Source organism: Natrinema salinisoli (genome assembly GCF_020405205.1).
Taxonomy (GTDB): domain Archaea; phylum Halobacteriota; class Halobacteria; order Halobacteriales; family Natrialbaceae; genus Natrinema; species Natrinema salinisoli.
In genome coordinates, this window is record NZ_CP084470.1 from 343,689 (window position 1) to 400,082 (window position 56,394).

General features: G+C 59.0%; 56 protein-coding genes and 2 pseudogenes (1 of these 58 cut by a window edge). 30 read left to right on the top strand and 28 right to left on the bottom strand.

The genetic code is table 11. The annotated features are described in order from the left end of the window. Positions 1–66 carry the 3' end of a LamB/YcsF family protein gene (locus LDB05_RS22485; protein ID WP_226008081.1) on the top strand. The gene continues 696 nt to the left of window position 1, outside the view, so the window shows 66 of its 762 coding nt (coding positions 697–762); its start codon lies off the left edge, out of view; it ends in the stop codon at positions 64–66. Positions 67–124: 58 nt separating this feature from the next. Here LDB05_RS22485 and LDB05_RS22490 read toward each other — a convergent pair whose 3' ends face one another. From LDB05_RS22490 to LDB05_RS22500, 3 genes are read right to left on the bottom strand one after another with little or no spacing between them, the layout of a single operon-like run. Next, positions 125–1,480: an acetyl-CoA carboxylase biotin carboxylase subunit gene (locus LDB05_RS22490; RefSeq protein WP_226008082.1), complete on the bottom strand. Its 1,356-nt coding sequence runs from the start codon at positions 1,478–1,480 to the stop codon at positions 125–127. Positions 1,481–1,497: 17 nt separating this feature from the next. Further along, positions 1,498–2,463 (bottom strand): 5-oxoprolinase subunit C family protein, encoded by a 966-nt coding sequence (locus LDB05_RS22495; RefSeq protein ID WP_226008083.1) that lies wholly within the window; start codon positions 2,461–2,463, stop codon positions 1,498–1,500. Continuing rightward, entirely contained in the window at positions 2,463–3,365 is a 903-nt protein-coding gene (locus LDB05_RS22500; RefSeq protein WP_226008084.1) for a 5-oxoprolinase subunit B family protein, read from the bottom strand. Before LDB05_RS22500 ends, LDB05_RS22495 begins: the two co-directional genes overlap by 1 nt. 185 nt (positions 3,366–3,550) lie before the next feature. Between LDB05_RS22500 and LDB05_RS22505 the strand changes: the two genes are divergently transcribed. Continuing rightward, on the top strand, positions 3,551–3,796 hold the full coding sequence (locus LDB05_RS22505; protein WP_226008085.1) for an acetyl-CoA carboxylase: 246 nt from the start codon (positions 3,551–3,553) through the stop codon (positions 3,794–3,796). Positions 3,797–4,003: 207 nt separating this feature from the next. On the opposite strand, the gene LDB05_RS22510 is transcribed toward LDB05_RS22505, so the two are convergent. Further along, positions 4,004–4,402, bottom strand: a complete 399-nt coding sequence (locus tag LDB05_RS22510) for an amidase family protein (RefSeq protein ID WP_226008086.1) — start codon at positions 4,400–4,402, stop codon at positions 4,004–4,006. 12 nt (positions 4,403–4,414) lie between these two features. On the opposite strand from LDB05_RS22510, the gene LDB05_RS22515 reads away from it, so the two are divergent. After that, positions 4,415–4,633 carry a helix-turn-helix domain-containing protein gene (locus tag LDB05_RS22515; RefSeq protein WP_226008087.1) on the top strand — a complete coding sequence of 73 codons (219 nt, stop codon included), beginning with the start codon at positions 4,415–4,417 and terminating at the stop codon, positions 4,631–4,633. On the opposite strand, the gene LDB05_RS22520 is transcribed toward LDB05_RS22515, so the two are convergent. After that, a complete protein-coding gene (locus tag LDB05_RS22520) occupies positions 4,634–5,290 on the bottom strand; it encodes a class I SAM-dependent methyltransferase (protein ID WP_226008088.1) in 657 nt (218 codons plus the stop codon). 289 nt (positions 5,291–5,579) lie between these two features. On the opposite strand from LDB05_RS22520, the gene LDB05_RS22525 reads away from it, so the two are divergent. The 4 genes from LDB05_RS22525 (at position 5,580) to LDB05_RS22540 (ending at position 10,129) form a co-directional block, all read left to right on the top strand. After that, positions 5,580–6,716 carry an ABC transporter ATP-binding protein gene (locus LDB05_RS22525; protein ID WP_425498614.1) on the top strand — a complete coding sequence of 379 codons (1,137 nt, stop codon included), beginning with the start codon at positions 5,580–5,582 and terminating at the stop codon, positions 6,714–6,716. Continuing rightward, positions 6,713–7,525, top strand: a complete 813-nt coding sequence (locus LDB05_RS22530; protein WP_226008090.1) for an ABC transporter permease — start codon at positions 6,713–6,715, stop codon at positions 7,523–7,525. Before LDB05_RS22525 ends, LDB05_RS22530 begins: the two co-directional genes overlap by 4 nt. A 718-nt stretch (positions 7,526–8,243) precedes the next feature. Beyond that, the gene (locus LDB05_RS22535; protein WP_226008091.1) at positions 8,244–9,281 is read left to right on the top strand and encodes an ABC transporter substrate-binding protein; all 1,038 of its coding nucleotides are present in this window, start codon (positions 8,244–8,246) and stop codon (positions 9,279–9,281) included. 143 nt (positions 9,282–9,424) lie between these two features. Beyond that, positions 9,425–10,129 (top strand): ABC transporter permease, encoded by a 705-nt coding sequence (locus LDB05_RS22540; protein ID WP_343232930.1) that lies wholly within the window; start codon positions 9,425–9,427, stop codon positions 10,127–10,129. Position 10,130: 1 nt separating this feature from the next. Here the strand turns inward: LDB05_RS22540 and LDB05_RS22545 are convergent, their stop codons facing one another. From LDB05_RS22545 to LDB05_RS22565, 5 genes are all read right to left on the bottom strand, one after another. Continuing rightward, a complete protein-coding gene (locus tag LDB05_RS22545) occupies positions 10,131–10,901 on the bottom strand; it encodes an ABC transporter permease (protein WP_226008093.1) in 771 nt (256 codons plus the stop codon). Next, complete coding sequence (locus LDB05_RS22550; protein ID WP_226008094.1) at positions 10,898–11,650, bottom strand: ABC transporter ATP-binding protein; 753 nt, start codon at positions 11,648–11,650, stop codon at positions 10,898–10,900. Before LDB05_RS22550 ends, LDB05_RS22545 begins: the two co-directional genes overlap by 4 nt. Further along, positions 11,647–12,894 carry an ABC transporter substrate-binding protein gene (locus tag LDB05_RS22555; protein ID WP_226008095.1) on the bottom strand — a complete coding sequence of 416 codons (1,248 nt, stop codon included), beginning with the start codon at positions 12,892–12,894 and terminating at the stop codon, positions 11,647–11,649. The genes LDB05_RS22550 and LDB05_RS22555 overlap by 4 nt, the downstream gene beginning before the upstream one ends. Positions 12,895–13,019: 125 nt before the next feature. Next, on the bottom strand, positions 13,020–13,292 hold the full coding sequence (locus tag LDB05_RS22560; protein ID WP_226008096.1) for a hypothetical protein: 273 nt from the start codon (positions 13,290–13,292) through the stop codon (positions 13,020–13,022). Positions 13,293–13,461: 169 nt separating this feature from the next. Continuing rightward, a complete protein-coding gene (locus tag LDB05_RS22565) occupies positions 13,462–15,630 on the bottom strand; it encodes an AAA family ATPase (RefSeq protein ID WP_226008097.1) in 2,169 nt (722 codons plus the stop codon). A gap of 190 nt (positions 15,631–15,820) precedes the next feature. Between LDB05_RS22565 and LDB05_RS22570 the strand changes: the two genes are divergently transcribed. The 4 genes from LDB05_RS22570 to LDB05_RS22585 all read left to right on the top strand — a co-directional run bounded on the left by LDB05_RS22570 (position 15,821) and on the right by LDB05_RS22585 (position 19,754). Beyond that, positions 15,821–16,762: a hypothetical protein gene (locus LDB05_RS22570; RefSeq protein WP_226008098.1), complete on the top strand. Its 942-nt coding sequence runs from the start codon at positions 15,821–15,823 to the stop codon at positions 16,760–16,762. Positions 16,763–16,768: 6 nt separating this feature from the next. Beyond that, positions 16,769–18,481 carry a pyrroloquinoline quinone-dependent dehydrogenase gene (locus LDB05_RS22575; RefSeq protein WP_226008099.1) on the top strand — a complete coding sequence of 571 codons (1,713 nt, stop codon included), beginning with the start codon at positions 16,769–16,771 and terminating at the stop codon, positions 18,479–18,481. Positions 18,482–19,013: 532 nt separating this feature from the next. Continuing rightward, positions 19,014–19,169 (top strand): hypothetical protein, encoded by a 156-nt coding sequence (locus LDB05_RS22580; RefSeq protein ID WP_226008100.1) that lies wholly within the window; start codon positions 19,014–19,016, stop codon positions 19,167–19,169. Positions 19,170–19,256: 87 nt separating this feature from the next. After that, the gene (locus LDB05_RS22585; RefSeq protein ID WP_226008101.1) at positions 19,257–19,754 is read left to right on the top strand and encodes a hypothetical protein; all 498 of its coding nucleotides are present in this window, start codon (positions 19,257–19,259) and stop codon (positions 19,752–19,754) included. Between the two features lie 105 nt (positions 19,755–19,859). Here LDB05_RS22585 and fer read toward each other — a convergent pair whose 3' ends face one another. Together fer and LDB05_RS22595 are read right to left on the bottom strand one after the other, a co-directional pair. Further along, on the bottom strand, positions 19,860–20,342 hold the full coding sequence (fer, locus tag LDB05_RS22590) for a ferredoxin Fer (protein WP_226008102.1): 483 nt from the start codon (positions 20,340–20,342) through the stop codon (positions 19,860–19,862). Positions 20,343–20,433: 91 nt separating this feature from the next. Next, a complete protein-coding gene (locus LDB05_RS22595) occupies positions 20,434–22,623 on the bottom strand; it encodes an AAA family ATPase (RefSeq protein WP_425498615.1) in 2,190 nt (729 codons plus the stop codon). A 188-nt stretch (positions 22,624–22,811) separates the two neighbouring features. On the opposite strand from LDB05_RS22595, the gene LDB05_RS22600 reads away from it, so the two are divergent. The 3 genes from LDB05_RS22600 to LDB05_RS22610 all read left to right on the top strand — a co-directional run bounded on the left by LDB05_RS22600 (position 22,812) and on the right by LDB05_RS22610 (position 26,304). After that, a complete protein-coding gene (locus tag LDB05_RS22600; protein WP_226008104.1) occupies positions 22,812–23,738 on the top strand; it encodes a hypothetical protein in 927 nt (308 codons plus the stop codon). 21 nt (positions 23,739–23,759) lie between these two features. Next, on the top strand, positions 23,760–25,484 hold the full coding sequence (locus LDB05_RS22605; protein WP_226008105.1) for a pyrroloquinoline quinone-dependent dehydrogenase: 1,725 nt from the start codon (positions 23,760–23,762) through the stop codon (positions 25,482–25,484). Positions 25,485–25,548: 64 nt separating this feature from the next. Continuing rightward, a complete protein-coding gene (locus tag LDB05_RS22610; protein ID WP_226008106.1) occupies positions 25,549–26,304 on the top strand; it encodes a hypothetical protein in 756 nt (251 codons plus the stop codon). Positions 26,305–26,390: 86 nt separating this feature from the next. Here LDB05_RS22610 and LDB05_RS22615 read toward each other — a convergent pair whose 3' ends face one another. The 6 genes from LDB05_RS22615 to LDB05_RS22640 form a co-directional block, all read right to left on the bottom strand. Next, positions 26,391–26,849, bottom strand: a complete 459-nt coding sequence (locus LDB05_RS22615) for a 2Fe-2S iron-sulfur cluster binding domain-containing protein (protein WP_226008107.1) — start codon at positions 26,847–26,849, stop codon at positions 26,391–26,393. Positions 26,850–26,964: 115 nt separating this feature from the next. Then, positions 26,965–27,582, bottom strand: coding sequence for a class I SAM-dependent methyltransferase (locus LDB05_RS22620; RefSeq protein WP_226008108.1), 618 nt, complete (start codon positions 27,580–27,582; stop codon positions 26,965–26,967). A gap of 146 nt (positions 27,583–27,728) precedes the next feature. Then, on the bottom strand, positions 27,729–28,025 hold the full coding sequence (locus tag LDB05_RS22625) for a DUF4242 domain-containing protein (RefSeq protein WP_226008109.1): 297 nt from the start codon (positions 28,023–28,025) through the stop codon (positions 27,729–27,731). Between the two features lie 262 nt (positions 28,026–28,287). Beyond that, the gene (locus LDB05_RS22630) at positions 28,288–29,274 is read right to left on the bottom strand and encodes an ABC transporter substrate-binding protein (RefSeq protein WP_226008110.1); all 987 of its coding nucleotides are present in this window, start codon (positions 29,272–29,274) and stop codon (positions 28,288–28,290) included. After that, positions 29,271–30,263, bottom strand: a complete 993-nt coding sequence (locus LDB05_RS22635; RefSeq protein WP_226008111.1) for an ABC transporter substrate-binding protein — start codon at positions 30,261–30,263, stop codon at positions 29,271–29,273. The genes LDB05_RS22630 and LDB05_RS22635 overlap by 4 nt, the downstream gene beginning before the upstream one ends. Continuing rightward, positions 30,260–31,153: an ABC transporter substrate-binding protein gene (locus tag LDB05_RS22640; RefSeq protein ID WP_226008112.1), complete on the bottom strand. Its 894-nt coding sequence runs from the start codon at positions 31,151–31,153 to the stop codon at positions 30,260–30,262. Before LDB05_RS22640 ends, LDB05_RS22635 begins: the two co-directional genes overlap by 4 nt. Positions 31,154–31,240: 87 nt before the next feature. Here LDB05_RS22640 and LDB05_RS22645 point away from each other — a divergent pair, with 87 nt between their 5' ends. Both LDB05_RS22645 and LDB05_RS22650 read left to right on the top strand, forming a co-directional pair. Next, positions 31,241–31,630 carry a cupin domain-containing protein gene (locus LDB05_RS22645; protein ID WP_226008113.1) on the top strand — a complete coding sequence of 130 codons (390 nt, stop codon included), beginning with the start codon at positions 31,241–31,243 and terminating at the stop codon, positions 31,628–31,630. 8 nt (positions 31,631–31,638) lie between these two features. Beyond that, complete coding sequence (locus LDB05_RS22650) at positions 31,639–32,064, top strand: VOC family protein (protein WP_226008114.1); 426 nt, start codon at positions 31,639–31,641, stop codon at positions 32,062–32,064. A 77-nt stretch (positions 32,065–32,141) separates the two neighbouring features. Here LDB05_RS22650 and LDB05_RS22655 read toward each other — a convergent pair whose 3' ends face one another. Next, entirely contained in the window at positions 32,142–32,684 is a 543-nt protein-coding gene (locus LDB05_RS22655; protein ID WP_226008115.1) for a helix-turn-helix domain-containing protein, read from the bottom strand. A gap of 472 nt (positions 32,685–33,156) precedes the next feature. Between LDB05_RS22655 and LDB05_RS22660 the strand changes: the two genes are divergently transcribed. Continuing rightward, a complete protein-coding gene (locus tag LDB05_RS22660; protein WP_226008116.1) occupies positions 33,157–35,085 on the top strand; it encodes an aldehyde ferredoxin oxidoreductase family protein in 1,929 nt (642 codons plus the stop codon). A 36-nt stretch (positions 35,086–35,121) separates the two neighbouring features. Here LDB05_RS22660 and LDB05_RS22665 read toward each other — a convergent pair whose 3' ends face one another. Next, complete coding sequence (locus LDB05_RS22665; protein WP_226008117.1) at positions 35,122–35,427, bottom strand: amphi-Trp domain-containing protein; 306 nt, start codon at positions 35,425–35,427, stop codon at positions 35,122–35,124. A gap of 95 nt (positions 35,428–35,522) precedes the next feature. Here LDB05_RS22665 and LDB05_RS22670 point away from each other — a divergent pair, with 95 nt between their 5' ends. Further along, positions 35,523–35,813, top strand: a complete 291-nt coding sequence (locus LDB05_RS22670) for a winged helix-turn-helix domain-containing protein (RefSeq protein WP_226008118.1) — start codon at positions 35,523–35,525, stop codon at positions 35,811–35,813. A gap of 78 nt (positions 35,814–35,891) precedes the next feature. On the opposite strand, the gene LDB05_RS22675 is transcribed toward LDB05_RS22670, so the two are convergent. From LDB05_RS22675 to LDB05_RS22685, 3 genes and pseudogenes are all read right to left on the bottom strand, one after another. Next, on the bottom strand, positions 35,892–36,713 hold the full coding sequence (locus LDB05_RS22675) for a DUF8054 domain-containing protein (protein WP_226008119.1): 822 nt from the start codon (positions 36,711–36,713) through the stop codon (positions 35,892–35,894). Positions 36,714–36,848: 135 nt separating this feature from the next. Beyond that, complete coding sequence (locus tag LDB05_RS22680) at positions 36,849–38,042, bottom strand: sodium:calcium antiporter (RefSeq protein WP_226008120.1); 1,194 nt, start codon at positions 38,040–38,042, stop codon at positions 36,849–36,851. 325 nt (positions 38,043–38,367) lie between these two features. Beyond that, positions 38,368–38,580, bottom strand: a pseudogene (locus LDB05_RS22685) (hypothetical protein); the annotation flags it as partial. Positions 38,581–38,791: 211 nt separating this feature from the next. On the opposite strand from LDB05_RS22685, the gene LDB05_RS22690 reads away from it, so the two are divergent. From LDB05_RS22690 to LDB05_RS22705, 4 genes are all read left to right on the top strand, one after another. Further along, on the top strand, positions 38,792–40,144 hold the full coding sequence (locus tag LDB05_RS22690; RefSeq protein WP_226008121.1) for an MmgE/PrpD family protein: 1,353 nt from the start codon (positions 38,792–38,794) through the stop codon (positions 40,142–40,144). A 141-nt stretch (positions 40,145–40,285) separates the two neighbouring features. After that, positions 40,286–41,119: a phosphosulfolactate synthase gene (locus LDB05_RS22695; protein WP_226008122.1), complete on the top strand. Its 834-nt coding sequence runs from the start codon at positions 40,286–40,288 to the stop codon at positions 41,117–41,119. A 269-nt stretch (positions 41,120–41,388) separates the two neighbouring features. Further along, complete coding sequence (locus LDB05_RS22700) at positions 41,389–41,712, top strand: DUF6788 family protein (RefSeq protein WP_226008123.1); 324 nt, start codon at positions 41,389–41,391, stop codon at positions 41,710–41,712. Between the two features lie 896 nt (positions 41,713–42,608). Then, positions 42,609–44,036 carry an orc1/cdc6 family replication initiation protein gene (locus tag LDB05_RS22705; RefSeq protein WP_226008124.1) on the top strand — a complete coding sequence of 476 codons (1,428 nt, stop codon included), beginning with the start codon at positions 42,609–42,611 and terminating at the stop codon, positions 44,034–44,036. A gap of 359 nt (positions 44,037–44,395) precedes the next feature. Here the strand turns inward: LDB05_RS22705 and LDB05_RS22710 are convergent, their stop codons facing one another. Then, a complete protein-coding gene (locus tag LDB05_RS22710) occupies positions 44,396–45,358 on the bottom strand; it encodes a sugar phosphate isomerase/epimerase family protein (protein ID WP_226008125.1) in 963 nt (320 codons plus the stop codon). A gap of 383 nt (positions 45,359–45,741) precedes the next feature. On the opposite strand from LDB05_RS22710, the pseudogene LDB05_RS22715 reads away from it, so the two are divergent. Together LDB05_RS22715 and LDB05_RS22720 are read left to right on the top strand one after the other, a co-directional pair. Next, a pseudogene (locus LDB05_RS22715) lies at positions 45,742–45,912 on the top strand (HAD-IC family P-type ATPase); the annotation flags it as partial. Positions 45,913–46,036: 124 nt separating this feature from the next. Next, positions 46,037–46,396 (top strand): SHOCT domain-containing protein, encoded by a 360-nt coding sequence (locus LDB05_RS22720; protein WP_226008127.1) that lies wholly within the window; start codon positions 46,037–46,039, stop codon positions 46,394–46,396. Positions 46,397–46,932: 536 nt separating this feature from the next. On the opposite strand, the gene LDB05_RS22725 is transcribed toward LDB05_RS22720, so the two are convergent. From LDB05_RS22725 to LDB05_RS22735, 3 genes are all read right to left on the bottom strand, one after another. Next, a complete protein-coding gene (locus LDB05_RS22725) occupies positions 46,933–47,199 on the bottom strand; it encodes a hypothetical protein (RefSeq protein ID WP_226008128.1) in 267 nt (88 codons plus the stop codon). A 418-nt stretch (positions 47,200–47,617) separates the two neighbouring features. Further along, complete coding sequence (locus tag LDB05_RS22730) at positions 47,618–48,208, bottom strand: ArsR family transcriptional regulator (RefSeq protein WP_226008129.1); 591 nt, start codon at positions 48,206–48,208, stop codon at positions 47,618–47,620. Next, on the bottom strand, positions 48,205–48,498 hold the full coding sequence (locus tag LDB05_RS22735; RefSeq protein ID WP_226008130.1) for a hypothetical protein: 294 nt from the start codon (positions 48,496–48,498) through the stop codon (positions 48,205–48,207). Before LDB05_RS22735 ends, LDB05_RS22730 begins: the two co-directional genes overlap by 4 nt. 283 nt (positions 48,499–48,781) lie before the next feature. Between LDB05_RS22735 and LDB05_RS22740 the strand changes: the two genes are divergently transcribed. The 5 genes from LDB05_RS22740 (at position 48,782) to LDB05_RS22760 (ending at position 54,983) form a co-directional block, all read left to right on the top strand. Then, positions 48,782–49,135: a four-helix bundle copper-binding protein gene (locus LDB05_RS22740; protein WP_226008131.1), complete on the top strand. Its 354-nt coding sequence runs from the start codon at positions 48,782–48,784 to the stop codon at positions 49,133–49,135. 203 nt (positions 49,136–49,338) lie between these two features. Further along, entirely contained in the window at positions 49,339–51,237 is a 1,899-nt protein-coding gene (locus LDB05_RS22745; RefSeq protein ID WP_226008132.1) for a glycoside hydrolase family 15 protein, read from the top strand. Beyond that, positions 51,234–52,736 (top strand): vitamin K epoxide reductase family protein, encoded by a 1,503-nt coding sequence (locus LDB05_RS22750; protein ID WP_226008133.1) that lies wholly within the window; start codon positions 51,234–51,236, stop codon positions 52,734–52,736. Before LDB05_RS22745 ends, LDB05_RS22750 begins: the two co-directional genes overlap by 4 nt. Positions 52,737–52,738: 2 nt before the next feature. Beyond that, entirely contained in the window at positions 52,739–53,749 is a 1,011-nt protein-coding gene (locus LDB05_RS22755) for an SDR family oxidoreductase (protein ID WP_226008134.1), read from the top strand. A gap of 808 nt (positions 53,750–54,557) precedes the next feature. After that, positions 54,558–54,983, top strand: a complete 426-nt coding sequence (locus LDB05_RS22760; protein ID WP_226008135.1) for a hypothetical protein — start codon at positions 54,558–54,560, stop codon at positions 54,981–54,983. A gap of 187 nt (positions 54,984–55,170) precedes the next feature. On the opposite strand, the gene LDB05_RS22765 is transcribed toward LDB05_RS22760, so the two are convergent. Then, on the bottom strand, positions 55,171–55,560 hold the full coding sequence (locus LDB05_RS22765) for a putative quinol monooxygenase (RefSeq protein ID WP_226008136.1): 390 nt from the start codon (positions 55,558–55,560) through the stop codon (positions 55,171–55,173). A 275-nt stretch (positions 55,561–55,835) separates the two neighbouring features. On the opposite strand from LDB05_RS22765, the gene LDB05_RS23540 reads away from it, so the two are divergent. Next, positions 55,836–56,174, top strand: coding sequence for a hypothetical protein (locus tag LDB05_RS23540; protein ID WP_343232931.1), 339 nt, complete (start codon positions 55,836–55,838; stop codon positions 56,172–56,174). Positions 56,175–56,394 lie beyond the last annotated feature (220 nt).

Below are 56,394 nucleotides of genomic sequence, written 5' to 3' on the forward strand. Positions count from 1 at the left end.
GAGACGATCCACGAACGACTCGAGGCCGAAGGGATCGAACTAGCTCGCCTCGACGAATTGGTGTGAACGACCCCCCTACTGCGTCGTTCGATCGGAGATCGTCCCATTGGGCGGTGCCATCCGCCTACTCAGACTGATTTAGCCCTTCGAACTGTTGATCAAGATATTTCGTCGTGTGGTCGCTCTCGATGAACACGTCGTCCTCGATAACTGCGAGGTGAAACGGAATCGTTGTTGAGATCCCCTCTATCTGTGTCTCCCCGAGAACTCGCTTGCTGCGTTCGAGTACCTCCTGACGGTCCTGTGCGGTAACAATAAATTTCCCAACGAGTGAATCGTAGAACGGACTGATCCTGTCGCCCTCGTTGACACCGTCGTCGACGCGGACTCCCATTCCTGTAGGTGGTCGATACGTTTCGAGCGTTCCCGGTGTCGGATTGAACTCCTCGTAGGGATCTTCGGCGTTGATACGGAACTCCATCGCAACACCTCGTGGGTTGACTTCGGACTGGTCGAAAGATAGTTCCTCACCTGCAGCGACGCGGAACTGTTCTTTGACGATATCGATGCCCGTCACCGCTTCGGTGACCGTGTGTTCGACTTGGATCCGAGCGTTTACCTCGAGGAAGTAGAAGTCACCGTCCTCGTAGAGAAACTCGACGGTGCCGGCACTGCTGTAACCGGCTTCGGCAACCCCCGATCTGGCGGCTTCACAAAGCTCCTCTCGCGTCTCTTCGTCGAGGACAGGCGAGGGCGTTTCCTCGATGAGTTTCTGCTGACGACGCTGCACCGAGCAGTCGCGTTCGTAGAGATGGCGGACGGTCCCGTGGCTGTCACCGATGACCTGAACCTCAATATGGCGTGGATTCTCGAGGAATCGCTCGACGTAGACAGCGTCGTTGTCGAAGTACGCTTCGCCCTCACGTTTGGCGTTCGTGAACGCCTCCTCGGCTTCTTCGGGGCCTGTGACGATTTTCAGCCCGCGACCGCCGCCACCGCCGTCCGCCTTGATCGCGACCGGGTAGCCGTGTTCGTCGGCGAATGCCTTCACCTGGTCCGGATCATCGATCGGTTCGTCCGTTCCTGGAACAATCGGGACGCCCGCTGCGTCCATAATGGCTCGTGCCTTCGTCTTTTCACCGAAGTCGGCCATCACGTCCGATGGGGGGCCGATCCAGATGAACTCGGACTCCTCAACCCGACGGGCGAACGACTCGTTCTCCGCAAGGAACCCGTAGCCCGGATGGATCGCCTCGGCCCCAGTTTCGGCTGCTGCGTCCAGCAGCGACTCCTGATCGAGATAGCTCTTGCCGGCGACCGAGGATCCCACATGAGCTGCCTCGTCGGCGCGGCGAACGTGTTTCGCTGTTTCGTCGGCGTCGCTGTACACGGCGACCGTCTCTATTCCGAGTTCGTTGGCTGCCTGTACCACACGGACTGCTATTTCGCCTCGATTCGCGACGAGTACTTTGTCAATCATTTATTGGAGGGTCCGCACTACAACGACTGCTGAATGGTCTCGAGAAGATCGTCTCGTTCTTGCCGAATCTCGAGCGCTTCTTCGACGTCGACGGCGTTGAAATCGACGGTACTGTGGGTTCGACACTGGGCGAGCGCATCGCGCTCGGGACTCACGACGGTTCCGACGGTCACGTAGCCGCCGCCCGTAACGGCGTCTCGCATCAGAATAATCGGTTGGCCGGCCATCTGGATAGAGCCGACGGGATAGCCGAGGTCGACGACGTTGGTGACGTCCGTTCCGGCACCGAAGGGCTGCTCGCGTTCTTCGAACATGTCGGTGATATCTGGGCCCTCGAACCGGTAGCCGACCCGGTCGGCCTCGTCGGAAACTTTCCAGTCGGCGTCGAGGAACCGCTGTCGTCCCTCGTCGGTGAGCCGATAGTCACAGAGTCCCATCACGACGTTGATCTCGCTCTGGGAGTAATCCGGCCGATCCGTCTCATCGATCGAAGTGCCGAGTAGTTCGTTGGTGTCCGCTGACGACTCACCGATCGAGAGTTCATCGCCCTCTTCGAGCGACCGACCCTCGTGGCCGCCGATTCCGATCAGGGTGTACGTCGCACGGCTTCCCATCACCGGCTCGATATCGATACCACCGGCGACTGCGAGATACGCACGTGCGCCTTCCGTCGCGAACTCGAAGTCGAGTGTGTCGCCGGCCTCGGCCTGGACGGCAGTCCACGTCGGGATCGGTTCGTCCTCGAGGGATGGATCCATATCTGCACCGGTAACGGCGAAGACGGTGTCCTCCTCGAACTCGATCTCCGCACCCATATAGGTCATCTCGAGGGTTGCATCTGATTCGTCGTTCCCGACGAGCCAGTTGCCGACTTTGTGGGCGAACTGGTCCATCGCGCCGGAGGGGGGCATTCCGATGTGATAGTGTCCGTAACGGCCGGTATCCTGAACGGTCGTGACGAGTCCACCGTCGAGAATACGCATCAGTCGAGCACCTCCAGAAGCTGCTCGTTGTATCCATGTGGATCGTCGAAGAACGCCTGTATTTCGAACTCGACCCGATCGTAGTTGTACTGGTAGGTCCCGTCTTCGATCTCCGAACGAATTTCATCGTACTCGTCGCGATCGATCTGCCGGAAGTTGAGGATGTCTCCCGGGTTCGGAAGTACCATCGAGTCTTCGAACGCCGACAACTCCTGGTCGATGTCTAACACCTCGACGGGAGTTCGACCGTAGAGCTGATAGCCGCCGGCCCCGGGGACGGGATAGATCGCGGTGAACGCGCCACCGAATCCGATCGCACGGCTCGGTGTCGCCGTCCGCGGCTGCTCGTACTTCGGCACCTCGATCTGCTCGTCGTGTGGAACCATCTGGAAACAAAAGGGAAGCCCGGGGACGAAACCGATCATCGTCACCATGTGCGGCGCGCCGGAGTGGTGGTCGATGAACGCCTGGACGGAATCGAAGCCGTTGAGTTCTGCGGAGTACTCGAGATCCGTCGCGTCCGGGTCTTGATGGCGTTCCCGGAAGTCCATCAGCGTCTCGTGCGTCCACGGATCGTCGTAAAAGACGGGAATATCGAATACCCGTGCCTCCCACTGGTACTCCGAGACGTCGATCTCCTCCTCGAGCGATTTCAGCTCATCGATCAGTTCGTCCGGGTGAAGCACGTTCGGATCGAACTGGATCAGGTAGGAGGCGTTCGACGGTGCAACCTCAATGAGTCCCTCGAGACTGTTCTGACGAATCTCCTGTGTGATCGCCTGTGCTTTGAAGTTCGCGTCGAAACTCATCTCTTCGGCGAGTTCGACGAACACCCAGTCGTCCCCCCCGTACTCATATCGTGGAGACGGGAGGTCCTGTCTGGTTATCGTTTTCTCACTCATCCTACTGAATGAGAGAACGGTTATCGCTGTATAGATACCGACTAGATAGAACGGTGAATATGTGCGATAAAACACACTACTTCGTAAACGTACCTGTCCGTACGGGTTTACACTCGTGTAGCCAAGGTGTGGCTTTGTCAAGTACTAAATATCTGGGGAGCCTCTTTAAGCGTAAGATTCCATAAATGACGACAGAACATATCGAATCGCCGATGCCCGGCGTCTTCTACGCGCGACCGGATCCGGACGAAGCAACGTTCGTTGACGAAGGTGACGAGGTCGCTGAGGGAGACGTCGTCGGATTGGTCGGTGTCATGAAGAACTTCCACGATATCACGGCCCCTGCGGACGGAACGATCACCGAGATCATCGCGGAAAACGAAGAAGAAGTCGACGCTGGTGACGAACTCCTGGTTCTCGAGACCAACTGACGCCGTTTCGATCATCGACCGAGTTCGAGCACTGTTGACGTCTTGTGTCGTCCATTGGATGTCGATGCGTGCCCTGTCGGCTCCGCAAAGCCCCTCCTTGAGCGTGTCCACGCGGATTACTGCAGAGAACCGGTTCGATCTCTCGTTCCTGTACGGTGTTTGTCGTCGTTCGACCCGACCGGTGCCGACGCTACGCTCGGCGATCCCTCATCCGGCGGTCTCGAGCTTCTGGCCGAGCGCAACGGCCATCGCTTCGTCGTACCAGTCGGTCACGATCTGGCAGCCTACCGGGTCACCGTTCCCATCTTCGCCCGCCATGACCGGGACCGAGAGTGCGGGGTTGCCAGTAAGGTTGAACGGGCCAGTGTTGGCGATGGTCCGCAGTAGATCGGCGTCTTCAGTCACCTCTCCGTAGTCGGGTGCAGTCATCGGGGTGGTCGGAAGCAAGAGTGCGTCGTAGGTCCCGAGGCGATCGTTGACGACCGCCTCGAACTCCTGGCGAACGTTCTGTGCAGCGACGTAGCCCGCACCGTCGTCTACCGCCGTCAACGCCCGCCCGATGACGAGACGAGCACGGACGTTCTCGCCGAGTTCGTCGACGTCCACGAGGTGAGCGGAATGGCAGCCACGCCCGAGGTCACCGAAGCGACGCTCACTGCACGTCAGCGCGAGGCCGTCGACGCAGCGCTGTCGCTCGGCTATTACAGTATCCCTCGCGACGCGAGCTACGAGGACGTCGCCGAAGCGATAGACTATGCATCGAGTACCGTTGCCGAACACCTGCGGAAGGCAGAGGGAAAACTCGTCCGGTCCGCGTTTGGCGGCTACAGCCGGTAACTACCGAGTACTGGGTAGATGAGCGCGGACAGCATCAACCAGCGACTCCTGTGACGGCCGGGCCTCGATGAGCGTGATGATCCCCAAGAAGTGGGTACTGGCTGCACGAACTGGCAATCCGACGCTCAACACGAGCTCCAACGGCTCCTGATTCCATCGACAGCCAGCCGAGGCGTACTGTGCATCCGCAGACCAATCCTGAAACCGCGCCACCGGCCCGACGTCACTCCGTCCGTGCTCGAACAGTAAGATCTGCCCACCAGGTTTACACACTCGATCCATCTCCTCGAGTGCTGCCACCGGATCCGGAAACGTGCAGGTGGACAGCGACGAAATCACGGTATCAAAACTGTCGTCGGGGAATTCGAGCGCTTGTGCGTTCATCTCCTCGACCGTTCCATCGACCTCGAGGTCCTCGATCCGGTCTCGCGCCTTCGCCAACATCTCCGGACTGATATCGATCCCGACGAGGTCGACGGTGGAGGATAGATACGGGAAATTCGTCCCGGTCCCGCAGGCAACATCGAGCACTCGTCCCTCGACATCACCGAACAGCCGCTGTCGATAGCGGCCAGTTAGACGGCGTTCGAGCCAGTCAAATCGGTCGATCCAGGAAGCACACTCCGCGTACGACTCTCGGATCTCTTCAACTGACATCGGTCGCCGTCCAGCCGGATCACGGACGGCATCGATATTGTGTGAACCCATAGCATGGACGTCAACGTCGAGGCTAATAGCCTTCCTTCTCGTATGTGAATTGATTTTTCGAATCCGAAATCGTTCGCATGCGATTGGCCCCATTACTTGCGTCCCGACGATACGCGGATCTCGGAATCACAATCTGTTCCGTTTTACTCTCGTATACAGGGATCGTGGCTGCTATAGTAGCCACTGAAAATTAACCATAGTGGCAGGGTCGCATTTTTGTAGCTAGCACACTCAAATCATGACTGTGACCGTGCGAGAGAACAGTAGGTCAACAGGTGATGAAGTTGCTGGTGGCCCGTTGAATAATCAACCAAGAGAAGAATATACCAGCCGCTTCCCCGTAGCAGAGCTGGCCACCTCTAACGGAACGGAAACCGTTGATAATGACACGACCAGTGTCAATACTTCGACTGTGGATAGTCTCGGTACAGCCGTTTCAGTTACCGGTCTGAGTAAGCGATTCGGTGAAGGACAAGAGGCGATCACCGCTGTAAACGATGTCTCCTTCGACATCGAAACCGGGTCCATAGTGGGATTGTTAGGGCCAAACGGGGCTGGGAAGACGACGCTCATCAAGTCGATCCTCGGGATGGTTCTGCCGGAATCGGGGACCGTTCGGATCCAGGGAATCGACCTCTACGATCGGCCACGTGAAGCGTACGCGTCCGTCGATGCGATGCTAGAGGGAGCACGGAACGATTACTGGCGATTGACCGTCCGAGAGAACCTCCGGTATTTCGCCACAATCAGTGGTGTCGATCCGGATTCAGTTAGTGACCGCCACGAACGACTCCTCACGCAATTGGGACTCGCAGAGAAAGCAGACGTTCCCGTCCGCGAATTATCTCGCGGGATGAAACAGAAAGTATCGCTGGCGAGCGTCCTCGCTGGGGGAGCAGAGGTCGTCTTTCTCGACGAGCCGACTCTGGGATTGGATATCGAGAGCTCACGAACGCTCCAACGAGAGTTACGGCGTCTCGTCGAGGAAGAAGACCTGACCGTCATCCTCAGCAGTCACGATATGGACGTCGTCGAAACGGTGTGTGACCGCGTTCTCATCATGTCCGATGGAGAGATTATCGCAGACGATACTGTAGACGCGCTTCTCCACCGGTCTGATCGACACTGTATTCGTATCACGAGTCGCGATTTCGACGACACCATCGTTTCGACTCTCCAAAGTCGGTTCGACACGGTTCGCGTCGAGTCAGGCAACTACGGCACCCAAATCGAGGTAACGACGGACAGTGACGGACTCTACGATTTGCTCGAGCGGCTTCGTAGCGAGGAGGTAACGCTCGAGCGCGTACAAACGGTCGAGCCGGACCTCGAGGACGTGTTCGTCGATCTGACGTCCGAACGGAGGGATCGATGAGTTCGCACCAGCAGGAGACAGACGCCACACCGCGGAAAGCCGGATATTATCACCTCGCACGAGCCGTTCTCTACCGCGAGTATCTGATCTTCGTTCGGTATCCCGCCAACGCCATCGGTGGTATCATCATCTCACTGTTCTTTTTCGGCGTGCTCTTCTACGGCGGGCGGATGATCGCCGGGCAAGCGCTCACCGATTCGATCGAGGGGATCATCGTCGGCTACTTCCTGTGGACGCTGTCGGTGGGTGCGTACTCCTCCATCTCGAACGATATCGGGAGCGAAGTGCAGTGGGGGACCCTCGAGCGCCACGTGATGTCGCCGTTCGGGTTCGCTCCTGTCGCGCTGTTGAAAGGCGTTGCAAAGATCGTCCGAACGTTCATCACGTCGACGATAATTCTGGCAGTGATGATCGTGCTCACCGGCACGACGCTCGAGTTGCATCTCTTCACGATCGTCGTCATCGCGACGCTCAGCATCGTTTCGGTCCTCGGACTCGGGCTCGCAGCTGGTGGCGTTACCGTGCTCTACAAGCAGATCGGTAACTGGCTAAACCTCCTTCAGTTCGGGTTCATCGTGCTTATTTCTGCACCTGCGTTCGACCTCGGGTGGATGAAATTACTGCCACTCGCACACGGGAGTGCACTCCTCCAACGTGCAATGATCGACGGGCTCCGACTGTGGGAATTCGAACCCGCTGAGATAGCGCTTCTGTTCGGAACTGCCGCTGGCTACTTCGTGTTGGGGTATACCGTCTTTCAGTATGCGACCCGCCGGGCGAGACGGCTCGGCGTTCTCGGTGACTACTAACAGATATGTCAGATTCGCGCTAGTTTCACCCTCAGGATTTGGACCGAGCGCAGATCCCTGGCGGACTCGTCGTATCGGTCGCCGTCTCGCTTTCAGCCACTCCCGCCTTCGCAAAAGAGGAGGGGGAGAGGCAGAAGGGAAAGGAGGAATTGAGGGATTCGTCGAAGGACAGGGGTTAATCGGTGCGGCACTCGTCCTTATTGGTGGCGGCATTCTATTGACATTCTGCGCTAAGAAATCGGTCAGTTGTTTCCCAAGAACGGCGTTCGGCTTGAAAATATCGCTGTTCGCACTCGCGATTATTTTGTCCGGGGTCGAATTCGACGACACGATCCCTGCACTCGGGAGACATTGGGGACTGGGAGTCGCGTTCTTTTCTTCGGAGTTGTGACCTCCGTGCCCGCTATGACCGGCAGAATTCTCTCACTGCTATTGTTGTGTACCGCACTTTTCTCGGCAAACACGTCGAAACGAGTACCGCGCGAAAACTGTTGGTCAGAGGTGCATTATGTTACAATATACGGTTACATTTCTTTGATATAGGTATTCTAATCACAGAATCCGATTTTGGGCCACAGTTTACGACCGGTTATAAAGGTTTGTGGGGAACTATAATGTATTACAACATACAAGCCATATGGGAAGCACATGAGTTGCCAAAATGGAGACGATCAGGTGCAGCGGTCTCGACCATCGGGATTCCCGGGGGAAGCTACCGATGAGGCACAGTAGACGACAGCTGCTCGCCACGCTTGGGGCCGGAACGCTCGCAGGGTGCATAGGAGGAAGCGATAGCGAAGCGGAAGCGACGGAGGCATCGCTACTTCTCAATTGGAAACCCAATGGTCTCCACGTTCCGTACTATACCGCTATCGAACGGGGATTTTTCGAAGAGGAAGGAGTGGAACTGACCGAGATCGAACCTGGAGAGGGATCCGATTTTTCGGCGACTCAGGCCGGGTTGGGAAATACCGAATTCGCGATTACGAGCGCCGATCAGATCCTGAACGCGAACGCGAAAGACCTCGACGTTGTCGCGGTCGGTGTTATCATGCAGCGTGGGCCAGTTCAAGTGTTCACCGCCCGTGACAATTTCGGAACGGAACTCACGGAAAGCGAGCAGTTGGCTGGTGTCACACTCGGGAGCGGTCCCGGGATGGTTCGGCAGATGACGGAAGCGTATCTCGAACACGAGGGGATCCTCGATGACGTTGAATACGTCGACAGTGGGTTCGATACGGTTCAGCAGTTGCTCTCCGGAGAAATCGACGCAGCCAGCGGCGTGTTCAGCGACGTCGTCGACGCTCGCCACCAGGGGTACGAGATCGATACGCTCTCGGTCAACGACGCGATCCCGGCCTACGGTCACGTTATCGCGACGTCGCGATCGTTCGCCGACTCGAATCCCGACACAGTTCGATCGTTCCTTCGGGCGGCTGCTCACGGGGCAGTCTGGGCGAACAATAACCCCGACGACGCGACCGGACTGCTCCTCGATGCCGTCCCGGAACTCGAGGACACACGCACGAATCAACGCGACAAGTGGAACGAACTCCGGACGGAGTTTATGCTGTCGGAAGCGATTCGAGAACACGGCTGGGGATGGAACGAGTCGGCCGTCTGGGAGTCGCTTCGAACCACGCTAGCGAACGGCGATTACCCCGGTGGAGAGGTGGACTCAGAGGAGGTCTGGACGAACGACTATCTCGATACGGACGACGAATACATCGGGGAATACGGTGAGCTGATCGAATAGACGGAATGAGCGACGACAACTCGAAAACGGTGTCAGATCGACCGACGAGGAGGAACCCGAAGTCGTCACGGGCGGTCCGACAGCGCCTTCGCAGCCAGTTCGACGGCGATTTTCGCGGACCTGCACTCGGGACGATACTATGCGTGCTCACCGTTGGATGCTGGCATATAGCCGTCGTCCTCGCTAACCTCCCGACCGTCGTACTTCCCTCTCCGGTGGAAGTGGGTGTCGCACTCGTCGACCTTCGCTGGATACTCGCCGGCGATGCTGCAGTAACAGCGCTGACAGCCGGACTCGGATTGGCTGCGGGGCTCGTCATCGGCACGATGCTGGCGTTTTTCATGGCCGTCTCTCGGTCCGCTGCAGCGGTTGTCCTCCCGTACGTAGTCGCGCTCCGTATCGCGCCGGTCATCGCTATCGCTCCGCTCCTGTTCCTCTGGTTCGGCCGCGGAATACCGGGAAAAGTCCTCCTCGTCACGACCTTGACCGTCTTTCCGATAACCATCGCGTCGCTCGACGGACTGCGATCGACCCCCGAATCGTATCTCACGCTACTCCGGTCCGTCGGCGCGTCGACGTCGACGATCTTCGTCCACGTTCGACTGCCGGCGGCTGCCCCGAGCGTATTTGCCGGAGTGAAAAACGCAGCGACTCTCGCAGTCATCGGCGCGGTCGTTGCCGAGTTCGTGACGCTCGACGCCGGCATCGGGTATCGCGTGTTCGAAACATCCAGCGCACTCCAGACAGCCGAGTCGTACGCTGCACTCGCCGTCCTCTCCGGGCTCGGGCTCCTCTTTTACGGTATCCCATCACTCCTCGAACGGGTGGCCAGAACGAGATTCGAATGAGTCAGGAAAGCGGCACTCGGCGTTGAACCATCCGCTGGCAGATGCCGACCAGACCGTACAACGCGACGCCGATGAACACGAGGACGACGAGTGCGGCAATGATAATATCCGTTCGAAGGTTTTCGGAACCCAGAAGGATGAGGTAGCCGAGACCGCTGCTCGCGACGACCCACTCGGCCACGATCGTACCGACGACAGCGAGCGTGACCGATTGTTTCAACCCGGCGAACACGTCCGGAATCGCATACGGCAACCTGAGATGAACGAACGTGTCCACCTTGCTCGCGTCGACCGAGCGGAGTAATTCGACGTGCCGTTCCGGCGTCCGTGAGAGTCCGGCGACAGTATTCAATACCAGCGGAAAGAACGTGATGAGCGCGATGAACAGGATCGCGGTCATCAACCCCGTCCCGAGGTAAATCAACAAGAGGGGAGCGACCGCTATCTTCGGGAGCACCCGGACGGTAACCAGATACGGATAGAGTGCCGTTCGGAGTACCGGGACCGTACCCAGGAGAATACCGAGTCCGAATCCGATGGCGATACCGATAGCACCGCCGTATACGACTTTTTCGAGCGTCGCGACGACGTTCCGAAAATACAACATCGGGCTGCCGAACAGTTGCGCGAGTACTGCCCCCGGAGACGGCAACAGAAACGATGGGATAGCCAGTAGTGTGGTTCCGAGCCACCACAGTGAAACGCCGACGAGCAACGCCACGAACGGGAGCACGATTTCGCTCCGCCGTACATCGATCGAGTTCCCTCTCATCGTCTGTTTTCGACGCCGTCGTACAGCTCCCGTCTGATATCCGCGACCTGTTTCTGGTATTCGACGCTTCCGAGCAGCTCCGTATCCCGCCGGTCCGAAAAGTCGATCTCGAGCGTCGCTTTGATCCGTCCCGGCGTGTCCGTGACGACGACGCATCGGTCACCCAGAAACGCCGCTTCTGGAACGCTATGGGTGACGAACAATGTCGTCTTCTGTTCTCGTTCGTGAAGCCGACGGAGTTCGACGCCGAGTTGGTCTCGCGTGATCTCGTCGAGCGCGCCGAACGGTTCGTCCAGAAGCAAGACGTCAGCATCGAGATGTAGGGCCCTGACGATAGCGACCCGCTGTTTCATCCCGCCGGAGAGCTCTCGCGGATACGCATCGATGAACCCGTCGAGTCCGACCGATTCCAACAGTGAGCGTGCCTGCGTCTCGTTCGGGGGTTTTCCCGCCATTCGGCGAAGGAACTGAACGTTCTCGAGTGCCGTCTTCCACGGGAGAAGTGTGTGATCCTGAAAGACGAACCCGATATCACCGGCATCGCGACGGACCGCTGGTGCGTTGCCGTCTATCGTGACGGTTCCGTCGGTCGGGGACTCCAGTCCGCCGATCACGCGCAGGAGCGTCGTTTTCCCACAACCAGACGGTCCGACGATAGTGACGAACTCGCTCGGCTGGATCTTCAGATCGATATCGGCGATCGCAGTGACAGTCTCGAAGGCGACGGTTGCGTCGTCGATAGCTATCATGATTTCGAAAACTGTTGCGTATGGGCCACTGCTGTCCGTACGCGCTCCCACTCGTCGTCACGGTGGACCCCCCAGCCCTCGTTTCGTCGGGCTCTACTATCGGCAAACGACTCGAGCGCTCGTCGGAACGTCCGCTCGATTTCCTCGTCTCCAGCGTCGACGGCGGCTGCAATTCGTCTCGCCGCCGGTGTCGGATCCGATCGCCCGGCACGCCATCCCAACATCGTCCCCGTCAGAAACCGCTCGAGCGGCTCTGTTCCCGTCTCGCTGGCCGATGGATCAACGACGAGTGACGGCCCGTAAATCGGGAACTGGTCCGCGATCGTGAGCACGTCCACTGTCTCGTCGTGGGGGAGCGCCCACGGGTCCGAGAACGATCCCGCGACGACGTCGGCATCGCCGGTGCGGAGGGCCGCCGACTCTTCGCCCGTCGTTTCGAATATCTCGACGTCGTCGGCGACGCCTGCCTGCGAGAGGAACAGTTCGGCCAGCAGTCGCGTTTCCGTGTTCGGCGACATACCGATACAGCGATCACGGAGCTGTTCGCTCTCGGTGAGTCGCTCCCCGAAAACCGTTCGCGTCGTATACAGTACGGTCATCGCCCGCTGGTAGAGTACTGCGATCGGGGTGATCGAGTCGCCATCCCGTCGAGCATCGGTGAGGACGGCAGCACCGACGATTCCGACGTCGACGTCGCCGCCGGCGACGGCTCGAAGCGCCTGTTCCGAGCCATTATAGTGGACGAACTCGACGTCCACACCGACGTTGTCGTACGTCCCTTCGATCTGTGCCGCATAGAACGGGACGTGAAGACCGTTCGGTCGCCAGTTGAATCCGAGGCGGATCGTGCCACGGTCGGCGGGAGTCGAACTCGACAGATCGGCGTTCGCGGTACCGATGAGTTCCGCGGCGCGCGTCGCGTACGCGTCGTGCATCGCCGTCTCGACCGTATGGTCGGTCGACCACGCTTTCGGCGGCCGCCCTTCCTCGCTTTCTAGCGTCGTTTCCGTCACCAGCCCCCGATCGGAGAGGCGTGACAGCGCGTCAGCGACGGCCTGGTTGCCGAGGCCAGTTCCGAGGCGAATATCTATCTGTCGTGCTCGCGGGTCCTCGATACGATCGTCTTCGACGCGGCGAACGAGGTACGCGAGGACGCGACCGGACTGCGCTCCGAGTCCGAGTCCGAGATCAGCGGCGAGCTGCTCGTCGTCACCGTCCAGCACCCAGTGCTCCGCTGCTTTCATCGTGCTGGCACCATTGTGGTCGTATACTTAGCGTGTCTGTATAAGCGTACTCCCGATCGAGGCTCACCTTCCGTTCTCGCCGGTTGCGGCGTGTATGATCGGCGTTCACTCGAGCGACCAGCCGGTCACGCCTCTTTGACGAATCGATACGTTTCCGCGTCGTCGTCCAACTCGTTCAGGGCGATATCGACGTATCCGTGCTCCGTGATCTCGTCCGGAAGCGACCGCGTCGAACTGTATGCAGACGGGATTTCGAGGACCTCGCGGACGTCGATTTCGAGTTCGTCGGTCGCCTGCTCGAGATCGGCCTTCTCGAACACGATTTCGTCGTCGGTGTCCGCTCCGGCCTCGAGTTTGTTTTCGAAGACGCGGACGAGCGTGGCAGGGTACTTTCGCATACAAGTCTAATACGCATAAGGTGCAATAAAACTAGTCAGGGAATACTATACAGGGGTTCTGCGGCGGTGACGGCTCCGATCCGTTCAGCCTCGATACTGTCGATTCTCCTCGAGGATATTCCGTTCCGTTCGGAGGAAAAGTATGCTCGGCCAGCGGGGTCTCGTCGTTTCACTGACCTGGATCGACGAACCGATCGGTATCATCGTCCCGCCGGTCGATTTCCTCGATCGCCGCGTCGAAATGGGAGGCGGTCAGAGTGATCTGGTCGGGATCCGTCGTCGGACTGGCGACGTGCTGCCTGACCGCGACGGTCGCAGCCTCGCGACAGACGGCTTCGATGTCGGCACCGACGTAGCCGTCGGTTCGTTCGGCGAGAGTTCCGAGATCGACGTCGTCGGCGAGGGGCCGGTCCCGCGTGTGGACCGCAAAGATCTGGTGGCGCGCGTCCTCGTCCGGAGCGTCAACGTGAATGTGGCGATCGAACCGTCCGGGACGCATCAACGCGTCGTCGAGGAGATCGGGGCGGTTCGTCGTCGCGATGACGACGACGTCTTCCAGTTCTTCCAGCCCGTCGAGTTCGGTCAGCAGCTGTGAAACGACGCGTTCACCGACGCCGGCATCGGTACTGCTGCCGCCGCGTTCGGCCGCGATCGCATCAATTTCATCGAAAAACAGGACGGTCGGCGCGTTCGTTCGCGCTTTTTCGAATACTTCGCGAACGCCTCGTTCGGACTCGCCGACATACTTGTTCAAGAGTTCCGGTCCCTTGATCGAGATGAAGTTCGACTGGGCCTCGTTGGCCACGACCTTCGCCAACAGCGTCTTGCCCGTCCCCGGTGGCCCGTACAGCAACACGCCCTTGGCCGGTCGAAGCGCGACCCGGTCGAATGCGTCGGGGTGTTCCAGCGGCCACTGGACGGTCTCGCGGAGCCGTTGGGTCGTTTCAGCCAGTCCGCCGACGTCGTCCCAGGTCGCATCCGGCACTTCCACGAACACCTCCCGGAGCGCCGAGGGGGTCGCACTCCGGTGGGCTGCGTCGAAATCAGCTGCCGTGAGCGCCAGAGATGCTACCGTCGCGTCGTCGGGATGGTTCTCGTCCGGATGAATCCCGTTCCGGCGGAGGGTGTGTAACGCCGCCTCGCGAATGAGAATCTCCAGATCCGCGCCGACGAATCCGTGAGTGCGTTCGGCGAGCGACGCGATGTCGACGTCGGCCGCGAGCGGCATCCCGCGGGTCAGAATCCGAAGGATTTCCTCGCGGCCGTCGCGGTCGGGAACGCCGATTTCGATCTCGCGATCGAACCGGCCGGATCGGCGCAGCGCTGGGTCCAACGTCTCGGGCTGAGTGGTCGTCCCGATGACGACGAGGCTGTTGTCGGCCTCGAAATCGTCCATGAGCGAAACGAGCGGCCCGACGCCGTCGGCCGAATTCCCGGTATCGTCCCGCGTTCCGGCGATCGCATCGAGTTCGTCGATGAAGACGACCGCGGGTTCGTTCGCGGCGGCGTTCTCGAACCGATTTCGGAGCCGTTCCGCCGTTTCGCTGCGGCGTGCTGCGACGATTGCAGGTCCGCTAATGGTTTCGACGTGGATGTCCGCCTCGTCCGCGAGCGCCTGAACGATGAGCCGCTTTCCGGTCCCGGGCGGACCGTGCAGTAATACGCCGTTCGTCGGTTCGACGCCGAGTCGGCCGAAGACGTCGGGTGAGCACAGCGGTAGTTCGACGGTCTCTCGAATCTGAGCGATTTCCGCGTCTAGACCGCCGATATCGGCGAAGGTGATCCTCGCCGAGCCGCCGGTGCTGTCGATAGCAGTCGAAAGCTCTTCCGCGGGCTGGGGTGCTACCGAAATCCGCGTCCAGTCGCGTACGAGAACGATGTCACCCGGTGCCGCCGCAGTGATGCGGACCGGAACCGTCCGCCGAGCGGGGTCGTCTGCCCCTCGTGATCGCAGGGTGACCGGAACGACCTGGCCGACGACGACGGCTCGACTGATGAGTTCGTCTCGCAGGGAAAGATCGAAATCGGCCCCGTCGTCGAACCCTTCCGGGAGCGCAACCGTGACGCTATCAGCTGGAGAAACGTCGACCGGTTCGACAGTAACCGTTTCTCCGGCCGCGACACCTGCAGTCCGTCGAACCAATTCGTTCGTGCGGATAGTTCCGTCGTCGATATCGTCGGTCGGCATCACCTGTGTGACTGCACGGTTCCCGTCCGATCCGCGAACGAGGAGAAAATCGCCGCTGTCGAGGCCAAGCTCGGCGAGCGTTCGACGACCGACGACTGTGAGGCCACGACCGGGATCGCTATCGGCAAGCGGCTTCATGCTGAGTTCCATACGCTTCGCTCGAGCAATAGTGTCGCAATACATATAAAAATACAGTAATATTGAGTTGGCACTTGTATGGTTTCGTTATTTCTCATACTCTGCAGATCTAGAATCTTAATTTGTACTCTCCACTCAAATGACCCGTATGTATATATCTGTAATATGACTGTAAAGATAGTAAAGTTATTTGTAGTATCACATGGCAGAAGTCAGTGGTGTTGAGATGATCAATGCTAACAGGCCACAACCAACGGCGGAAGAAGAAGCACAGTTGACCGAACACCTCGGCGCCGATAGTTCGGTTGTTGGTGAAGAACTGACGCTATCAGCGCTGAAATCGGCACTCGAGGGAGAGATCAACGACGAGTTCGCCTCGATGGGCGAGGCGATTCGAAACGATCTCGAAGGGGAACTCGACGCGGAGTTAGTCAGTTCGGCGTTGTCGGACCTCGAGACACAGATCGACCGGCTCTCGGAGGTGCGGGAAGCGGGCATCCCGGACGGGAAGCGCGAACCCGAACGACTCTACCGGGAGCTCGTCGAACCGGGGTGGCGGCTGTACGATCACCTCCTCGACGTCGGCTTCTTCGAAAGCGTCGACGCGAACGCCGTACGGTTCTCCGCCGAACACATCAGGAACACCGGTCGCGGCCTGATCGAGGCGAACCCGCTCACCTCGGAGTTAGAGGCGATCGGCTTCGACGAAGGGGAACAGCTCAGTCTGCTCGCGGACCTAGTGAACAACGATAGGGAACTCGCGCGGTGGGTTCCGACGAAGGAGATCCCGGCCGACGTCGAGTTCAACGTCGACTTCGTCCCACCGCTTCACCAGCGAGCCGCCGGCGGCACGCTGCTGTGGATACAGACCCTCGACGTCCACCTGTGGCAGAAACGAGTGCTCGTTACCGACGAGATACTCGACGACGGCTATTGGGACGTCAAGGGAATGCTGGGCGGACTGTACCTGCTCGGTCGGGTCGCGCGCGAGATCGCGTCCGAGGACGAACGAACGCTCACAGACGGACAGCTGATGGCGGCACTGACGGCCAGTGCTGCCATCATGATCATCAACCAGCAGAAGATCTGCCAGGACGTATTTTACATCACCGAAGCGATGCGGGCGGAACCAGAAGCGAGGTAATCACAGATGTCAATAGAAGAAGACAGAGCGGTTCAGGCTGCACAGGATACGGTCGTTCGAGAGACCGATAACGGTTATCGGGTACTCGGTTCGCCCGAGGAATCGGTCACCCACCAACACGACATCGATCGCATACCGCAATTCGACGTCACCCAGGAGATGATAAGCGAATCCGGTGAGAATCCGGAGGCGTGGCTGACGTACGGCGGTAACTACGAAATGCACCGCTACACGACGGCCGACGTCATCGGCCCGGACAACGTAAGCGACCTCGAGGTCGAGTACGACATCAGGGTCGGTTCCGGGTCGAGCATGGAGGGATCGCCGGTCATCGTTCCCGGGGATCCGACGGTGATGTACCAGTCGAACGGGCCGAATCACATCAAGGCGATCGACGCCCGTAACGGTGACGTGCTGTGGAGTTACACCTACGCGGTGCCCTCCGACGTGGTACTGTGCTGTGACGACAATAATCGCGGACCCGCCGTCTGGCAGGACAAGGTGTACATGACCACCCTGGACTCGGGGGTCGTCGCACTCAACCGGTACACCGGCGAAGAAGAGTGGTACACGTCGACGGCGGACCACGAACGGGGCTACTCCGCGACGTGGGCACCGATCGTCCAGGACGGAACCCTCTACACGGGATCCGCCGGCGGCGAGTACGGCGTCCGGGGCTTCCATACGGCTATCGACGCCGAGACCGGTGAGGAGGAGTGGTTCACGCGGACCTGCCCCGAAGAGGAGTGGGTCGGCGACTCGATCAACCAGGCTGCCGGCACCAACTGGATGTCGGCGACGTACGACGAGGAACGGGACGTCCTGTACATGCCGGTCGGCAACCCCGGACCGGACTTCGACGGCTCTGTCCGTCCGGGACCGAACCGCAACACGTGCGGGACGCTGTGTCTCGACGCCGAGACCGGCGAGCGCCTCTGGTTCCATCAGGAGTCGGCCCACGACGTCTGGGACTACGACTCGGCGTCGCCGCGGATGCTCATCCGCGACCTCGAGTTCGACCACCGCGACGAGATCAGAGACACGGTCGTCAACGCCGGCAAGACCGGCTGGGCGTACTCGATGGACGCAGAGACGGGCCAACTCATCACCCGATCGGATCCGGGCGTCCAGCAGCTGAACATGTTCAGCATGACCCCGCACATCGACGACGGTCGCCGGGGGACGTTCATGCCCGGCGGGATGGGCGGCTGTGACTGGCACCCGGCGACGTACAACCACGAGACCGGGCTGGTCTACTTCAAGATGCACAACAACGCCCAGGAGGCGTGGTGGCGGTTCGAGGAGTTCGAGGAGGGCCGCAAGTACTGGGGCGGTATCCTCGAGGACGAGACCGAAGCGATGCCCGACGAGTACAACGGCCACATCAGTTCCATCACCGCGTTCGATCCGACGACGGGGAAACTCGTCTGGCGCGACTGGATCGATAGCGACACCTACATCTGGGGCGGAACGATGTCGACCACGACCGGCCTGATGTTCGCCGGGACCCAGAACGGCCAGTTCATCGCCTACGACGCCGCGGACGGCGAGCGCCTCTGGGAGTTCGACACCGGCGACGCTCCGCTCTCGTCCAGCCCCGTCAGCTGGTACGATCCCGACGAGGGCAAACAGTACATCGCCATCCAGGTCGGCGGTAGCGGCTGGCTCCGCCGCGGCAAGCGGGACGACCGCGTCGTCGTCTTCTCGCTGGCCGAGTGAATCACGCGCTACCCCTCGTTTTTTTGCGTCGAATCGTCGTCAGCGTCTATTCGCGTCACGTCGCCGGTCGATTCACAGGTGGGACAAGCGAGCACGCCCTTAATCGCCGTCCTCGATTCCACGTGCGGGAACGTCGCCTCGCAGTCGGTACACTGGGCGTTCCGGCGAGTACCGAGCAATGTTTGTTTTTTCGGGATGCCTTGAACGACACCGTGGCCACAGGTCGGACAGGCGAGCCCGTGGTCACCGGCTTTTTCACTCAGTCTCCGGGGGAATCGCTCACCGCAGTCGACGCAGCGGGCGTCTATCGACTGATCCATTATCGGATGGTGCTCTCGAGTGCGGTTCCCCTCGTTGCTTGCAAAGTGGGGATGTGGAAACAGAGGCAACTCACAGTTTTTTACGACTGTCGCGCCGGTCGTTCGAGCGGCGACTACCCGCCGTTCGACGGGATAGTCACCACTTCAGGGGCCGAAATCCACCGTAGTATATGAAGGTTAGCGGAACGTATCTCCTCCCGTCCTCACTATCCATGGCACCGAACACGCTCACTGTCGAACTCACCGGCCGGGAAAAACGCGACGTCGTTCGTGCACTCCGTGCGTTCGCAGACGAGAAGGAGGCGGACGGAGCGTCAGCAGAAGCGGATCAGCTCCGAAGTCTGGCGAGCCGCATCGATCGCGAGTAAGTTTGCTCCGTTCTCCTGGCATCGCTGCTTCCGAATATTCTGTGAACAGTGATAACTTATATCGTGCTGTGTGTTAATCTGCATCATATGTCGCCAGCTGACCACTACCGGCAGACGCCTCGAAACGGGACCGACCAGACGACGGTCACCGAAACGACCGACGATAGAGGCGAGGATATCCCATCCGAAACGGGGACCGTTGAAGCATTAATTGAGGAAATCGTCGAATCACAGACCGACGACTTGCGGGACGAACTCGACTCCCTCGAGCGACAGATCGAGACGGTCGACGACTTCGCTCGCATCAGTCTGAACGAGCGAAAAGTCAAACAGAACGAAGAAAAGCTCTCCGAGTTCTCGGAATCGCTCACGGCGTTCGCCGAGAAAGCGTTCAACAACATCAACGCGCTCGAGGACCGCCTCGACAGGCAGGCGCTCTTGCTCGTGACGATCCTCGACTCCCTCGAGGACGACGTCGACCTCTCGACGGTCCGTCGCTACGAGGACGATCGGCTCATCGCGGATTCCGCTCCCGACGAGCGGCTGGCGGCGGCGATCCGGGGAGAGGACGCGACTAAAGAATAGTGCATGGGCGTACCGACAGGGAGACGAGGGCCTTCGGTTGTCGACCGACACAGGACCTGAACCAGCGCTGTCGGGCCCGTCCAGCAGAGTCGGACAGAAGCACCGCTACACTTCCCGTTCGCCGACGACGTTCTGGAGGTAGTCGGCGCGCCTGGCCTCGTAGATGACTTTTAGCTCGTCGCTCGCAGGTTTCGCCACGCACGTCAGTCGAAGGTTCCGGTCGTCGACTTCCTCGTCGGTCAGGAACAGGTTCATATCCATCTCGAGGTCGCCCTCGACGAGGAACGCACAGCAGTTCGCACAGGAGGCGGCGCGACACTCGAACGGCCAGTCGCAGCCCTCGTTCTCGGCCCCGTCGAGGAGGTACTCGTTCTTGTTGATCTCTATCGTCCCGTGCTCCCGGTCAGTAAGGTCGGCTGCGGCCGCCTTCTCGAAGAGACTCTCGTCGTCGCGACTCCACCCGTGGCGCTGTAACGCTCCGTAGCTGAGATACTCCACGGTAGCAGTCTCGCCGTCGTCCGCCCGCTCCAAGCGTCGGTCGCCTCCTCGTCCGGCTTTGATGTTCGGCAGCTCCCGATCGTCAGACATACGTTCACAATGACCATCAATGTAGGTCCATTTATTTCTACGGTCGAGACCCGTTTCAGCGCACGCATGATCGATCGGGAGAGGAGCGACGCTACTGTCTCGTGTCGTCGAGATCGGGCAACGGATCGGAAAGCGCGCTCGTTTGTCCGTCGCGTTCGCGGTCGACCGTCTCGAGTGCCTCCTCGAAGTGCGTAGCGGTAATATCGATTTTCCCGGGATCCGCATCCGGAGTACCGACGTACTGCCGGACGGCGACGGACGCAGCCTCGCGACAGACGGCTTCGATGTCGGCACCGACGTAGCCGTCGGTTCGTTCGGCGAGAGTTCCGAGATCGACGTCGTCGGCGAGAGGGCGGTCGCGCGTGTGAACCGCAAAAATCTGGCGGCGCGCGTCCTCGTCCGGAGCGTCAACGTGAATGTGGCGATCGAACCGTCCGGGACGCATCAGCGCATCGTCAAGAAGGTCGGGACGATTTGTCGTCGCGATGACGACGACGTCTTCCAGTTCTTCCAGCCCGTCGAGTTCGGTCAGCAGCTGTGAAACGACGTGTTCACCGACGCCGGCGTCGGTGCTGCCGCCGCGTTCGGCTGCGATCGCGTCGATCTCGTCGAAGAAGACGACCGACGGTGCGTTTACCCGTGCCTTTTCGAATATCTCACGGATCCCTCGTTCGGACTCGCCGACGTACTTGTTCAAGAGTTCCGGCCCCTTGATCGAGATGAAGTTCGACTGGGCCTCGTTGGCCACGACTTTCGCTAACAGCGTCTTACCCGTTCCCGGCGGCCCGTACAGCAACACGCCTTTGGCCGGTCGAAGCGCGACCCGATCGAATGCAACGGGGTGTTCCAGCGGCCACTGGACGGTCTCGCGGAGCCGTTGGGTCGTTTCAGCCAGTCCGCCGACGTCGTCCCAGGTCGCATCCGGCACTTCCACGAACACCTCCCGAAGCGCCGAGGGATCGATGGTACGGATCCCGACGTCGACGTCGCTCGACGTTACATCGAGCGTCTCGAGAACGGCTGCATCGACCGTACCGTCGGTACCCTCGGGGTCGAGTCCGTTTCGCCGAAGCGCCTGTATCGCCGACTCGCGAATCAACCGTTCGAGATCAGCCCCGACGAATCCGTGGGTTCGTTCTGCGATCCGATCGAGATCGACGTCATTGGCCAGGGGAACACCCTCCGTGTACACGTCGAGTATCTCCCGCCGGTCATCTCGATCCGGAACCGGAACCTCGATCTCACAGTCGAACCGACCGGGACGGCGAAGCGAGGAATCGAGCGTCTCGGGGCTGGCCGTCGCCCCGACGACGGCAACTCTCGATCGGGGGTCGTGGTCGTCGAGTACGGAGACGAGCCTCGCGACCCGTCGGTGACCCCGTTCGCCGCCTAAATCGTCCGTCAGCACGTCCAGATCGTCGACAAACACTATCGCCGGCGCATTCTCCTCCGCTTGGGCCATCGCTGTCTCGAACGGATCTTCCCCGTCGGGGTCGAGCGAAACGACATCGGACCCTCGAACTGTTACAAGCGTAACGTCCGCTTCGTCAGCCAGCGCTCGAACGAGCGCCGTCTTTCCCGTCCCGGGCGGCCCGTACAGGAGGACACCGTGGGGCGGATCGATATCCAACGTCCGGAACAGTTCGGGATTCGCTAGCGGGAGTTCGACGAGTTCCCGTACCTGATCGATGGCCGCGTCGAGCCCCCCGATTTCGTCGAACCCAGTCGTCGATTCGACCGGCGGAACGAGCGACGACCCGTCGATCGACGAGCCCGAGAGCCGAACGGTCGTCCAATCGCGGACGACGACCGAACCGGACGGTTCGGTTTCGGCGACGTGAACCGGAACGCCGTGACTGGTAGCAGCGGTATGTCCGGCACCGGAGTTCGGATCGTCCCCGACAGCAATCGTCTGCCCGGCCATCAGGACACGATCGACGAGCGCGTTCGTGAGATCGATGGCGATTTCCTCCGTCACGTCTGGGGGAAGCGAGAGCGTCAGTTGATCGGCTTCCCTCGCATTAGCTCCCTCAACTGATACCGTCTCACCGATATCGGCCCCCAAGGATTGTCGAAGCGATCGCGGGAGTCGAACTTCGCGTTCGTTCATCGTCTCACTCGTTCCGGTCCGGGCTCTGGTAGCGACCGTTTGTTCGCCTGAAACGACTCGAACAGGATCCCCATCGGCGACCTCGAGTTCCTTCATCGCGGTCGCGGTAAGCGTGGCGACAGCATCAGTGGGAGACTCCGAGCGAAGTGCCGCTTTGACGGTGAACTCCATTCGGTCTGTATTTTCGTCGCCATCTACATCAACCCGTGGGTATTGTTATCACCCATGTCCGTTCTCCCACGATTGGATGGAAAATTGTGCGAATATTCGAAATGAAATATTACAAATTGTCCCGTAAGCAGATATATGCCGTTAGTGATAACATTTAATAGCCGAGACTAGGTGTGATAGAACACCTCATGGGTAGGTCATACAAACCACAAATCACCGCTCGAGAGAGGGGAAAACTGACAACACAATTAGGGGTCGCCGAATCGAGCGTCGACTCGGAGCCGACGCTCGAGGAACTCCGAGACGTGATCGATTCGGGAACGGATTCGCAGTTCGCGACGATGGGCGAGTCCATCCGAAGCGATCTAACGGGGAAGCTCGAGGGAGACGTCCTCGAGTCGGCGATTTCCGACCTCGAGGAGGCGTTCGAAGGCGCTGAAACGGTTCGTGAAACCGGTGTCCCTGCCAGACACGGCCCCGGAGACGAGGGGGTAGACGAACTCTACCGCGAGTTGATTGACCCCATCTGGGATGCCTACGATCATCTCGTCGATGTCGGCCTCTTTGAGAGTCTCGAGGAGAACCTGCCGGCGTTTACGGCGGAACACATCGATCATACGGCAAGAGAAGTAGTGAACGCGGACGGGTTGCTCGACGACCTGACCGACTGCGGCTTCGACGACCGCGAGCGGACGGCACTACTCCTGACCGTCGTCGACAATAACACGCGTCTCTCTCGGTGGGTTCCCACGCGGGACATCCCCGACGGAGTCGAATTCAACGTCGACTACGTTCCACCGCTGTATCACCGAGCTATCGGCGGGGGATTACTGTGGATCAAGGCACTCGATAGGCATCTCGTCCAGAAGGAAATCCTCCTCACCGAGGACATCCTTGACAACGCGTTCTGGCGGACGAAAGCGATCCTCGGGGGAGTCTACCTGTTCCTCCGGGCCGTCCGAGATATAGCCACGACTGACGGGGAGTTGACCGACGGCCAACTGGTCGCCGCGCTCAGTGCGGGAGCCGCGATTACCATCGTCAACATGGAAGAACTGATGCAGGAAGTGTTCTGGCTCCACGAGGAGAAACGAGCGCCGTCATCGGCACGATAACGACACTAACGAGATTCAACAATGGCAGCAGAAGATCAAGAAGACAAAGCCGTCAAGGCCGCAAGCGAAACGATCGTCGAAGAGACCGACCTCGGATATCAGGTGTTCAACGCTCCGGACGAGTCGGTTCTCGACCAGCACGACACCGATCGAATCCCCCGGTTCGACGTCACACAGGAGATGCTCGACGAGGGGAGCGGAGACCCCGAAAGTTGGCTGATGTTCGCCAACAATTACGAGGGACACCGCTACGCGACGGCCGACGTCATCACGCCGGATAACGTCGACCAACTCGAACTCGAGTACGAGATGACGGTCGGCGCGAACTCCAGCATGGAAGGGTCGCCCGTCATCGTTCCGGGCGATCCGCCCGTAATGTATCAGACGAACGGACCGAGTCACGTGAAGGCGATCGACGCCCGCGAGGGGGAGACCCTCTGGAGCTACACCTATCCCGCGCCCGAGGACGCGGTGCTGTGCTGTGACGATAACAACCGCGGCGTCGCCGTCTGGGAGGACAAGATCTACATGACCTCACTGGACTCCGGCGTCCAAGCGCTCGATCGCTACACGGGCGATGAGCTCTGGTACACGTCCACCGCGGACTACAAGGAGGGGTACTCCGCGACGTGGGCTCCAATCGTGTACGATGGCATCCTGTTCACCGGGAGCGCCGGTGGGGAGTACGGCGTGCGCGGGTTCCACTGTGCGATCGATGCGGAAACCGGGGAAGAACTCTGGCGGATGCACCCCTGCCCCGAAGAGGAGTACATCGGCGACTCGATCAAGCAGTCCGGCGGCACCAACTGGATGAGTCCGACGCTCGATACGCAGCGTGAACTGCTCTACTTCAACGTCGGCAATCCGAGCCCGGACTTCAACGGCACCGTCCGACCGGGGCCGAACCGCAACACGTGCTCGACGATCGCGGTCGACATCCACACCGGCGAGATCCAGTGGTCCCACCAGGAGTCCGCACACGACATCTGGGACTACGACTCCGCACAGATGCGAATGATCCTTCGCGACGTGGAAATCGACCACCGCGACTACGAGGGAGATATCGTCTACAACGCCGGGAAGACCTCGTGGACCTACACCATGCATCCGGATACCGGCGACCTGCTCGTGCGTGGCGAACCCATCACTCAGCAGATCAACTTCATGAAGATGGTGCCCCACGTCGACGAGGAGCGCGAGTACGTCATGCTGCCGGGACTGCTCGGCGGGCAGGACTGGCAGCCGTCGGCGTACGATCCCGGGACTGGTCTGTGCTACCATAAGGTGCTCAATACGCCCCACTCGGTAAAGTGGCGCAGCGAAGAGTACAGGCCCGGAGAAAAGTTCTGGGGCGGCGTCGTCGACGTCGAACCCGACGAAGAGGACGTGCCGGACGACTACAACGGCCACATCAGTGCTATCGCCGCAGTCGACCCCACCACAGGACAGGTCGTCTGGCGCGACTGGATCGACAGCGACCGGTACCTCTGGGGAGGGACGATGACGACTGCTACCGGCCTCCTGTTCGCCGGGACACAGAACGGAAACATGGTCGCCTACGACTCCGAGAACGGCGAGCGGCTCTGGGAGTTCGATCTCTCAGACAAGGCTATCGGCGGTGATCCGGTCAGCTGGTACGATCCCGGGACCGAGAAACAGTACGTCGCGATCCAGGTCGGCGGCAGCGGCTTCGTCGGTCGCGGGCCGCGCGGTGACAGACTCGCCGTCTTCTCGCTTGAAGCGTAACCCGCTGATCCCCGTTTTTGGCCAAGTACTATCTGCAGCGACACGGACGATACGACCACCACTCATGGCAATCAAAGACATCAGCGCGGTAGACGAACTCGAGCGAATCGTCCGGGACGACCCGACGGTTCTCCCCGAGGTGAACGAACAACTCGACAGCCGGCTCGCCAGCGACGAACTGAGCGAGCGTATGGACGCCGGGCGGGCGTTACGTGCGGCGGCCAACGAGGACCCCGAACTGGTCGCCCCCTACGAGGAGACGTTCGTTTCGTTTCTCTCCGAGGAGAGCGGTTCGCTTCGGCTGTCCGGGGCCGTCGGTATCGCCGAACTCGCCAGTATCGAGCCGAAACGGGTCTCCGGTGTCGCACCGCAACTCGTCGACGTGCTCGAGGAGACGGTTGCACCGGCCATCGAAGAAGCGGTGATACGGTCGCTCACTCGGATCGGAATGGCCGACCCCGAAGCGGTCGCGGACGCCGACCCGGTCGTTGCCGAGCGATTGCCGGACGCAACGTTACCGACCCAGACGGTCATCACTCGATCGTTCGTCGGAGTGGTTCGAGAGGAACCACACCTGTTCGACGAAACCATCGCGGCGTACGCGACACTCATCCAGTCCGATCCGGAACGAACCGTTCGGTTCGCTGCCGAAGCACTCGCCGACGTCGCATCGGCGGACCCGACCGCACTGCCACCGCTCGAGTCCGTACTCGACCGCATCGAGGAACTCGAGGCTCACGTCGACGCCGATCCGCGACCGGACGCCGGAACGGAAATCAAAGCAGCCGCCCGGACGCTGCGCAGCGTCAAAACGGCCTGACTCGGACAACGCACTGATCGATTCGAAGCTGATCACGCCGTGATCGGGTTGCCAGCAGGTGGTCGTGGCCTCTCAATCTATTGGGATCAGCCACCACCCGGATTCCCGTCCGCTTCCGGAGCCGCGTTGAAAACCATCTGAAGCGTATCACTTTCGGGCTTAGAGACGCAGGTGAGTCGCAAATTCCGCTCCTCGACTTCCTCGTCGGAGAGGGCAAGATTCATGTCCATCTCTGCCTCACCGCTCTTTAGGACCGCCGTACAGACGTTACAGGTGCCGGATCGGCACTGGGACCCCCACTTCAGGTCGTTCTCCTCGGCCGACCGCAGAAGCGTTTCGGTCCGATCGATCTCTATTTTCCCGTGATACCGCTCGCTGAGGTTCTCCTCCGCGGCTTTCTCGAAGAGATCGTCGTCCTCGACGCTCCAACCGTTCCTGACGACGGCCCGATAACTGAGATACTCCAGTTCCACTGGCGGTAAATCCTCCCCATTGTCGGCGGTCTCTTTCGCCCCTGGCCCTACTGCGGGGAGCTCGATATCCATATGCTATGCTATCGTCACACACAGTTATAATTTTTCGCGACAGCCATCTCAGTCTGGAATTGTAATATATCTCGTCCGATAGCGTTCAGGCTGTCTCCTCGAGCGTACTGTTCGATCACTCGGGGGCAGTGCCAACGACGATGACATAGCCGTCCTCACGCTCGACTACGGTACTGACAGTGAGTCCGGCATCAGCGACTAATTCGCTCCAGTAGGTTGCCGGTGAGGCATCCTCGTCGTGTGGGTACGGAAGCGCGAGTACCCCAACTGTCCCACCGGGTGTACAGACGCGGCGTGCTTCGGTAAGCGTCTCGCGGGCATCAGTCGCCGAGAGGTCGTGGAGCACGCGACAGAGCGTGACGATGTCGACGGTATCTTCCTCCAACGGGATACGTGCGGCGTCCCCCCGCATCGGCGTCACCTCGACGCCAGCGAGCCGCGCGTTCCGGCTCGCTAATTGCGGTCCGTTGCCGAGGATGATTCGATCATCGAACACGTCGACCGCGAGAAGCGAGCAGCGCTCGGGGATAGCGGGTGCAAGCCCGACGAGGGATCGCCCGGTCCCACAGCCGATGTCGAGCATCCGTTCGGACTCCGAAAGCGGGATTTCGGCGGCCAGTGCGTCGTACTTTTCGCGGTCGAGTACCCAGGGTGGGGGGGATAGCAGTGACGTTGCTGCCGATCGGACTGTTGCACCTCCCCAGAGGAATAATACGAGGGTAACTGCGATCACAGTACTTCTTCGAGTTCGACGTTCGGACTGTCCGATGGCGAGCCCGGCGCTAATCGCCAACAAACCCAACAGCAGTCGGCGCCCCCGTTCCCGCCAGTGATACAGTCCGAAGTTATACCAGTGCAACGGGGTCGTTTCCCCGCCGCTCATTCTCCGGACAACGGTTCACCTCGACGCGTGATTTTCGTTGCCGGAAGTCCGGCTCGGTCAGCGTGTTCGCGGACTGCGTCCTCACTCTCCGCGCTGTAATGACAGAACGTCCCGACGACCTCTTCGTCGTCATTCGTCATTACCTCCGAATCCACCCAGCGAATGTCGACACCCTCATCGCGGAGTTCCTTTAGCGCCTCTCCGGATTGCTCCGCTGCCGCGTCCAGTTCGTCGGTCGTAATCGGTTCCGGAAGCTCTCTCAGGATCAGGAAGTCGTCCGTTGGTGAACTCATACGTCAACCATACACACGATTCATGTATTTGTAATACTTTCGGACGTTCGTATCTCGATTCTCAATCCCTCGGCCTCATCAGACAGTCGAACCTGAGCAGCAGGCCGCCGAGACCAGTCGCCTCCGAGTCCGGGGGAGCAATCCTCTCACAGTTCGGGTTGTCGTACCGACGAGACGAGTCTAGCCGGAGTACGAGGACGATTCAGATTGTAGGGACCGTCGATACTGGACACGACTAGCAAAGCGAGCTCGAGTCACGCGCTCACCCGCCGGTCCCCGCTGGGTTCCGGCCGATTCGTGTCGCGTACTCCCGTATCGGCGGCGCATCCCGGTCGATATACGCGTTCGTCCACGCATCATCGGGATCGACGTTGCCGTCAAGGAGGTCGGTTTCGGCGAGGAGTTCGCCGAGCCGTCGCCAGCGGTCGGCCTGATGGACTCCCCACCCCGCTTCACGTACGTGGTCGGAATACTGAAGCTCCGAGGCAGCCGCGCGGAACTTCGCCAGTTCGATCTCGCTTCGTCGCTCCAGCGTCGCATTCCGATCGACGAGCGCATCGAGCGCCGCTTCCGGGTCGTTGGTCGCTTCTATCCATCCTCGTGCGATCGCGCGAAGCAGCGATCGAACCGCGTCCGGGTCATCTTCCGCGAATTCGCGGTTTGCGACGAGCATCATCCCGTAAACGCCGAGCGACTCGCCGATGGCAAGCTCGTCGGCCCGCCGGTCGTACTCGCGTTCGAGTTCGCGCCCGTTCGTGACGACCCCGACGGCTGCATCGACGCTTCCGTCGAGTAGTTGATGTTCGACCCGGTGATGCGTGTTCGGATCCACCTCAAGGAGGTCGACGGTATCTCTGATACCGACCTGTTCCAGGGCTTGTGCGGCGAGGATCCTCGTTTTCGTCGCCGACGGTGCGACCGTCTTTCCGGCGAGCTGAGACAGGTCTGTCAACGGCTCACCGAAGACATCACGGAGCGTGTAAATCGCCGCGGGAGTCCGTTTCGTCAGCGCGGCGACTGCTAGCGGGTCGAACCCCTCGCTCCCTTTCGCGAGGACGGCGCTGGCACCCGCGAGACCCACATCGGCGCGACCGCGAGCGGTCTGTTCAGCCGCGAACGGCGAGCCGTGCCCCTCGACGAACTGAACGTCGAGCCCTTCCGCTTCATAAAATCCCTTTCGGCGGGCGAGAAAGTACGGTGCCTGAAAACCGTTTGGCTCCCAGTTGAGCTGGAAGGTGACGGTAGTCATCGGTCTTCCTCCAAAAGGCGGAACGTTCCCGACGGAATGTGGTCGACGCCGAGCGCGTTCGATCCGGCGACCTCGAGCAGCTGATCGAACAGTTGTTCCATCCCCTGAACCGTCTCGGCGTCCCACTCTCGGACGACCATGTCGCGCCAGCCGTCCCGGATCGCCGCGACAATCACTGGCTCGTCGTCGGTCATCAGTTTCTCACCGATTTCGTCCCAGAGATCGTCGTCGGTCAGGAGCCGATCGACGGCGTCGCGATACGCCGCCGTGAACCGGCGAACGGTAGTCTCCCGTTCGGCGAGGAATTCCTCACTGGTCAGGAACGTCGACACCGGTACGCGGTTATCCGTCCGAGCCAGACGCTGCACGACGTCGGCCATCGAAACGACCGCTTCGTACGGTCCTCGTTCCGTAATTTCGGGAACGATTTGCCAGAACTGGAGCGCTGCATCTACTTCGCCGTCGCGAAGCATCCGGGTGAGTTCGACCTTCGAGCCAGCTTCGATTGGCGTGGCCGTTTCGTCGGGGTCGAAGCCGTAGTACGATCGACACGCCGCACGGGTGAGAATCCAGTTCTTGTCGAGGCGCCGAACGACACCGATACGGTGGCCCGAAAGGTCAGCCAATCCCCCGATATCGGTACGTTCCGGCGCCACGAGTTTACCGACCGTTCGACCGTACGGATAGATGGCAACGATATCGGCACCGCGAGAGCGTTCGCGGGCGGTGGAAATGTAGTCGATATCGATGAGATCGGCATCGCCGTCCTGTAAGCGCGCTTCGACGGTCTCCATCCCCCCTTCCAACGTGTCGGAGACGAGTTGGACGTCCAGGTGGAAGCCGTGCTCGTGGTCGATGCCAAGCCGTTTGATCGTATACAGCATGTAACGGGGGCTTCCGTTGTGTTCGAAGCGAGCACGCATAACCGGACGACCGTCGGCGGCGTCGTGGTGAGCGTCCAGCACGGCCTGTTGGCGTTCGACGTTCATCGTTCGATTGGTGCAACGATCGCGTCGATATCGGCGCTTTCGTCGACGAGTTGGCGGCGTTTCATCCACGAGAGATGGTCGGACAACTCCTCGCGATCGGCGACCTCCGGCGACTCGTACCGCGGAACCTCGATATCCTCAAGGAGCGCGTCGTATTCGACGTCGTCGAAGAGGTCTGGTGCAACGTCGGCGTCCGCTCGTAGCATCTCGAGATAGACGTCTCGGTACGCCGACGGGTGTTCGTTGATGTCCGATGCAGCGCGTTCGTATCCTCGTATGAATTTCTCGAGGACACTACCGTCAACCGCGTCGGCACCGACGATACCCATATGATTCTCGAACTGCAGAACGGGTCGGAATCCGAGCTTCTCGGCAAGAGTGCTCTGTGGTTCCAGCAACGAGACCGCCTCAACGTCCCCGTCCCGAAGCGCACGAAGTCGATCGGTCGGCATCCCGTGATGCTCGAGTGTTACCGCATCACTCGGCATGTGGTTCTCGAGTGCTCGGATTACCGTGTACTCTTGGCCGGTTCGTTTATTGACCCCGACTGGAACGTTCGCGAGATCACTCGGGTCCGCGAGATCACTCTCCTCGCGAACGTAGACGGTGTACGGCTGGTTCGCGAACGTTCCCTTCCCGACGATCCGGCCGTCATCCATCTCCCACGTCCGCTTGATGCTTTCCCACTTGCAGATCGGGTAGATATCCACGCCGTGATCGTCCGTCAGCGACTCCTCTGCGGGAATGTACTTCCAGTCGACGTCGCCTCTATCGCGTTCAACCAGCTCGACCTCCAGCCCTTCCGCTTCGAAGTATCCCTTCTCGGCCGCCACCTTCTGTGGCAGCATGAACGAGAACGGGAGATGAAACAGTCGTACTTTGTCATTCATTTTCCATCTAAGTCGTGGACATTACACTAGTTATTAATAGTATCGTGGGAAGTTTTAAGTAAGTAGGTGAAATGTTTGTCGCCTATCATGGATCGCGTGTGCAGAACTGACCGTGAATACGGAGAGCCCTCCCCGGGGGTCCGACTGGCAGACCTCGCAGGAGGGACGCGGGCGAGCATGAAGTTTTGGCGGATTGAACCGGGAGCGACCCTCCCCACTCACCGGCATTCGAACGAACAGATCGGGTTTCTCATCTCCGGTCGGCTCGTCGCCGTTCTCGAAGACGGAGAAGTACCGCTAGAACCCGGCGACTCCTACGTCTTTTCCAGCGACGAGTTCCACGGTGCGGAGAACCGCAGTGACGAACCTGCCGTGGGGATCGGTGTCTTGAGTCCTCCTCGAAACGCCCCGAGCTGGGGAGACGACCGCGCTGCGAGTGAGCCAGAGCAAACCGATCCGATCGAATCGGACGAGTAGGATTCCGTATGGACGCTATCGATCACATCAACGTAGACGTCAACGATCTCGACGCCTGCTATCAGTTCTACCGCGAGGTACTCGAGTTAGACTTGCTCCGGCCACCATCCGATTTTCAGGGCGAACACGCGATGTTCGAAGCCGGAGAGACCGTCCTCACGCTCGCTGAAACGGGACGAGCCGACGAGTGGGACGAAGAGAACATTACGCATCCACTCGATAAGGCGCATCTCGCGTTCGAAACCGGTCGCGAGAACTACGACCGGATGATATCCGAACTCGACGGCCAGTTCCCGAAGCAGGGGCCGTACGATTGGGACTCCTTCGAAGGATTCTATTTTCTGGATCCGGACGGTAATCTCCTCGAGATCATCACGTACGAGCCGGTCCCCGACGATATCGAGCGCACGTTACTTACTCACGACGACGTGTGAACTACCCCACCCTACTCGCTCGCTTGCGCTCGCTGAGGAGGGGGGCTTAACGCCTCGATTCAGCTAACGGTGGCAGCCTACGACTGCGTATCGCCACTCCCGTCAGTGGCAATGGTCTCTTTGTCGCTGCGCTCCTCTCGTGCGGTCTGTAGATATTCACGCCCTTCTTCCGTCTGCCAGAGCTTTTCGTCGAAGACGGAAGAATTGGTTTCGAACTTGTGAACCGTCGGTAGCTTCGTGTTATCGAACTGTGCGATCAGCGATCCGTGCTTTTTGAAGAAGTGATGCATCCATTGCTCCGCCTCGTGGTCGCCGCTGAACTGCATCAAAAGCTGCCAATGGTAGTTGCTGTCCGCGTTACAGAACATGACGACGTGCGGGTCCTCGACGAGTTCCCAGTAGCACTCTTCCCACTGGTCCTCGAAGTTGGGATAGTGAAACGCGATTCTGAAGCTGTGGTAATCGAAGATTCGTTTGTTTGGTTGGATCGATTTCCGGAAGACGTCTTTGTCAGACATTTCGTGGAGAAGTTCGTTCACCCGGTTGTGCGACAGTTCGATGCCGTACTGATCCGCGAGGATATCCCTGATTTCCCGAACGGGGGCCGTCGGGTTATCCATACGGACCTTCAAAAGAACGATATCTCTCGGAGAGAGTTCGGCGTCGAAATCGTCTCTACTGTTCATTCTGCTCTTGAGCGTTCGTTGATGCAGGCACGTAATAAATCTTCATACAATTACCAAACTATAGGTTCTCTTCTCGAAAGATGTATTGCATCATACCGCACTATATTATCATTGTAATTCGTTTTCTCGTGTGGTCACTGAGCGCCGCTGCGAATCCGTCGTGAACTTCCTGGAAACCAGCCGAGTTCGGACATGATAGGGTTCGAAATCATTGTGGAACAGTAACTGGCCAAAATCGGAGAAGCGTTCTTTGTAATCTAAACACGATTCCAAAATCATTCTTAACATTGTCATCCCAATTATCTATTACAAAATAACACCTACGGAGTAAATATAACTAATCGCAGTTACGTGAGTTGGGCAACAATTATTTCAAAAGAGAGCATACAGTATGCTGTTCGGTAACATGAGTGACATAGGCGGCTTCCAGGATAGGATTGCTCGTATCGATCTCTCGGACGGAGGGGTCACATACGAATCGATCGACGACGAGGACGCAAAGAAGTATATCGGTGCGCGGGGACTCGGGGTGAAGTACATCTTCGACCAGGGACCGGAGGTCGATCCACTTGGCCCGGACAACCTGCTCGCGTTCATGAACGGGCCGCTGTCGGGGACGCAGGTCACGATGAGCGGCCGGATCGCCGTCTGTACGAAATCGCCGCTGACCGGGACGATTACAGACAGTCACCACGGCGGCTGGTCGGGGGCCCGCCTCAAGTGGGCCGGCTTCGACGGCCTGACCTTCGAGGGAGAAGCCGACGAACCTGTGTACGCCTACGTCGAAGACGGCGAGGTCGAACTCCGGGATGCCTCTCACCTCTGGGGCGAGGGCGTCCACGAGACTCGAGACCGACTCGAGGAGGAACACGAGGGATCCTACGGCAAGAACCTCTCGATGATGGCGATCGGTCCCGCCGGCGAGAACGGCGTCAAGTACGCCTGCATCATGAACGAGGACGACCGGGCCTCCGGTCGCGGTGGCACGGGCTGCGTAATGGGGTCGAAGAATCTCAAAGCGATCGTCATCAAGTCGACCACGCAGATGCCCAAGCCAGCTGATCCGGAGACCTTCAAGGAAGGCCACCAGCAGGCGATGCAGGCCATCACGGAATCGGAGGTCACCGCGCCCAACGAAGGCGGACTCTCGATGTACGGGACGAACGTCCTGATGAACATCGGGGAGGAAATGGACGGCCTCCCGACCAAGAACGGAAAGTACACCTCGACAAAGAGTATGCGCGAAGCCGAGGGCGTCGACATCGACGCCGAGCGCGTCTCCGGCGAGAACGTCCGCGAGAACATTCTCGTCGACGAACCCACCTGCCACTCCTGTCCGGTCGCCTGCAAGAAAGAAGTCGAGGTCGACGTGATGCACAAGGGTGAAGAGCTGAACGTCCGCACCGAGTCCTACGAGTACGAGTCGGCGTACGCGCTCGGCCCCAATTCGGGCCACACCGACCGCGACGAAATCGCAGTCATGCTCGAGCGCTGTAACGACATGGGCGTCGACACCATCGACGCGGGTAACATGATGGCGATGGCCATGGAGATGACCGAAGAGGGCAAACTCGAGGACGTCGGCGAACTCGACTGGGGCGACTCCGAGACGATGATCGATCTGATCGAACGGATCGCCCGCCGCGAGGACGACCTCGGGGATCTGCTGGCCGAGGGGCCCCGCCGAGTCGCCGACCGGATGGACGCCCGCGAGAACTCGCTGGCGGTCAAGGGCCAGACCATCGCCGCCTATGACCCGCGCTGCATGAAAGGAATGGGTATCGGCTACGCGACCTCGAACCGCGGGGCCTGCCACCTGCGCGGCTACACGCCCGCCGCGGAGATCCTCGGTATTCCCGAGAAAGTCGACCCCTACGAGTACGAGGGCAAGGGCGAGCTCACCGCTCAGTTCCAGGACCTCCACGCGATCAGCGACTCCTTCGACATCTGCAAGTTCAACGCGTTCGCCGAAGGCATCGAGGAGTACGTCACTCAGTACAACGGGATGACCGGTCGCGACGTCTCCGAGGATGACCTCCTCGAGGCCGGCGAGCGGATCTACAACCTCGAGCGCTACTACAACAACCTCAACGGCTTCGACGGCAGCGACGACTCGCTGCCCGAGCGCTTCCTCGAGGACGGCATCCCCGGCCAGGGTGCCAGCGAGGGCGAATACTGCGAACTCGACGAGATGAAGGCAGAGTACTACGAGCACCGCGGCTGGGTCGACGGCGTCGTCCCCGACGAGAAACTCGACGACCTCGGGATCGAGGTCGGACCCGGAACCGGCGTCAGTGCCGACGACGGCGGTGCAGCGGCACCGAGCGACGACTGATATCCAAATAGGAGAGGCCAACTACCGATTCGACGATCACTCGACGTTCAGGTCGCCCGTGCCCGTCTTCGGTTCCTCGAACTCGAGTTCGATCTCGAGCTCGGCTTCCGATTGGTTCGAGAATTCGATCTCGACTTCGATCGGCTCGGCGAACTCGAACGGGATTTCCCAGTCGTCACCGCTTATTTGCAATTCGTTGCCGTCCTCGACGGCGTCCGCTAACGTCCGGAGGAACGCTGCCGTGTCTCCCCCGGACAGGTACACTTCCCGTTCGAAGAACCCGTCCGTAATCGTCGTCGTGTCCCGGGGTTGGCTGCTCGGAAAATCAACCTTTTTGACCATAGTATCTAATTTATACTGCCACTGGTTAAGTTTGTGGATGAAATCATAACATTTCTCGAGTAACTATTTATAATCGGGCCTACTCGTGTATTCGTATGACGCTGCTCGAGGTGTTCGGAAGCAGCCAGCGCCTAGAAATCCTCCGCGAGCTCACGCACAGGCCGATGTACGTTTCAGAGCTTACCGAAGCAGTCGGAATGGACGGAAAAACGGCTTCGCACCACCTCTCGGTGCTCGAAGACGCGGAATTACTCGAACACTATTATCAGGGAAATCGAAAATATTACCGGTTAGTTCGAAGTGTACAGTTCGAAGCGTCACCGCCACCTGAACGATCGTTCGTCCTGCAAGCCAACGAACGATCTACAGAGAGTCCGTCTGATTGACTGGGAAAAAGTGAGTACGCGAATGACAGGAGAACGCCCGGGGCTTTAGCCGTGGGATGAATCCGCCACTGCTGCGTCTCACTCTCGAATCGCGCGGAGTCGCCCCGGCGCGTCATCGTCAATTCCGACCACTGCATCGTCGGCCAGTGGCGTCTCACAGTCCGAACACGCGACCTCTATCAGCGTGTGTGGGCGCTCACAGCACGGGTCAACCGTCCTTTCCGTAACGTCGATGGTTCCACCACAGGCCGGACAAACGCGGATAAAGAGACGAAGGCTCCGGAGAAGGGCGATTCGGTCGTTCGGTGACAGGGTTTCCCATCCGCTGCCCCGCTCCGCAAGGAGACGACCCGCAGCAACGTCAGCGATCAGCGCCCATTCGGAGATCCAGCGTATCGATTGGTTCCCATCGATGACGGCCCCGGTCGCAGCGTGTCTCGAGACGTCATCGGTGCCAAAGAGTGTCCGAAGCACGGACTCATCGATATCCTCGGAACGGATCCCTTCGATTGCTGCCTCCCACGCGGTAGCGAACGAGTCGGTCAGCGCCGGGGCTTCGGCGTCCGTGAGGGCACCGATGGCGACGAGTTGCTCTTCGGTCGCTGCGTCGGCGTCGATCGATCTGGAGGCCCGCCCTGCGACCGGTTCTTTGCCGAACAGTTCGAGCACCGACGCGGAGAGATAGCGTTTCGTGAGTGCCGGCGTCCCTGGTACGAGATAGCCGCGAAAATAGATGAGAGCGAGTGCAACGAGGAAGAAGACGATTCCAACGCCAGTCCCAGCGGCGACTCCCGCGGCCCCGGCGAGTATTATCGCAATACCGACGTTTACGGCGGTGCACGGCGTGCACCGGTTTTCTCCGGTGTATTCGTTCCGCTTGAAAGCGTTGAGGGCCTCCATCTCGAGTAGATATTAGGCCGACGAGAAATCAAATTTCCGGGCCTTCCGGATTGCTGTCGGTACTGCACGCGAGACAGACCGGTTCCGCCTTTCGTCGATGTGAAAGGAGGTCGACCGAACGCTCGCGACCGCGAGTCAGCCACTGATCGGCACTCCGCCGAACACGAAGATCGCGATCAGCCAGTAAGCGATGTAGAGGCCACCGAGCAGAACGCCGTGCCACCGCTTCAGATAACCTTCGTAGAGGAAGTATGCGGCGAGAGCCGTCACGATAATCACGGCGGGGAGATGCAACGTGAGCACGGACGATTCGATACTGACCTCGCTGAGGAACATGATCACGCCGACGTTCCCCGTCACCGAGAAGAGTACACTCCCGATCACGTTTCCGACGCCGATCTCGGGGAATCCTCGTCGGATCGGCTCGATAGTGAGCATGATGTCCTCGAACGTGAGAATCAGCGTGAGGAACGTCGCCCCGAAAACGGTCTGATCGATGCCGAATCCTTCGATCACGACTTCGGACCCACCTTCGAGCAACATCGCCGCGAAGACGATGCCGGCGAGAGCGATGACGGAGAGACCGAGCCATACGATTCCGGAATCGGTTAAGTTCCCGAAAAATCGATCCTCGGGTATTTCCTCGAGCGAGTTGGGTCTAGCCGTTCCGCCGTCGGGCCGGAGATCTCGGATTTCCTCCCCGAATTCAGTGTTTCGGAACACGGGGACGTCGCGCTGACGCTCCCGGAGAATGAAGTATGCAAAAGAGAAAACAAAGAATCCAGTCAAAATCACTCCGTGAATGAACGTCAACGTTCCGAGAAGAACGAAGGGAACGAGGACGAACGGCGACAGCACAAAAATGACGAGGTAATCCGTGGGGAGATCGACCGGGAACGGGCGGACGATAGCTGCCCCCGCAAGTGTGATGCCGGTAATCGCCAGACCCGTTCCGAGCGCCATCCCCAGGGCGGCGCCTTCCAGTTCACCGGACGAGAGCACGAGTGCGAGGATCGTATCGTCGAACTCGAACCCGGTGAAGATGATCGCCAGCGCGAACAACGACATCTTCATATTGAGCGACGCGCGGGCGAGATAGCTGATCAGTTTCTCAGTACTCACCATGAGCAACGCGATACCACCGAGGAGGATGAGTACCGCACCGACCGTCCCCTGTGCCTCGATGAATCCCTCGATCGCCCCTTCGATACCGCCTTCGCTTTCTTCCGCTTCACCCGTCTCACCCTCTTGTGCGAGTACCGGAGCGACGGTCAGTGAGACGGCTACTAATAAGACGAGTACAATAGTGAGTGAACGATTCACATGCATATGGTGAACTGCGATAGTTTCCATTATGAATATACGTTCTCGGGTACAGAATTTCGTTGGAAAATTATACACGGAACGTTGGAACCCGTGTCCACAACTGGAGTCGCTTCCCCTCATCGGTAGAAATGTGTGATTTCATATGTGAACACTTATTGCGCGAATTTGTGGGTTTCAGCGACTCTGTAATCTGTGATCACTGGCCAAGACATACCAAACGGGCTCGAGATCAACGCGGAATTCGAGGAGAACTACGAGAAATCCACTCAGGACAGCTCGACCAGCGAGTGAATCGCAAAACGGACTAATCGTTCGTGCCGCGAGATAGCTATCCGTCGCCGACGACGTTCGGATCAGTACCGCCGCTTACGTCCGGCATTTTCGACCCTTCCTCGTCGGCCGCTGACCCGAGCGACTCGAGTCGAACGCTGGAGATTTCGTACTCCGGAATGCCGGCCTGCGGGTCGAACGTCTCCTGAGTGAGTTTGTTGACCGCGCCAGTCGCGAAGTGCATCGGGATGAACAGCGTTCCTTCACCGACGCACTCGCGGCGGCCATCGACGCGTTCAACGAGGAGGGATTCGACGTCACTACGCGCGAAAAGGCAATTAAGTGGTCAGGGACCCGTTCTCGAACGCTGTTTTCGCCTCGGGCTGACCCCCGCGGATATCGACGCCGATTGCCACATGGCTGACGAGAAACCCTTGGAATGCGGGCAAGGAAGTTTCCGCTGAGCAGCCGTACCCGAAAGTATGACAACGACGGAAGAACTCTCCAGGTTCGTTCAAAGCGTCTCCATCGACGGGTTTTCCGCGGACACGCGGGAGGAACTTAAAAAGCGTATGCTCGATACGGCTGGTATCGGGATTAACGCCCTCGGAGCGGAGCCGGTGGACGCCGTCCATCGGACGGTCCAGCGAGCTAACCCCGGCGACGACTCCACGCTCTGGGGACGTGACGAGACTGCGTCGGCGGTCGGCGCCGCGATGCACAACACGGCGCTGACGCGCTATCTCGACTTCATGGACTCCTTTCTCGCACCCGGCGAGACGCCCCACCCGAGCGACAACATCGGAGCCGTCGTCGCCGCGGCCGAGGCCGTCGACGCCTCCGGCGAGGCCCTCCTCAAGGGAATCGGTGTCGCCTACGAGGTCCAGGGCGAGCTCGCCTGGAATGCACCGGTCCGAGACAAGGGATGGGACCACGTGACCCACACAGTCGTCTCCGCGACCTGTGGCGTCGCAAAGGTGCTCGGCCTCGACGCCGAGACGACCCGGAATGCTATCGGTATCGCCGGAACTGCGCATAACGCCCTCAGGGTGACCCGTACCGGCGGCATCAACGAGTGGAAGGGCATCGCATCGGCCAACGCCGCCCGTAACGCCGTCTATGCGGCCTTGCTAGCCAGCGAGGGAATGGAGGGCCCGGAAAACCTCTTCGAGGGACAAAAAGGATGGAAACAGGTGATCAGCGGCGAATTCGAGGTCGACCTCGACTCTGGCTGCACGAGGGTTCACGATGTCATGACGAAGCGGTACGTCGCGGAGACGTACGCCCAGTCCGCCGTTGAAGGTGTTATCGAACTCGCGGAGCAGGAGAATATCGATGGCAGCGACGTCGAACTCATTGACTTGGAAACGTTCGCCGGCGCGAAACTCATCATCGGCGGCGGCGAAGGTGATCGCCATACGGTCGAGACGAAGGCTCAGGCTGACCACTCGCTCCCATATATGTTGGCAGCAGCGCTCCTCGACCGGGAGATGGGTAACGCCCAGTACGAGCCGGAACGCATCGACCGTGACGACGTCCAGTACCTCCTCCGGCACGTCACCGTCGAAGAGGACCGGGCGTTCACTGACCGGTTCGAAGCCGGAGAGATGCCCGCTCGCGTGACGATCGAACTCGAGGACGGCACCACTCACGTCGTCGAGAAAGATGCCTTCCAGGGCCACCCGACGAACCCGATGAGCTGGGACCAAGTCGAGTCGAAATTCCACGACACTGCCGGTACTAGCATCGACGAAGATCGCCGGGACGATATCGTTGCGACGATCAGGGATCTGGAGTCACACGCCATCAAGGATCTCGTCACCCTGCTGGCATAGGGCGTTGGACGGCTACTCGAGCAGGCTTCGCAGACTGTTCGAATCGCTAGATTTTCGGGATCTTACACCCCTAAATTCGGATCGAATTAGCTGGCCTCACCCCTCCACTAAGGATATGCGGATCGGATATGCGATCGGATTATGGTCGACCGAACGTTCGAGTTCCTGCATCACAACGAGCGCGAGGAAAAGCCCCGAGAGAAGGGTATCACGGAAATCCGCGGGCCGTATTACGATCCGATGGGACCGCGCGAGCTTCGCGATATCCTCGAGACGATGGGACAGTACGTCGATATCTACAAGTTCAGCGGCGGCTCGTTCGCGTTGATGCCCGAAGATGCGGTGACGGAGTTGATCGACATCTGCCACGAGTTCGACGTAAAGGTGTCTACGGGCGGATACGTCGAGAACGTCCTGATCCGTGACAACGACACGGTCGAGCAGTACTTCGAGGAGGCCGAGTCGCTCGGGTTTGACATCGTGGAGCTGTCGAGTGGGTTCCTCGCGATCGGGACCGACGACATGGTCTGGATGACGGAGGTCGTCGCCGAGGAGTACGAGATCGAGCCAAAACCGGAGATCAACGTCCAGTTCGGGGCTGGTGGTGCCACTGACCCGGAAGTCCTCGAGGAGCAGGGCCAACAGGATCCCGAGCAGGCCATCGAGGAGGGCCGCCGCCACCTCGAGGCAGGGGCAGATCTTCTCATGGTCGAAGCCGAGGGCATCACCGAGGAGGTCACCGAATGGCGAACGGATGTGTCCTATCAGATCGCGAACGAGCTCGGGATCGAGAACCTCGTCTTCGAGGCACCGAGCCCGGAGATGTTCGAGTGGTACATCAAGAACTTCGGCCCCGAGATCAATCTCTTCGTAGACAATTCCCAGATCGTCGAACTGGAGTGTATGCGATCCGGGCTCTGGGGGAAGGCGACCACGTGGGGCCGGACCGTCACCTGGAAGGGGGACCGTGAGTAGCGGGCTCTCTCACGGAGGGGTGTCTCCGTACCAGGTGCTCCGCGAAAACGACGCGATTAGCGACTGTTCTGTGATGTGGCTACCGGTATCGTCGAACTGGGCCTCGCAGTCATCATAGCGTCACAAGCTGACGAGCGGATTCCGTTGAGGATCGCCGACCCACACTCGAGACAACGCTTCGAATCTCTGGCAGGGACAAGGCCTGAACTCGTATTAACCAACAAAACTATGCTCTTGGCGTCTGTGTTGGTTAACACTGGCCGACTTCCATGTCCTACGAGCCACCGACGCCTCCGACGGAACTCCCGAATAACGTCGTCGACACACTCGAGGGTTACTCACCCGAACTCCTCCAGCAGGTCGCACAGTATGCTGAAGAACTCGCTGAGTATCGCGAGCGCGAGGTTCGGCTTGCGGAGGAGAGCGACGAAGAGACGATTGAGGAACGCCCTGAAGAACTCCCGGACGATGTTCCGGGAAAGGCAACGATCACGACCAAGGAAATCAACGACAACCGCTACTACTACTGGCAGTGGCGAGAAGGTGACAAAATCAAATCGAAGTACAAGGGTCCAGTCAATCCGGACGAGTAGGGAGGAGTCAATCGACTCGTTATTTTGTATTGGATTGTTCTGAGACACCCCTTTATCGATGTGTTCGTCGGCATAGATCACTTCAATCTCGAGAATTGAGAGATTCAAACAGACTCCACTGATACTCATTGATCCTCGAGGCCGAGATATTGGATTGAAGAAAGACTATTTTGAGAAGGCCGTGCTTTAGCGAAAAAAGTAACGCCGAATACTGAGGATTTGCGAGGAGAGACACCTCTATCGATGTGTCGATCGGGAGTCCTGAAATTATCGAGGTGCTCTCTCCGAACCAATGATTCTGATTGTACCCGAAGAAAGTGGACGTATCCACACAACACAGACACCCCTCTATCGAAGTGTTCTATCTGTGGGTAAAGGAGGAACAGAGACGAGAGAACGGAGATTTCGATTGGAGTAAAGAGAATTCTGGACAGCGATCGCCTAAGAAATGGATTAGTAGAGAAATGGGTTAACAAGAGGAGGATCGAATCAAGACCGTCTGAGAGCAACAGAATAAGTGCAGTTCAGAACACATCGAACACTTCGATAGAGGGGTGTGTGAGTGTTCATTCTAGAAAGCTAGAAGAAGAGAAGGTATATGACTCAAGTTATCAGCTGGTAGAACGGCTCTTGCCATGATATCTGGCAGTATCGCACCTCTCCTGTGATTTCCCCGATCAATCACACCCCCTCCCCCTCGAGGAACCAAACACATCGATAGAGGGGTGTCTGTGTTACCATCGATCTAAACCATAACACATCGTCGCTCGCCTTCGGATAGTCGTCATCTCTACTTCTCAATCGAGTGGAATCAATGCAAACCATCCACTCAATCTGTGAAATACACATCGATAGAGGTGGCAACACTTTTCTTACCACACTGTATGGACCATCGTATGGACGACTTCGAGGATCCTCGAGACGAGGCGGGGACATCGAAGGATGAAACGTCGGAGCAGTCTCTTCCCTCGTCTGATTCTACTGAATCCGAACCTTCTCAATCTTCGACCGAATCGGAGGCAGACGGTGAGTCTCAATCGATCGAGGATATGTTGTTGGAATTCGATCAGCAAGAAGGGCTGATCCGTGATCGGTCCCTCCTCGACCCGAATCATATCGTCGAAGAAGATCGAATCGTCGGTCGTGACGAGCAGCTCCAGGAAGTGACCAAGATGCTCCGTGTCGCCCTCGGCGACAATCGTCCCCCGAATCTCTTCCTCTATGGTCCGTCAGGGACCGGCAAATCGCTCATCACTAAGGCCGTTTGCAAGAATATAAGTGTGATCTGTGAGACACGGGACATCCGGTTCGGGACGATCGAGGTAAACTGCCAGGACCTCGATACCCTCGGCGTTGCAGTTTACGAACTAGCGAGTCGTGCTGCAGACGAAGCTCTCGTCGAGGTCGAGGTTCCGAAACACGGCGTCGCGACGAAGGAAAAGTGGGACGAACTCTATCGTATCGTCAACGAGAACTTCGATTCAGCGGTGTTCGTGCTCGACGAATTGGACATGCTCGTCGGTCGACGAGACAAACAGGAGCCGGCGTTTTCTCGATTGCTCTATCAGCTTTCCCGGGCTGGCGCGAATAACGAACTCACTGCACACGTCTCCGTCGTCGCTATCTCTAATGATACGAAAATGATGGAGTCCGTGGGAAGTCGAGCCTTGAGCTCGTTTACACCTGAAGACGTCCACTTCGACGACTACGATGCGAACCAGCTGCAGTCGATCCTCCGTCGACGACAGGACGCGTTCTTCGATGGCGTTCTCGACGAGGACGTCATTCCGTTGGCAGCGGCCTTCGCAGCTCAGACTCACGGGGATGCTCGGAAGGCGATCGATCTCATGCGCGTCGCTGGTGAGCTCGCGGAACGAGAGGGTGACGAGCACGTCCGTGAAGAACACGTTCGCGAAGCTCAGGACAAAGTCGAGAAAAATCGAGTGCTCGAGGTCGTTCGCGGTATCAGCACACAGAAGAAGCTCTGTCTCTACGCGACAGCGGCAGTCGCATCGGAGACGGACGACGAATCCGCTCGCAGTACGACCGGGTACCGAGTCTACCAGTTCCTCACGGACGCGATCGACGCCGAGCAGTACCACCAGGAAACCTACGTCAACAAGATGAAGGAGATGACGACGTACTCGCTCGTCGATTTCGAACGCCGGAGCCACGGACCGAGTTCGGGAATGTTCCTCGAGTTCCAGTTCGGAGAGCGTCCCGAGACGATTCTCGAAACGCTTCGCGAAGATTCGCGTATCGATATGATCTCTGCAGATGAGGTGGCGACCGTCGTTAAAGCACAGCTCCGGAACGAGACGTGACGTTCGTTGATTGTCGGTCCCCTCTATCGATGTGTTCCTTCCACTTGTTATGAAGTCGCATTCATCTATCAATCTTCTAAGTTACCACACACCTCTATCGATGTGCTATTTGCCGTCATAGGATCTAAGAAGACAAAAATGGGGGGTATCTGATTGCAAACGCTATGAAGAAGATTTCCCGATTTATTCGCAACAGGATGAATATACGGCTCATCTATATTTTCTCACGGATTGAGAACACCACACACCTCTATCGATGTGTTTCGGTCTATATTCTCTTGGGACCCGGTTCACTGACTCACTTACGCTGTTTGGCAGCCCGACTCACCTTTGCGATAGGGCCTATCGAATGTCACTCACTATCTATACGTCCCAATCGCAGCCATTGTCTCTTGAACGATCTCAGCCGTTCGATACGGTTCGTCCAGTTCGATTGTGATCGGGCCGTCATAGTCGATGTCGTCAAGCGCGTCGAAGATTCGTGGGAGTTCCAGATCACCGACGTGAGGCGGGAGGTGATGAGCAATACCATCACGGTCCTCTCGTCCAGTCTGGACGTCTGGGGGAAGGTCGTATCGCTCGTGGAGACGGTCGGTAGTCGCTGAGCCCAGCGGTGCGGTACTGTGGAGATGGATGTTCCGGACATCATTCATCGTGTGAAGTAACTCGATCGGCTGCCTCGAGTGGCCGACATCGCAGGTGAACGAAACTGCATCTTCACATCCCCTCTCCCGAGCGATTTGTTGCAGTGTATCCACATTTTCTGGCGTGACCAGAAGATACTCGTGAGGACCACGCGGAGCGACCTTCTCGAGACAGACGGTCGCAGTGATACACGACCCGTCGAATACGGCATCATCAAGATTCGCTCTCGTGGGGTCCGGCTCCAGATGGTCGAGCGCTCGATCGAACTCGGTGAGGAACTCCTGCACGACTTCATCGCCATCGACGTTGGAATCCGCCCACAACCGTGGGGCGTGATGCGCCGAAACCTCTGGCTCGAGTGAGTGGGTGGGCGTTTGATCGATGACGGAGGCCAGGTGCAGGTGACGAACTTGCGTTATTAACTCCGAGCCCTTGTCTCCGTTGTCGAGAAGTCGCTGAAGGTGGCCGCCATGAACCGTTTTGATTTCGAGCCCGAATTCCTCTAGTGTTTGTTTCACCTCGATAATGTGACGAGCGTACGGGTCCGGATCGTACAGTTCGATGTCGGCATCGACCTCGGAAATGGCCGAGAGAAATTCACTGGGGGTAGAACGCGGCTTGGAAGCGTGTTCCCGGAGCGGATGTAACGGGACAGAGAACTGAATACGGCGATCCATGGGCTACTGTAGTATTATTCTTTGAGATAATCATAGGTAGGCTGTACGGTTAAACGGATATCAGTGGAGGATTCGGATCACTGATTATGGCGAGTATAACTGAATCCTTGCGTTTGCGGGTTGTACTCCACCGTGGCGATTCCTTCGTATCCCGTATTGAGCATATGGATGAGACTCTCGGAGTCGGCTAGAATCTCGTACTCCCGCCGATGGGAATGTCCCGAAAGCGCGACTGCCGGCCGATGTATGCGAAGAGTCAACTTCAAGGCGATAGAGCCGGCGTGTAGCCCCTCGAGGTCTGCCGTTCGCTCCCCGATCGAATGATGCCTGTCGAGTTTCGTCCCATACGGGGGTACGTGGGTAAGGAGTATTGTCGGTGATGGGGCGTGCTCGCACCCATCGGAATCCTCCTCTCACCGGATGTTGGCGCTCTCCTGATGTCGCTGAGCACGGTCATCGTTGCCATCAACGCCCAGTTCCTCCGTCGCGTCAATCTCGACCTCCCCTCGCTGCCGGGGGTCGCTCAGTCCGGGAGTCCGCAACCTGCCGATTGACCACAGTCAACAATTGCCCTTCGAGTGCCTCACAATTCAAAGACAGAGTTGATGGGCCCTGCTCCGTCGAGAGATCGATTTTAATGGCTTTCCCTTGTACTCTCTATTCAGGAGGGAATCCACAATGTCCAGTCAACATCAGGGCGACTCGCTCCTTCGAATAGTCCTCGTCGTACTCGCTGTCATCGTGTTCTTTCCCCTGTTGATGATGGTGTTTGCGGTGCCGATGATGGGAATGATGGGGTGGTGGTGGGGTGGCGGCTCAGGTATGGGAGTCTCACCGATTTGGGGCATCGGGATGATGCTTCTCTTTCTCCTCATCCTACTCGGGGTCGGATACTTACTGTACCGTGGTCTTGTGGGCGGTCAGGTTCTCGAACGCGACCGTGCACTTGAAGAGTTGCGAACAGCGTATGCCCGCGGGGACCTGACTGACGAGGAGTTCGAACAACGGCGACAGCGCTTGCAGAGAGACCAAGAGTAAGAGTATCCGTAATTGTCCTCTCCGAGATTCCGTAGACCTGTAACTGGCGTTGCTGGTAACTCTGTTTGTTGACTGCCTTCGGAGCGGAACAAGATAGTAGGTGATGGCGAGCATACGGTGCTTATGGCTGACGAGCACCACGATTCTGATCCTGGGGCGAGTGATCATGGACACGACGCTCCTCACGGCTACACTGACGCAGGTAGTCACGCGCTTCCCGGTGGCCTCACTGTCGCTGTGGAAAGACTCCAACTTGAAGCGTCCGAGACGCGGGTCGAGTCAGGGGAGACCCACGAGTGGACGTTCCAGATTGACACCGAGGACGGAAACGTAGTCACTGCGTTCGAAAGACCCACGATCAACTCGCGCACTTGATTCCCGTCCGTCGTGACCTCACGCGCTTCCAACATCTCCATCCGACACTGGGCGAAGATGGGACGTGGTCCGCAGAGTTTGTCCTTCCAGATCCCGGCGTCTATCGGGCATTCGTTGACGTACTCGTGGATGGCCAGCCGACGACATTCGGTGTAGACCTCCTATCGTCGGGTCCAGCTCAGTACGAAGATCGTCCCCGAACCACGCGCGAAGCCGAGGTCAATGAGTACCGCATTGAACTCACTCCAGAGCAGATCTCTGCTGGCGAAACTGTGAGCATCGAGTTCGAAGTACGCGGGGACAATGATGTCGCTCGCCTCGAGCCCTACCTCGGCGTACTTGGTCACCTTGTCGCGCTTCGAGATGGAGATCTCGCGTATCTGCACGTTCATCCGGAAGAAACGGACCCGGAGGATGGCGTCGTTCAATTCGCTGTCCAATTCCCCACCATTGGTCGATATCGACTTTTTTCCAGGCGAAACCGAATGGAGTGCTAATCACCACGTCTTTTGACGTACAAGCTGGGGAATACTAACCTCGCATGGAACTGGTCACGTCGCTATCGTGGAACGCCCGGTGCGTACAACCGACTACTTGATTCAACTATCAAAGGTCTTCTCGGGACGACGATTGTACTCCTCACGTACGTTCGGCCTATAGTAGCGGAATGCATCTAACTCATCGACACTCTCCATCTGCAACCGAATCTCTCAAGGTGGCTGTTCCGGACTTCAGGATCGATCACGCTCCACTGGATAGTCCGACTCGGAATCCAGACCTAAGTGGGTGGCTTCGTCTTGGTTTACAAACCCACGTGTGCAAGATTCGCGCCCTGTATAGAGCGGTTCACCGTAGAACATCCGTTTCACCGTCAGGTTCGTTCGTCGTATGACCAGTCTGAAATTCTCCTCGGAGGTACTGCTCGCCACGTCCTGTCAGACGGTACTTCCCCCGTTCGACCTTCTTGAGGAGATCATGCTCGTTGAGCACGAGTAGCCGGCGGTTCACTTCTTTCCGGCTGTAGTCAGTATTAATGGCGACGACCGTCGGAGAGAGAACTAATTTGGAACCGTGGAAGACGGTGAGGATCTCGTCGTCCATCGGCGTCATCCACTCGGGTTGTCGACGGATCCGATTAGGATCGCTCAGTAACACGCGCGACCACTCTGTCATTCGCACGTCGTTCGTCACTGGATCGTAGAGGCCGAGGACGACCAGCAGAGCGGCGGTGCCATGGATCCAGTGGACAAGCGACGGTGCGAACAGTTCGGCAATCGGCGCCCCGACCACAGCCAGGATCAGTCCACCGACAGTGACGAGGACGAACCGACGGTAAGCCGTCACCGACGCTTCGAGCGAGAGGAAGTATAGTAGTTCGAGAGCGATGATGGTCCCGACTACCAGGTTGTAGCCGGCGAAGGGTGCCACCTCGTTCACGAACGCTCACCTGCCGGCTGGTGGTTGCGGAGTATCAACATGCCGAGGACGACGGCAACGATTGTATTCGCCGCGCTGCGGACGAAGTGGAGTATGGAATCAGGGCCTTCAACGAGTAGCATTATGTGGTATATTGTCACTGCGAGCATGCCGAGCGAGAGAAGGGCGATTGCAGTTCCGAACGGGGAGTCTTGGAAGATACCCCACGAAAGAAGCGCGAATACACCGGCCCCGGTACCGGCAGTGATTGCAAAGAGGATACCGAGGAGGTGAACGACGGAGTGGGTCATACACAAGATACGCGTCTTCTGTCCGTCAAATTGCACCATGAGATTTCACCGGTGTAAAGAACGGCTTGGCGGCCCTCTTAACAGCGTATTACAAGATCGAACGGTACTGGCCTGATAGACACGGCCGACGATGGGGTTCACATCCGTCGGTAATTCCATGTGAACACGTCCTTACCGATCGGCGATATCACAATGCCGTCATGGGATTTTAGACCTCACTATTTGGTCGGCAGGTCGTGGGATGTGACTAACAATACTGATCCGGAGCGACCGAACGACCGGTATGGCACTGACCGAAATAGATCATGTTAGCGAGAACGAGGAGATGCAGGAGTGTATCGATAGCTGTTTCGAGTGTGTCCAAGCCTGTGAATGGTGCGCCGACAAGTGCGCCGGCGAGGGCGAGGAGATGGCCGAATGTCTACGACTCTGCCGGGACGTCGCCGATCTGGCGTCCATGCATGCGCGGTTCATGGCCCGCAATTCCGACTTCAGTTCCGATCTGGCGGCGATGACCGCCGACGCGTGCGAGGAGTGCGCTGATGAATGTGAACAGCATGACGCCGAACACTGTCAGGTCTGTGCGGACGTCCTCCGCGACTGCGCCGAGACCTGCCGGAACATGGCCTCGGCCTGAGGTCGACAGTTACGACACACATCGGAGCCACGTACGTCGTGCGCTCCTCCCTCAAGCGTCGCCGACAGGGGCGACCATTCGAATGACTGCCGAATTGGGAAACGGACGCGCCGACTACAAGCAGATCGTCCACCGAGGAGCCGAATTGACGATTGACGTGTCGTTCGCAAGACGTTGACGCCGCGATTGAATCCGACGCTATCATGCAGTACAACCTGATCGAAGCGTACGGTGCCATCGGCGACGGGATCACAGTTGCCCTCGTCGGCCGTGACGGCTCGATCGACTGGTGTCCGCTCCCGCACGTTGAGTCGGCGAGCGTCTTCGCCGCCCTACTCGACGCCGACCGTGGCGGTCGCTTCGCCGTCCGCCCCCGGCAGTCGTTCGAGTCCGTCCAGCGCTACCGCGACCGGACGAACGTCCTCGAGACGACGTTCCGGACCGCTGGCGGCACAGCGACGGTGACCGATTTTATGTCCGTCGCCGAGACCGTCGACGCCGATAACAGCCAGCCTGCCGTCTACCGGAAACTGGACTGCGAGGATGGCCCGCTCGAGGTCGAGATCGAGTTCGATCCCCGGTTCGACTACGCGCGCGATGTCCCCGAGATCGAGCTAACGGCTGACGGTGTCGTCGCGACTGGCAATGACGAGCAGGCCGTCCTCTCGGCCGACCTCCCGCTCGAGACCGTGGGCGACGGCCACGGGGCGAGCGCGGCGGAAACGCTCGAGAGCGGCGAGACGCGCTGGCTGGTGCTCAGCTACGGCGACGGGATCGACCGTGAGCCGGCGCGCCACCGGGAAACGCTCGCCGAGACGATCGACTACTGGCGAGAGTGGGCCCACGACTGCGGCGACGGGGAGTGTCCCGTCGGCAATCGGTGGCACGACCTGGTCGTCCGGTCGTCGCTCGCCCTCAAACTCCTCATCCACCGGGAAACGGGCGCAGTGTGTGCGGCCCCAACGACCTCGCTACCGGAGGACCTCGGTGGTGTCCTCAACTGGGACTACCGGTACAACTGGATCCGCGATGCGGCCTTCACTGTCAGGGCACTCTCCGAATTAGGTCACCTTGAGGAGGCCCAGTCGTACTTCAAGTTATGTCTCGACCACTGCCAGCAGCATAAACCGGCTGACCTACCGCCGGTCTACGGCCTCCACGGCGGAGGCGACCTTGAGGAACGTGTCCTCGACCACCTCGAGGGTTATCGTGGATCAGCCCCTGTTCGCATCGGCAACGCGGCCCAGGACCAGCACCAACTCGACGTCTATGGCGAGTTAATCCTCGGGGTCTATGAGATGGTCTGCTACGGCGAGCCGGTGCGGCCCGACGACTGGACGGTGGTGCGCGACCTCGTCGATTACGTCTGTGACGGCTGGGACGAGCCCGACGCCGGCATTTGGGAGATGCGGACCGACCACGAGGACTTCGTCTACTCGAAGGTCATGTGTTGGACGGCACTCGATCGCGGGATCGAACTCGCCGAGGCCGCCGACGGTGTCGACGCGCCGCTCGAACGCTGGCGGGCAGCCCGAGACGAAATCCGTGAGGCGATCCTTGAGCGTGGATTTAGTGAGGAGACGAACAGCTTCGTGAGATCGTTCGACGACGAGGACACGCTCGACGCGGCGAACCTGCTTGTCCCGGTCGTCGGCTTCCTCCCGTCGGACGACGACCGCGTGCAGGGGACGATCGACGCGACGATTGATCGGCTGGCGACCGACGACGGGCTTGTCCGTCGCTACGAGGGCGACGATGGCCTCCCCGGGGCCGGCAGTCCATTCGTTGTCAGTTCGTTCTGGCTCGTTACCGCGCTCGCGCTTGCGGGACGAACCGACGAGGCCTGCGACCGCTTCGAGTCGATCCTCAAATACACCAGCCCCCTTGGACTCTTGGCCGAGGCGGTCGACCCCGAGACCGGCGAGCAGCGCGGCAACTATCCGCAAGCCTACAGTCACATCGGACTGATCAATAGCGCACTCTACCTGGCGGACGCGAACGGTTCAAGCGACGCATCGCTGGCGCCGCTCGGGAGCGACGGCGACGACGGCGTCGACTCGGGCGACGAGATCGTGCGGCAGCCGAACGACATCAGAACATGAACGACGAGAACACCCACGACTCGAACGAGGAACCGACGGCTGTGACGACCGACGCGAGAGAGCGCTGTCCGCGACCCGCTGGCGACGGGGGCGGGGCGAACGGCTCGACTGGGTGCGGCGGCGAAAACGACGGTGACGACGGCGGCGACTCGATGCGGCCGGGCGAGATGATGCTGCAACACCCGACGAAGGAGATATGGCCCCAGTACGCCGTCATCTCGCTCGGGGTCTGGCTCGTCGCGACCGCGCCGGCGCTGGGTTACGAGAGTACGCTGGTGTTCTGGAACAGCGTCCTCAGCGGGCTCGTCCTGATCGCGCTGGCCGGCGCCACGATCTTCCTCGAGAGCGGCTACGCCAACTACGCCAACGGCTTCGTCGGCCTCTGGCTGGTGTTCGCGCCGATCGCGTTCTCGGCCCCGACGGCTGCGGCCTATGCGAACAACGGGCTCGTCGGCACCATGGTAATCGCGTTCTCGGTGCTGATCGTGATGCGTTCGCAGATGGAGGGGCCGACCGTCCCGCCGGGGTGGACGTACAACCCCTCGACGCGCGCACAGCGCGCGCCGCTGATCGCGCTCGGCATCTTCGGCTTCTTCGCCTCGTGGTACATGGCCGCCTTCCAGCTTGGCTACATAGACAGCGTCTGGGACCCAATATACGGCTCCGGAACCGAGCAGATCCTCACCTCCAGCATTTCGGAGGCGTTCCCGGTCTCGGACGCCGGTCTTGGCGCGGTGGCCTACTCCGTCGAGGCCCTGATGGGATTCATGGGTGACCGACGGCGATGGCGGACGATGCCGTGGATGGTCGCCTTCTTCGGCGTCGTCGTGATCCCCCTGGGCTTCGTGCAGGTGCTGCTGGTCATCTTCCAGCCGGTCATGGTCGGCACGTGGTGCACCCTCTGTCTCCTCTCGGCGTTCGGCATGCTCTGGATGATCGCGCTGACGGTCGACGAGGTCGTTGCGATGGGCCAGTTCGTCGTCCGGCTGATGCGCCAGGGCGACAGCCTCTGGACCGCCTTCTGGATGGGCGGGAAGCTCTCCGAGGACGAGTCCGGCGTCGACGAGCGCGCGATGCGGGACATCGGCGACTCCCCCGCGAACGAGCCGTTCTGGGGCGTCTCGACCCCGTGGACGCTGCTGGGCGCAATGGCGCTGGGCGTGTGGTTCATGCTCTCGCCGACCGTCTTCGGAACGACCGGCTTCATGGCCGACAGCAGCCATCTAGCCGGCTCGCTGATCGTCTCGTTCACCGTGATCGCGACCGCAGAGCCGGCGCGAGCGATCCGGTTCCTGAACGTCCCGCTGGCCGGGTGGGTCGCCGTCGCCCCGTGGCTGTTCGACGGCGTCCCGACACTTGCGACGATCAACGCCGCCGTCGCCGGCGCCCTGGTCGTGATCCTGAGCGTTCCGCACGGCTCGTTCGAGGACCGCTACGGCGGCTGGGAGCAGTACGCCACCCTCCAAATGTTCGATCGACTCAACCCGCTTCGCAGCTAACGATGTCAGGAACGACCGATTCGGAAGTCGTCGTCGTCACGGGCGCATCGGCCGGCGTCGGGCGAGCCACCGCTCGCGCGTTCGCCGAACGAAACGCGAAGGTCGCCCTCCTCGCGAGGGGCGAGGACGGCCTCGAGGGCGCGCGCGAAGACGTCGAGGACGCCGGCGGCGAGGCAGTTGTTGTTCCAACTGATGTCTCGAACTATGACGAGGTCGAGGCAGCGGCCGAGACCGTCGAGGATGTGTTCGGCCCGATCGATGTCTGGGTGAACGACGCGATGGTGTCCGTGTTCTCGCCGGCTGCGGAGATGACCGCCGACGACTACCGTCGCGTCACCGAGGTGACCTACCTTGGCTACGTTCACGGGACACAGGTCGCCCTCGAGCGGATGCGGCCCCGCAACGAGGGAACAATCGTCCAGGTCGGCTCGGCGCTGGCGTATCGCGGCATTCCGCTCCAGTCGGCCTACTGTGGCGCGAAACACGCCATTCAGGGCTTCACTGAGTCCGTGCGGACGGAACTGCTCCATGACGATGTTGACGTGCAGCTGTCGATGGTACAAATGCCTGCGATGAACACCCCGCAGTTTGAGTGGTCGAAGAGCCGGATGTCGAAACAGCCCCAGCCAGTCCCACCGATCTACCAGCCCGAGGTCGCCGCTCGAGCGATCACCTGGACCGTCGACCGCGGCAAGGACGAACTGTGGGTCGGCCGATCGACGGTGAAGGCGATCCTGGGCAACCGGCTGATCCCCCGGCGGCTCGACAACCTGCTCGCAAGCGGCGGCTACGACGCCCAACTGTCCGACGAGCCGACGGATCCGGACCGCGAGCACAACCTCTACGAGCCGGTCTCGGGCGATCACGGCGCGCACGGCCCGTACGACGAGCGGGCGCGCGACCGGAGCTACCAGCTTCAGGCGTCGATGCACCGGCGCGTACTCGCCCTGATCGTCGTCCTGGCGACCGCAGTTGCGAGCGTCTTGCTTGGTCGGAGCCTGATGGATGACTAAATTGTACTGCTTGAGGTCGTTCGCTGTGTCGATTTCGCCGACTAACGTCTGAGAAACTCCCTTTCAGATACACCCCTGATTAACATTAGAACTACAAACAAGCTAACGTCGATATGAGTGATGCCGAAGCGGACGACGAGGGTCTCCCAGAACAGTAATGGCCAGTATTAAGTGACGCTTCCGAAAGCGATGGGCAACACCCCCGACCTTGCTGGCGAGGCCGTTGTGTGGGATATCGTTTCGTCGACGAAACTCTCCCTCGATAAATAGCGAAGTTCACGCCGAACTACTGCCGCCAGTCGCGGTCACCGACCAGTCGCTCATCGCCGGTGGTGTTACTACTGCGAAAGTCACACCATTGCTTAATACTCAGAGCAACTCTGTCGGCCAATGACGTGTGATATGTGTGGGCGGCCGATAGACGCAACCCGATTATACAAAGCGACTGAAGTCGAATATCGGTTGCTGTATTTAGTAAGAGGTGCGGCAGACAGAGAAGGGTATGGTCGGGTCACTTCATTTGTACTCAACAGAATTTTCGATAAGCGTACTTCCTGTACTGTACGCTCACCACTTTCGCAGATTGAGCCAAATCTCGTGCTACATTCGCGCTGTGTATTCAGCACGTCTTGCCCGTTCTATCCAGTAACTGGTAGATTTGGCACGCTGAATACAGAGGATGAGTTCAGCACGGCGGCATCGTTTGTTTCACACCCAATATACTGAACCAGCCGTTCTGTGGATATGCATATAACTACAGATGGGACTATTGCAGGAATATATGTATGTTGTTCTGAAATAACCTGTTATGAGTAACTCATACCTATCTCGCCGACACCTTCTCGGAGTCGTTGCATTGCCATCTCTGGCAGGGTGTACAGCACTAGGATCAGGACCGGGCGTCCGGTTGGGGAACATTCAGATCGGAAACACAGAGGATGAGCCAGTTACGTTCAAACTTCGAATCGAACGAGATGGCTCGCTGATCTACCAGAACCGGATCGAAGTATCTGCCGGCTATCTACACGACGTTGAACGGACGTGGGACTCAGATCCAGGGGCGTATTCTGTATTCTACACCTCATCCTTCGGAGAAGGGATTCACCGTCTATCCATCCCTGCGGATGAGGGAGGTGGAGATGGAGACTGTGTTGATATGCGATTCTACTGCTGGTCAGATATCACTGATGCGATTATCTATGACGAGGACAAACCTGAGTGGAGCGGCTGTTAATCTCTATTCGGTCCTCTAGATCTAACGACTAATAAGTCTCCCATCTGTACTTAGCGATCGCAGCCTTCGGAAATTGGCCCTGATCTCGTGCCACACTTGCGCTGTGTATTCAGCACGTCTCGCTTGATCTATCCAGTAACTGGTAGAATTGGCGTGACCGATATAGAGGTTGGATTCAGCACACGGGTCAGTCGACAGGAACGCGATCGATTCCATCGTGACGGTCGTGGATCGATACGTGCCCGTGTCCCAGTGTCGATGCCTTCTCCTCGAATTGGGTGACGAGCTCCTCACTCGGCCGTCCGTACACGTCGATGGCCTCGAGGTCGATGAACTCACCGATCGGGGGGAACTTCGGGCCCGCAACCTCCATGTGATACGCTAATGACGCCGAATTAGCGTGCGCGTGTACGACGGTCATTCGGGTGCCATCATCACTGAAGTAGACGTCGTACGATAGAATGCCCGGTTCGTTGGCGTCGACGAAATCCACCAGATCAGACATCGCTGTCTTGAGTTCGTCCAGGTTTCCATCACGTACTATCGACTGGTCGACGTACACGATCACGTCAGCCACCCCTCTCCGTTGTGGTTAGCTCCATTGTTCTCTACACGCCGGCAGACTATGTGTCCTTTTCGCACACTCCGTAGAATCGGGAGCCAAACAAAATACGCGCTGTGTATCTCGCAAGCTTCCCTCATTCTATCCAGTAGGTGGTAGAAAGCGTGTGCAAGATACAGAGGATAAAGTCAGCACGGTGGCTCGCTTTATTTCGCACAACTAACCCGGAATTATCTGAAAGAGAACGTGCGTACTGAACAATTATTACTGACGGCTACGAATAGTGCACTATGTTTCCTGAACGCATCGAGACGGAACGCCTCCATCTCGAACGAATCTCACACAACACTGTCGATGTATTTGCCCTCTACGAGTTCTACAGTAAAGGCAACGCCACTGCGGAGATGTTCAGTTCATCGCTGATGATAGTAGGGCCACCTTCATTCTTTGCCTCCCACTCTTTGGGGGTCGCCTTAGATTTAATCGAGAACTCCTTGCTCAAGGTCTCATCGTCGTCCTCGATGATGATCCGCGTCGGTTCAATAGAAGTAATGTCACTATCAGGACAAGAGGCGGTGTTGGCCAGTGAGAAAATGTTAGTTGAACTCGCCCAACTTCCACTCTTCTAGTACTCTATCGGCAGCGGAACAGCTATCAAAGCAATCTGACTTCATCTACTGTTACGCTTCGGCGGATTCGCTATAGATTGACTTCTTGCACAGATCGTGTCTTCGCAACTACACATTCCGAGCTGAGACTCTACCCTAGAACGGGTACAGGTTGTACATATATTCGATAAGAACGTTATCTATAGCTCTAATTTAAGATTCTTGTCTATGATTCTGATCT

Bases quoted from the DNA above. Each gene is read 5' to 3' on its own strand.
- LDB05_RS22490 (WP_226008082.1), bottom strand. From the start codon at position 1,480: ATGATTGACAAAGTACTCGTCGCGAATCGAGGCGAAATAGCAGTCCGT.
- LDB05_RS22495 (WP_226008083.1), bottom strand. From the start codon at position 2,463: ATGCGTATTCTCGACGGTGGACTCGTCACGACCGTTCAGGATACCGGC.
- LDB05_RS22500 (WP_226008084.1), bottom strand. From the start codon at position 3,365: ATGAGTGAGAAAACGATAACCAGACAGGACCTCCCGTCTCCACGATAT.
- LDB05_RS22505 (WP_226008085.1), top strand. From the start codon at position 3,551: ATGACGACAGAACATATCGAATCGCCGATGCCCGGCGTCTTCTACGCG.
- LDB05_RS22515 (WP_226008087.1), top strand. From the start codon at position 4,415: ATGGCAGCCACGCCCGAGGTCACCGAAGCGACGCTCACTGCACGTCAG.
- LDB05_RS22520 (WP_226008088.1), bottom strand. From the start codon at position 5,290: ATGTCAGTTGAAGAGATCCGAGAGTCGTACGCGGAGTGTGCTTCCTGG.
- LDB05_RS22525 (WP_425498614.1), top strand. From the start codon at position 5,580: ATGACTGTGACCGTGCGAGAGAACAGTAGGTCAACAGGTGATGAAGTT.
- LDB05_RS22530 (WP_226008090.1), top strand. From the start codon at position 6,713: ATGAGTTCGCACCAGCAGGAGACAGACGCCACACCGCGGAAAGCCGGA.
- LDB05_RS22535 (WP_226008091.1), top strand. From the start codon at position 8,244: ATGAGGCACAGTAGACGACAGCTGCTCGCCACGCTTGGGGCCGGAACG.
- LDB05_RS22545 (WP_226008093.1), bottom strand. From the start codon at position 10,901: ATGAGAGGGAACTCGATCGATGTACGGCGGAGCGAAATCGTGCTCCCG.
- LDB05_RS22550 (WP_226008094.1), bottom strand. From the start codon at position 11,650: ATGATAGCTATCGACGACGCAACCGTCGCCTTCGAGACTGTCACTGCG.
- LDB05_RS22555 (WP_226008095.1), bottom strand. From the start codon at position 12,894: ATGAAAGCAGCGGAGCACTGGGTGCTGGACGGTGACGACGAGCAGCTC.
- LDB05_RS22560 (WP_226008096.1), bottom strand. From the start codon at position 13,292: ATGCGAAAGTACCCTGCCACGCTCGTCCGCGTCTTCGAAAACAAACTC.
- LDB05_RS22565 (WP_226008097.1), bottom strand. From the start codon at position 15,630: ATGGAACTCAGCATGAAGCCGCTTGCCGATAGCGATCCCGGTCGTGGC.
- LDB05_RS22570 (WP_226008098.1), top strand. From the start codon at position 15,821: ATGGCAGAAGTCAGTGGTGTTGAGATGATCAATGCTAACAGGCCACAA.
- LDB05_RS22575 (WP_226008099.1), top strand. From the start codon at position 16,769: ATGTCAATAGAAGAAGACAGAGCGGTTCAGGCTGCACAGGATACGGTC.
- LDB05_RS22580 (WP_226008100.1), top strand. From the start codon at position 19,014: ATGGCACCGAACACGCTCACTGTCGAACTCACCGGCCGGGAAAAACGC.
- LDB05_RS22585 (WP_226008101.1), top strand. From the start codon at position 19,257: ATGTCGCCAGCTGACCACTACCGGCAGACGCCTCGAAACGGGACCGAC.
- fer (WP_226008102.1), bottom strand. From the start codon at position 20,342: ATGTCTGACGATCGGGAGCTGCCGAACATCAAAGCCGGACGAGGAGGC.
- LDB05_RS22595 (WP_425498615.1), bottom strand. From the start codon at position 22,623: ATGGAGTTCACCGTCAAAGCGGCACTTCGCTCGGAGTCTCCCACTGAT.
- LDB05_RS22600 (WP_226008104.1), top strand. From the start codon at position 22,812: ATGGGTAGGTCATACAAACCACAAATCACCGCTCGAGAGAGGGGAAAA.
- LDB05_RS22605 (WP_226008105.1), top strand. From the start codon at position 23,760: ATGGCAGCAGAAGATCAAGAAGACAAAGCCGTCAAGGCCGCAAGCGAA.
- LDB05_RS22610 (WP_226008106.1), top strand. From the start codon at position 25,549: ATGGCAATCAAAGACATCAGCGCGGTAGACGAACTCGAGCGAATCGTC.
- LDB05_RS22615 (WP_226008107.1), bottom strand. From the start codon at position 26,849: ATGGATATCGAGCTCCCCGCAGTAGGGCCAGGGGCGAAAGAGACCGCC.
- LDB05_RS22625 (WP_226008109.1), bottom strand. From the start codon at position 28,025: ATGAGTTCACCAACGGACGACTTCCTGATCCTGAGAGAGCTTCCGGAA.
- LDB05_RS22630 (WP_226008110.1), bottom strand. From the start codon at position 29,274: ATGACTACCGTCACCTTCCAGCTCAACTGGGAGCCAAACGGTTTTCAG.
- LDB05_RS22635 (WP_226008111.1), bottom strand. From the start codon at position 30,263: ATGAACGTCGAACGCCAACAGGCCGTGCTGGACGCTCACCACGACGCC.
- LDB05_RS22640 (WP_226008112.1), bottom strand. From the start codon at position 31,153: ATGAATGACAAAGTACGACTGTTTCATCTCCCGTTCTCGTTCATGCTG.
- LDB05_RS22645 (WP_226008113.1), top strand. From the start codon at position 31,241: ATGGATCGCGTGTGCAGAACTGACCGTGAATACGGAGAGCCCTCCCCG.
- LDB05_RS22650 (WP_226008114.1), top strand. From the start codon at position 31,639: ATGGACGCTATCGATCACATCAACGTAGACGTCAACGATCTCGACGCC.
- LDB05_RS22655 (WP_226008115.1), bottom strand. From the start codon at position 32,684: ATGGATAACCCGACGGCCCCCGTTCGGGAAATCAGGGATATCCTCGCG.
- LDB05_RS22660 (WP_226008116.1), top strand. From the start codon at position 33,157: ATGAGTGACATAGGCGGCTTCCAGGATAGGATTGCTCGTATCGATCTC.
- LDB05_RS22665 (WP_226008117.1), bottom strand. From the start codon at position 35,427: ATGGTCAAAAAGGTTGATTTTCCGAGCAGCCAACCCCGGGACACGACG.
- LDB05_RS22670 (WP_226008118.1), top strand. From the start codon at position 35,523: ATGACGCTGCTCGAGGTGTTCGGAAGCAGCCAGCGCCTAGAAATCCTC.
- LDB05_RS22675 (WP_226008119.1), bottom strand. From the start codon at position 36,713: ATGGAGGCCCTCAACGCTTTCAAGCGGAACGAATACACCGGAGAAAAC.
- LDB05_RS22680 (WP_226008120.1), bottom strand. From the start codon at position 38,042: ATGCATGTGAATCGTTCACTCACTATTGTACTCGTCTTATTAGTAGCC.
- LDB05_RS22690 (WP_226008121.1), top strand. From the start codon at position 38,792: ATGACAACGACGGAAGAACTCTCCAGGTTCGTTCAAAGCGTCTCCATC.
- LDB05_RS22695 (WP_226008122.1), top strand. From the start codon at position 40,286: ATGGTCGACCGAACGTTCGAGTTCCTGCATCACAACGAGCGCGAGGAA.
- LDB05_RS22700 (WP_226008123.1), top strand. From the start codon at position 41,389: ATGTCCTACGAGCCACCGACGCCTCCGACGGAACTCCCGAATAACGTC.
- LDB05_RS22705 (WP_226008124.1), top strand. From the start codon at position 42,609: ATGGACGACTTCGAGGATCCTCGAGACGAGGCGGGGACATCGAAGGAT.
- LDB05_RS22710 (WP_226008125.1), bottom strand. From the start codon at position 45,358: ATGGATCGCCGTATTCAGTTCTCTGTCCCGTTACATCCGCTCCGGGAA.
- LDB05_RS22720 (WP_226008127.1), top strand. From the start codon at position 46,037: ATGTCCAGTCAACATCAGGGCGACTCGCTCCTTCGAATAGTCCTCGTC.
- LDB05_RS22735 (WP_226008130.1), bottom strand. From the start codon at position 48,498: ATGACCCACTCCGTCGTTCACCTCCTCGGTATCCTCTTTGCAATCACT.
- LDB05_RS22740 (WP_226008131.1), top strand. From the start codon at position 48,782: ATGGCACTGACCGAAATAGATCATGTTAGCGAGAACGAGGAGATGCAG.
- LDB05_RS22745 (WP_226008132.1), top strand. From the start codon at position 49,339: ATGCAGTACAACCTGATCGAAGCGTACGGTGCCATCGGCGACGGGATC.
- LDB05_RS22750 (WP_226008133.1), top strand. From the start codon at position 51,234: ATGAACGACGAGAACACCCACGACTCGAACGAGGAACCGACGGCTGTG.
- LDB05_RS22755 (WP_226008134.1), top strand. From the start codon at position 52,739: ATGTCAGGAACGACCGATTCGGAAGTCGTCGTCGTCACGGGCGCATCG.
- LDB05_RS22760 (WP_226008135.1), top strand. From the start codon at position 54,558: ATGAGTAACTCATACCTATCTCGCCGACACCTTCTCGGAGTCGTTGCA.
- LDB05_RS23540 (WP_343232931.1), top strand. From the start codon at position 55,836: ATGTTTCCTGAACGCATCGAGACGGAACGCCTCCATCTCGAACGAATC.